At 70.1% G+C, this 55,204-nt stretch carries 64 protein-coding genes (1 of these 64 cut by a window edge); 47 read left to right on the top strand and 17 right to left on the bottom strand.

The annotated features are described in order from the left end of the window. The 6 genes from AU194_RS18500 to deoC all read left to right on the top strand — a co-directional run. Positions 1–1,264, top strand: the 3' portion of a protein-coding gene (locus AU194_RS18500; protein ID WP_157576194.1) for a DUF445 domain-containing protein. Its footprint begins 77 nt before the window's first position; 1,264 of the gene's 1,341 nt are visible here — the last part of the coding sequence; its start codon lies beyond the left edge, outside the window; it ends in the stop codon at positions 1,262–1,264. A 94-nt stretch (positions 1,265–1,358) separates the two neighbouring features. Beyond that, the gene (locus AU194_RS18495) at positions 1,359–1,838 is read left to right on the top strand and encodes a helix-turn-helix domain-containing protein (protein ID WP_059090711.1); all 480 of its coding nucleotides are present in this window, start codon (positions 1,359–1,361) and stop codon (positions 1,836–1,838) included. Beyond that, the gene (locus AU194_RS18490; RefSeq protein ID WP_059090710.1) at positions 1,831–2,442 is read left to right on the top strand and encodes a hypothetical protein; all 612 of its coding nucleotides are present in this window, start codon (positions 1,831–1,833) and stop codon (positions 2,440–2,442) included. The genes AU194_RS18495 and AU194_RS18490 overlap by 8 nt, the downstream gene beginning before the upstream one ends. A 45-nt stretch (positions 2,443–2,487) precedes the next feature. After that, positions 2,488–2,772 carry a DUF2516 family protein gene (locus tag AU194_RS18485; protein WP_059090709.1) on the top strand — a complete coding sequence of 95 codons (285 nt, stop codon included), beginning with the start codon at positions 2,488–2,490 and terminating at the stop codon, positions 2,770–2,772. Positions 2,773–2,776: 4 nt separating this feature from the next. Then, complete coding sequence (locus AU194_RS18480) at positions 2,777–3,190, top strand: DUF2599 domain-containing protein (RefSeq protein ID WP_059090708.1); 414 nt, start codon at positions 2,777–2,779, stop codon at positions 3,188–3,190. Further along, entirely contained in the window at positions 3,190–3,870 is a 681-nt protein-coding gene (deoC, locus tag AU194_RS18475) for a deoxyribose-phosphate aldolase (protein ID WP_059090707.1), read from the top strand. Before AU194_RS18480 ends, deoC begins: the two co-directional genes overlap by 1 nt. Positions 3,871–3,887: 17 nt before the next feature. Here deoC and AU194_RS18470 read toward each other — a convergent pair whose 3' ends face one another. Then, complete coding sequence (locus AU194_RS18470; protein WP_059090706.1) at positions 3,888–4,775, bottom strand: DUF2993 domain-containing protein; 888 nt, start codon at positions 4,773–4,775, stop codon at positions 3,888–3,890. Next, positions 4,772–5,587, bottom strand: a complete 816-nt coding sequence (locus tag AU194_RS18465) for a carbon-nitrogen hydrolase family protein (protein ID WP_197417664.1) — start codon at positions 5,585–5,587, stop codon at positions 4,772–4,774. Before AU194_RS18465 ends, AU194_RS18470 begins: the two co-directional genes overlap by 4 nt. A gap of 90 nt (positions 5,588–5,677) precedes the next feature. Here AU194_RS18465 and AU194_RS18460 point away from each other — a divergent pair, with 90 nt between their 5' ends. Next, positions 5,678–7,195, top strand: a complete 1,518-nt coding sequence (locus tag AU194_RS18460) for a sodium:solute symporter family protein (protein WP_059090704.1) — start codon at positions 5,678–5,680, stop codon at positions 7,193–7,195. Here the strand turns inward: AU194_RS18460 and AU194_RS18455 are convergent. Genes AU194_RS18455 through AU194_RS18445 form a run of 3 tightly spaced genes read right to left on the bottom strand, consistent with a single transcriptional unit; the run spans position 7,164 to position 8,997 of the window. Next, positions 7,164–7,955 (bottom strand): hypothetical protein, encoded by a 792-nt coding sequence (locus AU194_RS18455; protein WP_059090703.1) that lies wholly within the window; start codon positions 7,953–7,955, stop codon positions 7,164–7,166. The genes AU194_RS18460 and AU194_RS18455 overlap by 32 nt on opposite strands. Before the next feature lie 5 nt (positions 7,956–7,960). Next, on the bottom strand, positions 7,961–8,467 hold the full coding sequence (locus AU194_RS18450) for a DUF2505 domain-containing protein (RefSeq protein ID WP_059090702.1): 507 nt from the start codon (positions 8,465–8,467) through the stop codon (positions 7,961–7,963). 23 nt (positions 8,468–8,490) lie between these two features. Then, a complete protein-coding gene (locus tag AU194_RS18445; protein ID WP_059090701.1) occupies positions 8,491–8,997 on the bottom strand; it encodes a DUF2505 domain-containing protein in 507 nt (168 codons plus the stop codon). A gap of 26 nt (positions 8,998–9,023) precedes the next feature. Between AU194_RS18445 and AU194_RS18440 the strand changes: the two genes are divergently transcribed. Next, a complete protein-coding gene (locus AU194_RS18440; protein ID WP_059090700.1) occupies positions 9,024–10,073 on the top strand; it encodes a UDP-N-acetylmuramate dehydrogenase in 1,050 nt (349 codons plus the stop codon). A 15-nt stretch (positions 10,074–10,088) separates the two neighbouring features. Further along, a complete protein-coding gene (locus AU194_RS18435; RefSeq protein ID WP_059090699.1) occupies positions 10,089–11,384 on the top strand; it encodes an Ig-like domain-containing protein in 1,296 nt (431 codons plus the stop codon). 76 nt (positions 11,385–11,460) lie between these two features. Here the strand turns inward: AU194_RS18435 and AU194_RS18430 are convergent, their stop codons facing one another. The 6 genes from AU194_RS18430 to gabT are packed head-to-tail and all read right to left on the bottom strand — an operon-like array spanning position 11,461 to position 18,890. Next, positions 11,461–12,957 (bottom strand): PucR family transcriptional regulator, encoded by a 1,497-nt coding sequence (locus AU194_RS18430; protein ID WP_059090733.1) that lies wholly within the window; start codon positions 12,955–12,957, stop codon positions 11,461–11,463. 8 nt (positions 12,958–12,965) lie between these two features. Beyond that, positions 12,966–13,769 (bottom strand): gamma-glutamyl-gamma-aminobutyrate hydrolase family protein, encoded by an 804-nt coding sequence (locus AU194_RS18425; RefSeq protein WP_059090698.1) that lies wholly within the window; start codon positions 13,767–13,769, stop codon positions 12,966–12,968. Next, complete coding sequence (locus AU194_RS18420; protein WP_059090697.1) at positions 13,766–14,884, bottom strand: CaiB/BaiF CoA-transferase family protein; 1,119 nt, start codon at positions 14,882–14,884, stop codon at positions 13,766–13,768. The genes AU194_RS18425 and AU194_RS18420 overlap by 4 nt, the downstream gene beginning before the upstream one ends. After that, positions 14,881–16,341 carry an aldehyde dehydrogenase family protein gene (locus AU194_RS18415; protein WP_157576187.1) on the bottom strand — a complete coding sequence of 487 codons (1,461 nt, stop codon included), beginning with the start codon at positions 16,339–16,341 and terminating at the stop codon, positions 14,881–14,883. The genes AU194_RS18420 and AU194_RS18415 overlap by 4 nt, the downstream gene beginning before the upstream one ends. Continuing rightward, positions 16,341–17,501 carry an acyl-CoA dehydrogenase family protein gene (locus AU194_RS18410; RefSeq protein ID WP_059090696.1) on the bottom strand — a complete coding sequence of 387 codons (1,161 nt, stop codon included), beginning with the start codon at positions 17,499–17,501 and terminating at the stop codon, positions 16,341–16,343. Before AU194_RS18410 ends, AU194_RS18415 begins: the two co-directional genes overlap by 1 nt. A 27-nt stretch (positions 17,502–17,528) precedes the next feature. Continuing rightward, the gene (gabT, locus tag AU194_RS18405; protein WP_059090695.1) at positions 17,529–18,890 is read right to left on the bottom strand and encodes a 4-aminobutyrate--2-oxoglutarate transaminase; all 1,362 of its coding nucleotides are present in this window, start codon (positions 18,888–18,890) and stop codon (positions 17,529–17,531) included. Between the two features lie 175 nt (positions 18,891–19,065). On the opposite strand from gabT, the gene AU194_RS18400 reads away from it, so the two are divergent. After that, the gene (locus AU194_RS18400; protein WP_059090694.1) at positions 19,066–20,097 is read left to right on the top strand and encodes a hypothetical protein; all 1,032 of its coding nucleotides are present in this window, start codon (positions 19,066–19,068) and stop codon (positions 20,095–20,097) included. A gap of 63 nt (positions 20,098–20,160) precedes the next feature. Here AU194_RS18400 and AU194_RS18395 read toward each other — a convergent pair whose 3' ends face one another. Continuing rightward, positions 20,161–20,916 (bottom strand): SDR family oxidoreductase, encoded by a 756-nt coding sequence (locus AU194_RS18395; RefSeq protein WP_059090693.1) that lies wholly within the window; start codon positions 20,914–20,916, stop codon positions 20,161–20,163. A gap of 235 nt (positions 20,917–21,151) precedes the next feature. Here AU194_RS18395 and AU194_RS18390 point away from each other — a divergent pair, with 235 nt between their 5' ends. The 6 genes from AU194_RS18390 (at position 21,152) to regX (ending at position 27,059) form a co-directional block, all read left to right on the top strand. Beyond that, positions 21,152–22,408 (top strand): ROK family protein, encoded by a 1,257-nt coding sequence (locus tag AU194_RS18390; RefSeq protein WP_231743461.1) that lies wholly within the window; start codon positions 21,152–21,154, stop codon positions 22,406–22,408. A gap of 23 nt (positions 22,409–22,431) precedes the next feature. After that, entirely contained in the window at positions 22,432–23,748 is a 1,317-nt protein-coding gene (gene mshA / locus AU194_RS18385) for a D-inositol-3-phosphate glycosyltransferase (RefSeq protein WP_059090691.1), read from the top strand. Beyond that, on the top strand, positions 23,745–24,272 hold the full coding sequence (locus AU194_RS18380) for a YbjN domain-containing protein (protein ID WP_059090690.1): 528 nt from the start codon (positions 23,745–23,747) through the stop codon (positions 24,270–24,272). The genes mshA and AU194_RS18380 overlap by 4 nt, the downstream gene beginning before the upstream one ends. A 34-nt stretch (positions 24,273–24,306) precedes the next feature. Then, entirely contained in the window at positions 24,307–25,053 is a 747-nt protein-coding gene (locus tag AU194_RS18375; protein WP_059090689.1) for a phosphoglyceromutase, read from the top strand. A gap of 128 nt (positions 25,054–25,181) precedes the next feature. Beyond that, positions 25,182–26,357 carry a cell wall metabolism sensor histidine kinase WalK gene (locus AU194_RS18370; protein ID WP_059090688.1) on the top strand — a complete coding sequence of 392 codons (1,176 nt, stop codon included), beginning with the start codon at positions 25,182–25,184 and terminating at the stop codon, positions 26,355–26,357. 15 nt (positions 26,358–26,372) lie between these two features. Further along, complete coding sequence (regX, locus tag AU194_RS18365) at positions 26,373–27,059, top strand: two-component sensory transduction protein RegX (RefSeq protein WP_059090687.1); 687 nt, start codon at positions 26,373–26,375, stop codon at positions 27,057–27,059. On the opposite strand, the gene AU194_RS18360 is transcribed toward regX, so the two are convergent. Both AU194_RS18360 and AU194_RS18355 read right to left on the bottom strand, forming a co-directional pair. Beyond that, positions 27,056–27,343, bottom strand: a complete 288-nt coding sequence (locus tag AU194_RS18360; protein WP_059090731.1) for a YciI family protein — start codon at positions 27,341–27,343, stop codon at positions 27,056–27,058. The two genes, regX and AU194_RS18360, sit on opposite strands and share 4 nt — an antisense overlap. Before the next feature lie 5 nt (positions 27,344–27,348). Next, a complete protein-coding gene (locus tag AU194_RS18355; protein ID WP_157576184.1) occupies positions 27,349–28,125 on the bottom strand; it encodes a hypothetical protein in 777 nt (258 codons plus the stop codon). Positions 28,126–28,189: 64 nt separating this feature from the next. Between AU194_RS18355 and AU194_RS18350 the strand changes: the two genes are divergently transcribed. The 9 genes from AU194_RS18350 to AU194_RS18315 all read left to right on the top strand — a co-directional run bounded on the left by AU194_RS18350 (position 28,190) and on the right by AU194_RS18315 (position 35,703). Further along, positions 28,190–29,260: a Ppx/GppA phosphatase family protein gene (locus AU194_RS18350; protein WP_059090685.1), complete on the top strand. Its 1,071-nt coding sequence runs from the start codon at positions 28,190–28,192 to the stop codon at positions 29,258–29,260. Continuing rightward, positions 29,257–30,234: a hypothetical protein gene (locus tag AU194_RS18345; RefSeq protein ID WP_059090684.1), complete on the top strand. Its 978-nt coding sequence runs from the start codon at positions 29,257–29,259 to the stop codon at positions 30,232–30,234. The genes AU194_RS18350 and AU194_RS18345 overlap by 4 nt, the downstream gene beginning before the upstream one ends. A gap of 7 nt (positions 30,235–30,241) precedes the next feature. After that, on the top strand, positions 30,242–31,087 hold the full coding sequence (locus AU194_RS18340) for a sugar phosphate isomerase/epimerase (protein WP_059090683.1): 846 nt from the start codon (positions 30,242–30,244) through the stop codon (positions 31,085–31,087). Positions 31,088–31,105: 18 nt separating this feature from the next. Further along, the gene (locus tag AU194_RS18335; RefSeq protein WP_059090682.1) at positions 31,106–31,918 is read left to right on the top strand and encodes a thioesterase family protein; all 813 of its coding nucleotides are present in this window, start codon (positions 31,106–31,108) and stop codon (positions 31,916–31,918) included. A 46-nt stretch (positions 31,919–31,964) separates the two neighbouring features. Next, positions 31,965–32,837: a pyrroline-5-carboxylate reductase gene (gene proC / locus AU194_RS18330; RefSeq protein WP_157576181.1), complete on the top strand. Its 873-nt coding sequence runs from the start codon at positions 31,965–31,967 to the stop codon at positions 32,835–32,837. A gap of 138 nt (positions 32,838–32,975) precedes the next feature. Further along, complete coding sequence (locus tag AU194_RS18325) at positions 32,976–33,233, top strand: helix-turn-helix domain-containing protein (RefSeq protein WP_059090680.1); 258 nt, start codon at positions 32,976–32,978, stop codon at positions 33,231–33,233. Positions 33,234–33,383: 150 nt separating this feature from the next. Beyond that, positions 33,384–33,485 (top strand): 30S ribosomal protein bS22, encoded by a 102-nt coding sequence (locus tag AU194_RS31310; RefSeq protein WP_003402602.1) that lies wholly within the window; start codon positions 33,384–33,386, stop codon positions 33,483–33,485. 49 nt (positions 33,486–33,534) lie between these two features. Continuing rightward, positions 33,535–34,608 (top strand): SDR family oxidoreductase, encoded by a 1,074-nt coding sequence (locus tag AU194_RS18320; RefSeq protein WP_059090679.1) that lies wholly within the window; start codon positions 33,535–33,537, stop codon positions 34,606–34,608. Positions 34,609–34,641: 33 nt separating this feature from the next. Beyond that, the gene (locus AU194_RS18315) at positions 34,642–35,703 is read left to right on the top strand and encodes a lysophospholipid acyltransferase family protein (RefSeq protein ID WP_059090678.1); all 1,062 of its coding nucleotides are present in this window, start codon (positions 34,642–34,644) and stop codon (positions 35,701–35,703) included. A gap of 9 nt (positions 35,704–35,712) precedes the next feature. On the opposite strand, the gene AU194_RS18310 is transcribed toward AU194_RS18315, so the two are convergent. Then, complete coding sequence (locus tag AU194_RS18310; RefSeq protein ID WP_059090677.1) at positions 35,713–36,246, bottom strand: MaoC family dehydratase N-terminal domain-containing protein; 534 nt, start codon at positions 36,244–36,246, stop codon at positions 35,713–35,715. Positions 36,247–36,292: 46 nt separating this feature from the next. Then, positions 36,293–37,195 carry an HAD family phosphatase gene (locus tag AU194_RS18305; RefSeq protein WP_059090676.1) on the bottom strand — a complete coding sequence of 301 codons (903 nt, stop codon included), beginning with the start codon at positions 37,193–37,195 and terminating at the stop codon, positions 36,293–36,295. Positions 37,196–37,246: 51 nt separating this feature from the next. On the opposite strand from AU194_RS18305, the gene AU194_RS18300 reads away from it, so the two are divergent. From AU194_RS18300 to AU194_RS18205, 20 genes are all read left to right on the top strand, one after another. Then, positions 37,247–37,501 carry a glutaredoxin family protein gene (locus AU194_RS18300; RefSeq protein ID WP_059090675.1) on the top strand — a complete coding sequence of 85 codons (255 nt, stop codon included), beginning with the start codon at positions 37,247–37,249 and terminating at the stop codon, positions 37,499–37,501. A gap of 86 nt (positions 37,502–37,587) precedes the next feature. Further along, positions 37,588–38,931: a glutamyl-tRNA reductase gene (locus AU194_RS18295; RefSeq protein ID WP_059090674.1), complete on the top strand. Its 1,344-nt coding sequence runs from the start codon at positions 37,588–37,590 to the stop codon at positions 38,929–38,931. A gap of 24 nt (positions 38,932–38,955) precedes the next feature. Further along, positions 38,956–39,879, top strand: coding sequence for a hydroxymethylbilane synthase (hemC, locus tag AU194_RS18290; RefSeq protein ID WP_197417663.1), 924 nt, complete (start codon positions 38,956–38,958; stop codon positions 39,877–39,879). 24 nt (positions 39,880–39,903) lie between these two features. After that, positions 39,904–41,559, top strand: a complete 1,656-nt coding sequence (locus AU194_RS18285; protein WP_059090672.1) for a bifunctional uroporphyrinogen-III C-methyltransferase/uroporphyrinogen-III synthase — start codon at positions 39,904–39,906, stop codon at positions 41,557–41,559. 2 nt (positions 41,560–41,561) lie between these two features. Further along, a complete protein-coding gene (gene hemB, locus AU194_RS18280) occupies positions 41,562–42,533 on the top strand; it encodes a porphobilinogen synthase (protein WP_082698705.1) in 972 nt (323 codons plus the stop codon). Continuing rightward, positions 42,521–42,967 carry a hypothetical protein gene (locus tag AU194_RS18275; protein ID WP_369804158.1) on the top strand — a complete coding sequence of 149 codons (447 nt, stop codon included), beginning with the start codon at positions 42,521–42,523 and terminating at the stop codon, positions 42,965–42,967. The genes hemB and AU194_RS18275 overlap by 13 nt, the downstream gene beginning before the upstream one ends. Before the next feature lie 12 nt (positions 42,968–42,979). After that, on the top strand, positions 42,980–43,426 hold the full coding sequence (locus AU194_RS18270) for a hypothetical protein (protein ID WP_059090670.1): 447 nt from the start codon (positions 42,980–42,982) through the stop codon (positions 43,424–43,426). After that, entirely contained in the window at positions 43,423–43,893 is a 471-nt protein-coding gene (locus AU194_RS18265) for a hypothetical protein (protein ID WP_059090669.1), read from the top strand. Before AU194_RS18270 ends, AU194_RS18265 begins: the two co-directional genes overlap by 4 nt. After that, positions 43,890–44,120, top strand: coding sequence for a hypothetical protein (locus AU194_RS18260; protein WP_059090668.1), 231 nt, complete (start codon positions 43,890–43,892; stop codon positions 44,118–44,120). The genes AU194_RS18265 and AU194_RS18260 overlap by 4 nt, the downstream gene beginning before the upstream one ends. A 64-nt stretch (positions 44,121–44,184) precedes the next feature. Then, positions 44,185–45,045, top strand: coding sequence for an oxygenase MpaB family protein (locus tag AU194_RS18255; protein ID WP_059090667.1), 861 nt, complete (start codon positions 44,185–44,187; stop codon positions 45,043–45,045). Further along, the gene (locus tag AU194_RS18250) at positions 45,038–45,622 is read left to right on the top strand and encodes a TetR/AcrR family transcriptional regulator (RefSeq protein WP_059090666.1); all 585 of its coding nucleotides are present in this window, start codon (positions 45,038–45,040) and stop codon (positions 45,620–45,622) included. The genes AU194_RS18255 and AU194_RS18250 overlap by 8 nt, the downstream gene beginning before the upstream one ends. A gap of 46 nt (positions 45,623–45,668) precedes the next feature. After that, on the top strand, positions 45,669–45,992 hold the full coding sequence (locus AU194_RS18245) for a hypothetical protein (protein ID WP_059090665.1): 324 nt from the start codon (positions 45,669–45,671) through the stop codon (positions 45,990–45,992). A 108-nt stretch (positions 45,993–46,100) separates the two neighbouring features. After that, positions 46,101–46,592 (top strand): hypothetical protein, encoded by a 492-nt coding sequence (locus AU194_RS18240; protein ID WP_059090664.1) that lies wholly within the window; start codon positions 46,101–46,103, stop codon positions 46,590–46,592. Positions 46,593–46,649: 57 nt separating this feature from the next. Further along, positions 46,650–47,966 carry a glutamate-1-semialdehyde 2,1-aminomutase gene (gene hemL, locus AU194_RS18235; RefSeq protein ID WP_059090663.1) on the top strand — a complete coding sequence of 439 codons (1,317 nt, stop codon included), beginning with the start codon at positions 46,650–46,652 and terminating at the stop codon, positions 47,964–47,966. Next, positions 47,963–48,589, top strand: a complete 627-nt coding sequence (locus AU194_RS18230) for a histidine phosphatase family protein (protein WP_059090662.1) — start codon at positions 47,963–47,965, stop codon at positions 48,587–48,589. Before hemL ends, AU194_RS18230 begins: the two co-directional genes overlap by 4 nt. Positions 48,590–48,621: 32 nt before the next feature. Beyond that, positions 48,622–49,191, top strand: coding sequence for a TlpA disulfide reductase family protein (locus AU194_RS18225; protein ID WP_157576204.1), 570 nt, complete (start codon positions 48,622–48,624; stop codon positions 49,189–49,191). Next, positions 49,188–49,967 (top strand): cytochrome c biogenesis CcdA family protein, encoded by a 780-nt coding sequence (locus AU194_RS18220; protein ID WP_059090660.1) that lies wholly within the window; start codon positions 49,188–49,190, stop codon positions 49,965–49,967. Before AU194_RS18225 ends, AU194_RS18220 begins: the two co-directional genes overlap by 4 nt. After that, complete coding sequence (locus AU194_RS18215) at positions 49,967–51,562, top strand: cytochrome c biogenesis protein ResB (protein WP_059090659.1); 1,596 nt, start codon at positions 49,967–49,969, stop codon at positions 51,560–51,562. Before AU194_RS18220 ends, AU194_RS18215 begins: the two co-directional genes overlap by 1 nt. Next, positions 51,559–52,533, top strand: coding sequence for a c-type cytochrome biogenesis protein CcsB (gene ccsB / locus AU194_RS18210; RefSeq protein ID WP_059090658.1), 975 nt, complete (start codon positions 51,559–51,561; stop codon positions 52,531–52,533). Before AU194_RS18215 ends, ccsB begins: the two co-directional genes overlap by 4 nt. Next, positions 52,533–53,684: a MinD/ParA family protein gene (locus AU194_RS18205; RefSeq protein WP_059090657.1), complete on the top strand. Its 1,152-nt coding sequence runs from the start codon at positions 52,533–52,535 to the stop codon at positions 53,682–53,684. Before ccsB ends, AU194_RS18205 begins: the two co-directional genes overlap by 1 nt. Before the next feature lie 18 nt (positions 53,685–53,702). Here the strand turns inward: AU194_RS18205 and AU194_RS32250 are convergent, their stop codons facing one another. Further along, on the bottom strand, positions 53,703–53,867 hold the full coding sequence (locus tag AU194_RS32250; RefSeq protein ID WP_197417662.1) for a hypothetical protein: 165 nt from the start codon (positions 53,865–53,867) through the stop codon (positions 53,703–53,705). 48 nt (positions 53,868–53,915) lie between these two features. Here AU194_RS32250 and AU194_RS18200 point away from each other — a divergent pair, with 48 nt between their 5' ends. Both AU194_RS18200 and AU194_RS18195 read left to right on the top strand, forming a co-directional pair. Next, entirely contained in the window at positions 53,916–54,233 is a 318-nt protein-coding gene (locus tag AU194_RS18200) for a DUF4229 domain-containing protein (protein ID WP_059090656.1), read from the top strand. After that, a partial coding sequence (locus AU194_RS18195) for an aminotransferase class V-fold PLP-dependent enzyme (protein WP_059090655.1) occupies positions 54,230–55,204 on the top strand: 975 nt, incomplete at its 3' end. The genes AU194_RS18200 and AU194_RS18195, both read left to right, overlap by 4 nt.

Genomic DNA, 55,204 nt, shown 5'->3' with positions numbered 1-55,204 from the left:
CGTGGGCGCGGACTCCGCAGCCGACGCCGAACGCCGCCGCGCCCTGCGGCGGATGAAGAGCGTCGCGCTGGGTTTCCTGCTCGGCGCCACGGTGATCTTCCTGCTGTGCACCTGGGCGCAGGCAGGCGGCGACGCCCCCGGCTGGGTCGGCTACGTCCGTGCCGCGGCCGAGGCGGGCATGGTCGGCGCGCTCGCCGACTGGTTCGCCGTCACCGCGCTGTTCAAGCATCCGTTGGGCGTCCCGATCCCGCACACCGCGATCATCAAACGCAAGAAGGACCAGCTCGGCGAGGGTCTGGGCCAGTTCATTCGGGAGAACTTCCTGTCCCCGGAGAACGTCGAGACCAAACTGCGCGACGCCGAGGTGGCGGGCCGGCTGGGCAAGTGGCTCGCCGACCGCTCGCACGCCGAACGGGTGGCCTCGGAGACCTCCAACGTGCTTCGGGTGCTGGTGGAGATGCTGCGCGACGAGGACATCCAGGACCTGCTCGACCGGATGATCGTCAAACGCATCGCCGAACCGCAGTGGGGTCCGCCGGTGGGGCGGGTGCTGTCGGAAATGCTGCAGGCCGGCCGCCAGGAAGCGCTGATCCAGCTGCTCGCCGACCGGGCCTTCGAATGGTCGCTGAACGCGGGGGAGGTCATCGAGCGGGTCATCGAACGCGATTCGCCCCAGTGGTCGCCGCGCTGGGTCGACCATCTGGTGGGCGACCGCATCCACCGCGAGCTGATGGACTTCACCGACAAGGTGCGCCGCAACCCCGATCACGAACTGCGCCGCTCGGCCACCAAGTTCCTGTTCGAATTCGCCGACGACCTGCAGAACGACGAGGCCACGATCCGGCGCGCGGAGAAGGTCAAGGAACAGATCATGTCCCGCGACGAGGTCGCGCGGGCCGCGGAGACGGCGTGGGGTGCGGCCAAGCGCATCATCCTCGAATCGGTCGACGATCCGTCGTCGACGTTGCGGACCCGCATCGCCGATTCCGTGGTCCGGATCGGGGAGAGTTTGCGCGACGACGCCGAACTACGCGACAAGGTCGACAACTGGATCATCCGGGGCGCCCAGCACATCGTCGGCGAATACGGCGCCGAGATCACCACGATCGTCACCGACACCATCGAGCGCTGGGACGCCGACGAGGCCAGCAGGCGCATCGAACTGCACGTCGGCCGCGACCTGCAGTTCATTCGGATCAACGGCACCGTCGTGGGCTCGCTGGCGGGCCTCGTCATCTATTCGATAGCTCAGCTACTGTTCTGACCTGCGCTAGCTAGTGCTTGCAATAGTTAGCACCCGCGGTTACGGTTGATGGTGTCGTTGTTCGGATACCCGCGTTTCGAGGGGGTGGTCACCCATGTCGCAGGATGAGAATCTCGCCGCTGTGGTGACCAACGCCGCGCAGGACATCGGGAGTTTCATCCGGAGTCAGCGTGAGGCCGCGCAGGTGTCCGTGCGGCAGTTGGCCGAGAAGGCCGGCGTCAGCAATCCCTACCTCAGCCAGATCGAGCGGGGATTGCGGAAACCGTCGGCCGACGTGCTCAACCAGATCGCCAAGGCGTTGCGGGTCTCGGCCGAAGTGCTCTACGTCCGCGCCGGGATCCTCGAACCCAGCGAAGCCGGACAGGTCCGCGACGCCATCGTCAACGACACGGCGATCACCGAGCGGCAGAAGCAGGTGCTGCTCGACATCTACACCTCGTTCTGTCAGCAGAACGAGGCGGCCGGAAGCGAAGCAGACGAGGAGCCGACGACTGACGAATCGATCACCGGCGACGCGATCCAACGCGCACTAGAGACATCCCCAGAACTTGGAAAGGACATTGAACATGGCTGACAAGAACACCCAGCTCGAGATCGAGGACCTCAAGGCTCCGCTGCTCGCCGCCGTGGGCGCGGCCGACCTGGCGCTGGCCACGGTCAACGAGATCGTCGCGAGCCTGCGCGAACGCGCCGAAGAGGCCCGCACCGACGCCAACAGCCGCGTCGAGGAGAGCCGCGCCCGCATCAGCAAGCTGCAGGACGACCTGCCCACCCAGGTGACCGAGCTGCGTGATCGCCTCACCGCCGAAGAGCTGCGTCGCGCCGCCGAGGGCTACGCCGAGGCCGCCCAGAGCACCTACGCCAAGCTCGTCGAGCGCGGCGAGGCCGCCCTCGAGCGCCTGCGCAGCCAGCCCGGCTTCAGCGATGCGGCCAACCGCGTCGAGAGCTACACCGACCAGGCCGTCGAACTGACCGAGACCGCCCTGGGCAACGTGGCGTCGCAGACCCGCGCCGTCGGTGAGCGCGCCGCCAAGCTGGTCGGCGTGGACCTGCCGAAGAAGACCGAGGAGACCGCCGAACCGGTCAAGGCGGCCGCCAAGAAGGCCCCGGCCAAGAAGGCCCCCGCGAAGAAGGCTCCGGCCAAGAAGGCTCCGGCCAAGAAGGTCACCCAGAAGTAATCAGGCGAGTTCGACCCCGAGATGGCGCCCGCATAGGCTGGTGAGGTGATACTTGCCGACCTCGCGGGCGTCATCATTCTGGGTCTCGTCCTGATCGTTCTGATCGTCGGCGTGTACTCGTTCGTGCACGCCGCGATCCAGCGCACCGACGCCTACACCGCGGCCGGGAAACTCACCAAGCCGGTATGGCTGGCGATCCTCGGCGGCGGTGTGCTCATCCTGCTGCTGTTCCGCGACGCGTTCGGCGCCGCGGTGTGCGCCTGCGCGGCCGGTGTCTATCTGGTCGACGTGCGGCCCAAGCTCCTCGAGATCCAGGGAAAGTCGCGGTAGCCGGGTGCGTCACCGTCTCGCCGCCGTGACGGCGGCTCTCCTCGCGCTGCCCGTGTTGTCCGCCCCGGTCGTCTCCGCTCAGCCCGCCGACCCGGCGCCCTACATCGACCACGTCCACTGGGCGAAGTGGGGCGATCTGTCCAGCCTGCGGGTCTATCCGACCGCCGCCGGCCGGCGCGCCGCCGCCCAGCCCGGCACCGTCGCCGAGAACGACCGGGCGTGGACCGAGGTGCTGGCCGCCGCGCCCGACGCCGCGCTCCCCGGAATGCGGGAACAGTTCGACTGCCACTGGCAGTTCGCGGAGTTCGTCGAACCCGGGAAGACCAGCTGGAACCTGGAGCCGTGGCGCCCGGAGGTGCCCGTCGAACAGATGCTGGCCACCGGCTGCAACCCCGGCGGGACCGAGGAACCGTTCTGATGGCGCGGTGGACCCGCGAGAGCGTCGCCGCCCTCGTCGACCACACGCTGCTCAAACCCGAGGCCACCGAGGCCGACGTCGCCGCGCTGATCGAAGAGGCCGAGGCACTCGGCGTCTACGCGGCCTGCGTCTCGCCGTCGCTGGTGCCCGCGGCCGTCCGGGCCCGCACGTCCACGGTGAAGATCGCCGCCGTCGCCGGCTTCCCCTCCGGTAAGCACCTGCCCGGCGTCAAGGCGCACGAAGCCGCGCTCGCCGTCGCGGCCGGCGCCGACGAGATCGACATGGTCATCGACGTCGGCGCCGCACTCGACGGCCGGTTCGACGCCGTGCGCGAGGACATCGCCACGGTCCGGGCTGCCATCGGCGAGCGCACCCTGCTCAAGGTCATCCTCGAATCCGCCGCGCTGCTCCAGTACGGCGGCCGCACGGTGCTGGCCGACGCATGCCGGGCCGCCGAAACGGCGGGCGCGGAGTACGTCAAGACGTCGACGGGGTTCCACCCGTCCGGCGGCGCCGCGGTCGAGGCCGTCGAGATCATGGTCGCGACGGTCGGGCCGCAGCTGGAGGTCAAGGCCAGCGGCGGCATCCGCACCGCCGAGGCCGCGGTCGCGATGCTCGACGCGGGTGCCCGACGGCTGGGCCTGTCCGGTACCCGCGCCGTGCTCGACGGCCTGGGCTAGAGGCCCAGAGGCCGGCCTCAGAGACCGCTGAAGCAGGGGTCCTCGCCGCTCTTCGGCATCTGCGCGTTCTGCGTGCCGAACACCGCCGTCACCCCGGTGTCGGTGACCGCGACGCTCTGCGCCTTGATGTTCATCGGGTAGTTCTGCGTCAACCCCGCGGTGAACGCGTCGAGCGCGGGCTGCACGGCCTCGCGGGGGAGCGTGAATCCGAGGCCCGTGAGCTGCTGCACCTTCAGCGCGATGCCGCCGTTGGCGACCTCGGGTTTGGCGGTGATGCTGCCCAGCGCGCCCTCGAGTTCCAGCGTGCCGGCCGACGGGTTGGTCTTCACCCCGGTCAGGAAGCTACCGACCAGCGGTATCGCGTCCTGGACGGTCTGGGTGATGCCGTCGGACGACCAGGTGATGTTCGCGGTCAGCGAGCCGATGCTGCCGCTGGAGTCCGCGGTGTCCTCGAGTCGGACATCTTTGATGTCGATGCCGACCTTCATGCCCTTGGCGTCGCGGACCTGGTTGCCCGCGGTCTCGATGTTGATGTTCGTGTAGTGGCCGGTCATGTGCTGCAGCAGGAACGGCGGCATCGCACCGAACGATGCGGAGGCCTCGTCCTCGACGACACAGGACACCACGCGCGACACCACGTCGTCGGCGCGGTTGCGGGCGTACAGCTCGCCACCCAGCAGGCCCGCGGCGACCAGCGCCACGATGATGACCACCGCGAGCACGACCGACAGCGGATCGCTGAAGACGTCCTTGAGCTTGGTGAACACCGATCCGCCCGACTTCGGCGGTTCGCCCCCGGCGCCGGCGCCCTGGTCAGGCACAGAGGGCGGCGGACCCTGCTGCGGGAACTGGGGCTGAGGCGGGACTGGCGGCTGGTTGGCCGGACGGGCCCAGGGATCAGTCACGCTCGCGATTCTGCCTTACCCACCGAGTCGACCTCTGCGCGGTTGTCGAGCACCGCGATCGTCTCGCGCACCTTCTGCGCGGCGTCGAGGTCGAGATCGGCGACCACCAATTCGGGGTCGGCACCGGCCTGGACCAGCACGTCGCCGGTGGCCGAGGCGACCAGGCTGCCACCGACCCCGGTCGGCCCGGCCGCGGCCACCTCGTCACCCGGATAGGCCTGATCGACCGCGGCCACCCAGCCCGTGGTGTCCAGTGCGCGCGCCCGCGCCAGCAGCGTCCACTGGTCGAGCTTGCCGGGGCCGGCACCCCACGAGGCGTGCACGGTGATCAGCCGTGCCCCGCGGCGCGCCAGCTCGACGTACTGCTCGGGGAAGCGGATGTCGTAACAGGTCGTCAAGCCCACCTCGACGCCCGCGACGGTGATTGTCACCGGTTCGGAACCCGGTGCGACAGTGCGGGATTCGCGGAATCCGAACGCGTCGTAGAGGTGGATCTTGTGGTAGTGGGCGGCCACTCCGCCGCCCGTGGCGAGCAGCGTGTTCAGCACCCGGCCGTCCCCGCTGGGGGTGAACATCCCGGCGACGACGGTGATGCCCGCCCGTTCTGCGATGGCGCGCACCGCGGTGGCCCACGGGCCGTCGAGCGGTTCGGCGACCGGTCCCAGCGGCACCCCGAACCGGCACATCGTGGCCTCCGGGAACAGCACGAGGTGAGCACCGGCGTCGACCGCGCGGCGGGTGTAGTCCTCGACCACCTCGAGGTTGGCCGCCGGGTCGGTGCCCGAGACGATCTGTGCGCACGCGATCCGCAGGGCAGAAGACATGGGATCCAGCCTACGGTCGCAACACGGGCTTAACGCCGCTCGCGATCCGCCGTAACCGCACGGCGTTTGGCTGTGCCGATGGTGCTCTTCGGGGTCGCGGTCAGCATCGCGGTGGTGGTGCTCGTCGGTTTCCTGGTCTCGCGGCGGATCGCCGGTGACAGCGCGAACTTCCTGGTCGGCGGCCGCACGCTGCCGCTGATGCTGGTCGGCGGCGCGCTGATGGGCTCGGCTGTCGACACCAACGCCACCCTCGGCAACACCGACCTGGCGTCGGAGTTCGGGTTCTGGGCGGGCGCCTGCCTGCCGTTGGGGTTGGCGCTGTGCCTGTGCTTCACCGGGCTGTTCTTCGCCAAACCGATGAACCGGATGGGGCTGACGTCGTTCCCGGACTACTACCGGTTGCGGTTCGGCCGGGCCGTCGAGGTCGCCGCGTCGGTGATGCTGATCCTCGGCTTCTGCATCCTGGTCGCCGGGAACCTGGTCGCGGGCGGATTCCTGTTCAACTACTTCCTCGGTATCCCGTACTGGCTGGGCACCGTGGTGATCGCGGCGCTGGCGGTGGCTTACACCGGCACCGGCGGCCTGCTCGCCGACGCGTACACCGCGATCATCCAGATGACGATGATTTTGGTCGGGGCGGTCGGCCTGCTGATCTGGATGGCCACCACGCACGGGCTGACGATCGAGGCCGGGATGGGCCCGCTGGACCTCGGGCAGATGACCGATCCGGCGCAGGGCGCCACGATCAACTGGGCGACGCTGATCGCGCTCGGCATCGGCGACATCGTCGCGATCGACTTCATGCAGCGGGTGTTCGCGGCGAAGTCGCCGGAGACCGCGCGGCGGGCGTGCTTCGGCGCCGCGGCCGGGGTGGTCGCGATCTGCGTGCCGTTCGGGCTCGTCGTGCTCTCGGCCAAGGCGTTCCTGCCCGAGGACCTCGACGGGCCGATCCTGCTGGTGCTGCTCGACCGCTACGCGCCGCTGGCGCTGACGATCCTGGTGCTGTGCGGGCTGGTCGGGGCGTCGATGAGCACCGCCAACGGCGCGATCCTGGCCATCTCCAATGTCTGCGTGCGCAACCTCGGCGGGGTGCGCCGCATGCACGTGCCGGGCAGGCCCGATCCGCTGCTGAGGGCCACCCGCATCGCGATGGTGCCGGTGACGCTGCTCGCCATCGTGATCGCGATCTACGTCAAACAGACCGGGATCCTGCTCACGCTCGCGTTCGATCTGTTGCTGGCGTGCCTGGTCGTGCCGTTCGTGCTGGGGTTGGTCTGGCGCAGGGGGACGGCGACGGCCGCGCTGGTGTCGATCGTCGTCGGCCTGACGGTGCGGCTGGTGCTGTTCGCGATGACGCCGACGATGTACGGCCTGGACAACACGATCCTCTACGTCCCCAACGGGGTCTTCGACGCGACGTTCGACGGCTGGCCGACGTTCATCGCGTTCGCCGCGTCGCTGGCCACCTACCTCGTGGTGGCGCTGGCCACGCCCGCATCGCCGATCCGCGGCCTCGACATCCGGATGGCCGAGGACCTCGACGACGCGCTGGCCGCCGAACCGGTCACGGGGAAACCGTCGCCCACGGCAGTGTGAGCACCCCGTCGCGCATCCTGCGGCGCGGCGGCTCGACCGGCAGACCCTCTGCGGCGAGCAGGTCCAGCATCGCCCGCCAGCGGATGCGCGGCCCGAACACCCCGTGGCCCGCGACGCTGGCCCACGCCCGGTCCGCCGCGGTGAACAGGTCGTGGATGGCCTGACCCGGCACGTTGTGGTGGATCAGCACCTTGGGGAGGCGTTCGGCCAGATCCGACGGCCGCTCGATCGCGAACGGATCGCACGCCAGCGTGAGGCTGACCGGACCGTCGGCGTCGAGCAGCACCCACGCGCAGCGGCGGCCGAGCTCGTCGCAGGTGCCGTCGACGATCAACCCACCCGGCGCCAACCGCTCCCGCATGACCTCCCACGCCCCGGCGACCGCGTCCTCCGGGTATTGGCGCAGCACGTTGAACGCCCGCACCAGGATCGGCCGCAGCCCCGCGAGTTCGAAACCGCCGAGCGCGAACTCGACGTCGGTGGCCGCGGTCGCGCGGGCGGCCGCCACCCGCTCGGGGTGGATCTCCAACCCGACCACCCGCACATCCGGGCGCACCGAACGCAGCCGGGACGCCAGTTCGAGCGTGGTGACCGGCAGCGCGCCGTAGCCCAGGTCGACGATCAGCGGTGCGGACGCGGCCAGCAGCGCGGTCCGCACCCGGGGCGAGTGCACCAGCCAGCGGTCGCTGCGGCGCAGCCGGTTGTGTCCGGTGGTGCCGCGCGTCAGCACGCCGATCGGGGTGTTCGGACGCTGCGACATCGGCGTCAGCGGCGGCCGGCGAGCCAGCGGGCGGTGAAGTCACGCTCACCGTCGAACAGTTGGCGGATGCCGGTCAGGATGAGGTCTTCGATCGTCCCGCCCACCAGCGGTATCGACACCTTGCAGTGGCTGCGTACCAGCAGGCGGCTACCGGCCGCGGTGTCGGACAGTTCGTAGCGGCCGTCGAGCCGCCCAGGCGCCCTCGGCATCGACGCCGCGAACGTGCCCAGCGCGCCGTCGTCGAACGGGTCGAAATGCTGTTCGCGGGTGAGCAGCAGGTCGACGGGCACCGCTTTGCGCGCGACCGGCGGCAGGTCGTCGCGGGGGATCACCTGGCGCAGCGCGATGTCGGTGCCGCGCGCATCGGACCGGAACAGCGTGAGATCGGTACGTGTGTTGAGCTCCCGGTAGACCTCGGTCAGCGCCTGCCAGTACTCCTCGGAGGTGAACTGCGCGTGGATCTGTTCGGCGGGCACGTCGAACTCGACGACATGCTCCGACCGCCTCCCCATGGGGACTCACGGTACGCGCCGGGTCAGGCGTTCTCCGCGATCCACACCGTGGTGAAGCGCTGTTCGGCGATGATCAGGTCGACCAGGCCGTTGCCGATGAAGTTCTCGATCTTGCCGCCGACGAGCGGGACCCGCACCTCCACGGTGACCTTCAGGTCGAGGCGCGACCCCGCACCGTGGGGCACGAGGGTCGCGGTGCCGGTCAGCGAGACCGGGGCGCCGGGGATCGAGCCGGTCACCGATGCGGTGGCGCTGCCGTCCTGCACCCCGGTCCAGGTCTCCTCGCGCTGGATCGACAGGTCGCCGCGATGGAACTGCGCGACCACCCCGGGCAACCGGTCGGCGCGCAGGATCTGGGTGGTGGTCACGTCGATGCTGCCGTCGGCGCCGACGGTCATCGCGTCGAGCGTGGCGTGGTCGGCGCCCGAATCGGCGAGGCGCTCCTGCCAGTACCGTTCGTCGCGGAACGCGCGGTGTACCTGTTCGACGGTGCCGTCGTAGTCAGCGGCCAAGTCGAATGAGCGCGGCATAGCCCGCCACGCTACCGTTACCGCCCGTGACCGGTGAGGAACTCGCGGGCGCGCTGGTCGAAGCCGACGTCGCGCTGGCCCCGCTGACCACGCTGCGCGTCGGGCCCGTCGCGCGGACCATGATCACCGCGACCAGCACCGAACAACTCGTCGCCGCGCTGCGCGCCGTCGGCCGGGACGCGCTGATCCTCGCCGGCGGGTCGAACGTGGTGCTCGGCGACGACATGGCCGACCTGACCGTCGTGCGCGTCGCCAACAGCGAGATCACCGTGCACGACGGCGTTGTCCGCGCGGAGGCCGGCGCGAACTGGGACGACGTCGTCGTCACCGCGCTGGCGCACGGGTTGGGCGGCCTGGAGTGCCTCTCGGGGATCCCGGGTTCGGCGGGCGCCACCCCGGTGCAGAACGTCGGCGCCTACGGGGCCGAGGTCGCCGACACCATCCGGCGCGTGCGGCTGTTCGACCGGCGCACCGGCCGCGACGAATGGGTGTCGCCGCAGGACATGGCGTTCGGGTACCGCACCAGCGTGCTCAAACACTCCGACCACGCCGTCGTGCTGGAGGTGGAGTTCGCGCTCGACGTCGAGGGCCGCAGCGCACCGCTGCGCTACGGCGAACTGGCCCGCGTCCTCGAGGTGGAACCCGGTGGCCGTGCCGACCCGGTCCGGGTGCGCGAGGCGGTGCTGGCGCTGCGGCGCGGTAAGGGCATGGTGCTCGACGACCCCGACCACGACACCTGGAGCGTCGGCTCGTTCTTCACCAACCCGGTGGTGAGCCCGGCCGAGTACGAGCGGCTGACCGCCGCCGTCGACGGACCCGTGCCCAGCTATCCCGCCCCGGACGGGGTCAAGCTCGCCGCGGGCTGGCTGGTCGAACACGCCGGGTTCGGCAAGGGCTACCCCGGTGCGGACGCCCCGGCCCGTCTTTCGACCAAACATGCGCTCGCTGTGACCAATCGGGGTCAAGCGACCACGGGCGACGTGATTGCGCTGGCCAGGACGGTGCGCGACGGTGTGCGCAGCGCCTTCGGGATCGACCTCACAGCCGAGCCGACCCTGGTGGGCTGCCGACTCTAGGTATCTTGGGTACACGTGAGTGCCGCCGACAAGCTGCCGCCCGTCAATCGGCGGCGCGCCCTGACCGCTCTTGCGCTCGGGCTCGTCGCGCCCGGCGCGCTCGCGGCCTGCAACAAGGTCACCAGCAACCTGGGCAGTGAACCCGCGAAGGCGCCCGCCTCGGCGTCACTGGCGTTCGAACCGGCCACTTCCGCCACCGACGTGTCGCCGACCGAACCGGTGCGGGTGGAGGTCGACGGCGGCTGGTTCCAGCGGATCGCGCTGACCAACGGGCAGGGCAAGGCCATCGCCGGTGCGCTCAACCAGGACCGCAACGTCTTCACTGTCAGTGAACCGCTGGGCTACGGGGTGACCTACACCTGGTCTGGTTCGGCGGTCGGGGAGGACGGCAAGGCCGTCCCCGTCAAGGGCCAGTTCACCACCCTTGACCCGAGCACCCAGGTCAACGGCCAGTTCCAACTCTCCGACGGCCAGACCGTCGGCGTGGCCGCACCGATCATCCTGCAGTTCGACGCCTCCATCGACGAGGAGGACCGGGCGACGGTCGAGAAGGCGGTGTCGGTCACCACGAACCCGCCCACCGAGGGCAGTTGGGCGTGGCTGCCCGACGAGGCCGCCGGTTCGCGGATGCACTGGCGGTCCCGCGAGTACTTCGAACCGGGCACCACGGTGCGTGTCGACGCCAAGCTCTACGGGGTCAAGTTCGGTGAGGACGCCTACGGCGCCGCCGACTCGACGCTGGACTTCACGATCGGCCGCCGCCAGGTCGTCAAGGCCGAGGCGTCGTCGCACCGCATCCAGGTCATCGACCAGGCCGGCGCGGTCATCATGGACTTCCCGTGCAGCTACGGCGAGGGCGACCTCGACCGCAACGTCACCCGCAGCGGCATCCACGTGGTCACCGAGAAGTACGAGGACTTCTACATGACCAACCCCGCCGCCGGGTACGCCAACGTGCGTGAGCGGTTCGCGGTGCGGATCTCCAACAACGGCGAGTTCATCCACGCCAACCCCGCCAGCTCGGGGGCCCAGGGCAACAGCAACGTCACCAACGGCTGCATCAACCTGTCACTGACCGACGCCGAGCAGTACTTCAACACCGCGATGTACGGCGACCCGGTCGAGGTGACCGGCACCCGCCTGCAGCTGTCCTACGCCGACGGCGACATCTGGGACTGGGCCGTGGACTGGGACGAGTGGAAGTCGATGTCGGCGCTGACCGACGAGGCGTCGCCCGCCGGGCTGCCCAGCACGATGCCGGCGACGCCCTCGAACGCCCCGCAGCCGGCCGGTCAGCGCCCCGGCGGCTAGCTCCGTTCCGCCGAGTGTCGGGTTGTGTCACGCCCCGGCGCCTGGCGCGTGATACAACCCGACTTTCGAGCCGGCGTCACCGCTGCACGTCGCGCAGTTCGCGCGCCTTGAGCGCCAGCCACAGCTCCGCCCTGGTGTCGGCGGTGCCGAGGTCGGCCTGCGTCAACTCGGCGATTCTGGCCAGCCGGTTCCGCAGCGTGTGCCGGTGGATACCCAAAGCGGTTGCCGCGCTTTCGGTTTGACCGTTGTGGCGGAGGTAGGCCGCCAGCGTGTCGAGGAGTCCGTGGTCGGCGAGCGGCTGCAGCCGGTGCGCGAGCAGGTCGAGTTCCTCGGCGCTGCGGTCACCCAGGATGACGCCGAAGACGCCGAGGTCGGCGAACTCCCGGATACGGCCGCCTGCGGCCCGGGCGGCGACGCGCGCCTGATTCGCGCACCGGTTGGCATTGTCGAACGAATCCTGTTGGCTCACACCGCCTCCCAGTCGGCGCTCCAGCTGCGCGCCCAACGAATGCCCGATCTCGGCGGGGGACACCGACGCGTCCGCGGGCAGCACCAGCAGGAGTTCGTCGCTGGCCGCCGCCATCAGATAGGGGATCGACTCCGCGTCGAGGAGGTGCTGTGCCTGCCGCTCGGCGGCCAGCGCCGGGCCGGTGTTGGTCAGCACCAGCACGACGATCGGATCCTCGGGGGAGAAGCCGAAATAGCGAAGGACGCCTGAGTCGACCGCCGCGGGCTGGGAGATCGCGAGCCGGGTGACCGCCGCACGCAACCGCTGTTCGGCGTCGAGAACGCCTGTCGGCTTGCCGAATTCGATGGAGATCAGCGCGACGGCATGCGAGACCAGCAGACGGTCCGGTGGGCTGAGCGGCGCCTCGGTCCGCACCGCCAGGTGCCCGCGCAGGGTCTGGGTGGCCCGCAGCGTCTGCAGCACGCAGTACCCGTCGCCGTCGGCGATGACCTTGCTCGACGAACCGCGGCGGGTGCGGGTACCGCTGGCGTGCTCGGCGCACAGCGCGGCCACCCGTTCGGTGTCGGGACCCGCGGCGGCCAGCACGCTGCCGTCGGTGGCCACCACGACCGCGGTGGCCGGCAGCGCCTTGCTCAGCGCGGTCACGACGGCGGGGATGCCGTCGCGCAGCGTCTCGCGTGCCATCAGCTCCTGCTGGTCGGCGATGCGCTGGACCGACCGCAGTTGGTCGGCGGTGATCTCGTCGATGACCGCGCGGGTGATCGCGATGAACGGCGTCTGCGGGGGGACCGCCAGGACGGGCATGCCGAGGGCATCGCCCGCGGCGACGATGCCGTCGGGCACCTGCGGGTAGGTGGTCCCGGTGTCGAACGCCAGCGCGGCGATCCCGGTGGCCGAGAGGCGGGCGAGGTAGTCGAACTGCTCGGCCTCGGTGGCGCCGACGTTCATCCCGGTGGTCATGACCAGTTCACCGCCCGCGAGATACGGTGTGGGGTCGGCCAATTCGATGGCATGTGCCCAGGTGATGGTGCGGTCACCGCTCTCGCGGCCCGCGATCAGCGTCAGCCCGAGGTCGGCGATCTGCGCCAGCCGGCGCGCCGTCATCGCCACGACTAGGTGGGCGGGCTCGCGGACAGCCGTCGACTCTCGGCCACGCGGGCCAGGAACGCGGCGAACAGCGCCTTGCGGTCGTCCGCGGGTCCGTCGGTGTCCTCGGGGTGCCACTGCACGCCGAGCACCCACGTGTCGGGTTCGCGGTGCTCGACGGCTTCGACCACACCGTCGATGCCGCGGGCGGCGACCCGCAGTTGCGGGGCCACCTCACCCACGGCCTGGTGGTGGCCGTTGCGCACGGTGACCTCGGTCCGCCCGAGGATGTGGGCAAGCCGGGTGTCGGGGTCGACGTGCACCGGATCGTCGACGAACAACGGGTCGTCACCGTGGCCGTGGTGCGGGGTGTCGGGGCCGAGGTCGGGGATCAGGGTGCCGCCGTAGACGAGGTTGAGCATCTGCGCGCCCCGGCAGATCCCGAACACCGGCAGCCGGTCGGCCAGTGCCGCACGGATCGCCGCGAGGGTGCGGTCGTCGCAGCGCCGGTCCACCCCGTAGAGGTTGGGCACCTCGTCGTGATGCCCGTACAGCGTGGGGTCGGCGTCGCCGCCGCCCAGCAGGACCAGCCCGTCGAGCCTGTCCCGGGGCTGCACCGGTGCGTCGGCGGACGGGTCGATGAGCGCGAACCGCGCACCCAGTTCGGTCAGCGTCGTCAGCGCCGAGCGGGTGAACCGGACGACGAGTTCCCGGGTCTCGTCGGTGAGGCCGGGATAGTTCAGCGGCACCACCGCCCCGATCAGCGGGGCGTCGGCGGCGGTGACCGGCCGCTCGGGGATGACGTCGGACACCGTGATCGGCGCGGTCATCGGGGGTTGTCCTTCCCGAGTCGGGGCGGGGCGCTGCGGTAGGTGGGCGGCGTCGCCGACATCGAGATCGGGTTGGCGACCTGCGGGGTGGGGCTGCCGGGCACGCGCACGGTCGGGGCGAGGCCGAGTCCGTCGGCGAATGCGAACGCCTCGGCCATGTCGTTGATCGGTCCGGCGGGGACCCCGACCTTGGACAGCAGCGCGTACCAGTGGTCGGCGCCCGCGGTGGCGAAGATCTCGGTGAGGATGTCGCACAACGCCTCTCGGTTGTGCACGCGCAGGGCGTTCGAGGTGAACCGCTCGTCGGTGGCCAGCCAGTCGGCGCCCAGCGCGTCGGCAAGCAGCCGGAACTGCTTGTCGTTGCCGACGGCGACCGCGATCGGCCGGTCGGCGGTGGGGTAGGTCTGGTACGGCGTGATGCTCGGGTGGCGGTTGCCCATGATGCCGGGCACCGTGCCCGCCCCGAGGTAGCCGGAGGCCTGGTTGACCATCGAGGACAGCAGCACCGACAGCAGATCGGTGTCGACGCGCTGCCCCTCGCCGGTGCGGTCGCGGTGGTGCAGTGCCAACAGGATGCCGGTGACCGCGTGCAGACCGGCGAGGACGTCGACGACCGCGACGCCGACCTTGGTGGGCTCACCCGGTGCGGGACCGGTGATGCTCATCAACCCGCCCACGGCCTGTACCAGCAGGTCGTAACCCGGCAGATCCGCTCCACCGTCGCGACCGAATCCGGTGATGGCGCAGTAGATCAGGTCGGGTTTGAGCTCGCGGAGCGCGTCGTAGCTCAGCCCCAGCTTCTCCATGGTGCCCGGCCGGAAGTTCTCGACCACGACGTCGGCGCCCGCCACGAGGTCACGGGCCCGCGCCACGTCCGCCGGGTCGGTCAGGTCGAGCACCACCGAGCGTTTGTTGCGGTTGACGGAGTTGAAGTAGGTGGCCACCCCGTCGGCGTCGTAGGGCGGTCCCCACTCGCGGGTGTCGTCGCCGACCCGCGGTCGTTCGATCTTGATGACGTCGGCGCCGAAGTCGCCGAGCATCATGGTGCCGTAGGGGCCCGCGAGCACCCGGCTGAAGTCGACGACGACGATGCCTTCGAGCGCGGACGGGTTCATGCCCGTGCCGTTCCGCCGCGCAGGTACACCGTGGTGGTGTGGGTGAAGAACTCCCGCGCGGACGTGCCCTGCTCCTTGGGTCCCAGCCCGCTCTTCTTCGCCCCGCCGAAGGGGACGTGCGGATCGGCGCCCGCGGATTCGGAGTTGACGTGCAGCACTCCGACGTCGAGGTGCTCGACGGCCTGCAGCGCGCGGGTCAGGTCCTGGGTGAAAACCGCTGCCGACAACCCGTATTCGTTGTCGTCGGCCAAGCCGAACGCCTCCGCGGCGGTGGCGGCGCGGCGCACCGCCAGCACCGGTCCGAACAGTTCGTCGGTCCAGACGTCGGCGCGCCCGTCGGTGAGTTCCACGATGGTGGGGGCGATGAAGTAGCCGTCGCCGACGGCGTCCGGCAGCTCGAGCCCCGTCCCGGTGAGCAGCGACGCACCCTGTTGGAGCGCGGTGTCGATACCCCCACGGATCGACGTGTGCGCGCCGTCGTTGACGACGGGTCCCATCTGGGTGGCGTCGTCGGTGGGATCGCCGACGACGATCGCCTCGGCGCGCGCGGTCAGCGCGGCCAAGAAGCGGTCGGCGATCCCGTCGGTGACCACCAAACGCGATGTGGCCGTGCACTTCTGGCCGGTGGACCGGAACGCCCCGAGCGCGACCTGCTCGACGGCGAGGTCCAGGTCGGCGTCGTCGAGCACCACCGCGGCGTTCTTGCCGCCCATCTCGCACTGGGCGGGCACACCGCGGGCTGCGGCCGCCGCGGCGATCCGGCGACCGACACCGGTGGACCCGGTGAAGGTGACCGCGTCGATGTCCGCGTGGTTGACGATGCCGTCGCCCAACCGGGAGTCGCCGATGAGCAGGTTGAGCACCCCGGCAGGCAGCCCCGCGGTGGCCAGTGCGTGCGCGAGGTGCATGGCGAGCAGCGGCACCGTACCCGCCGGCTTCCACACCACGGTGTTGCCGTAGACCAGTGCCGGGGCGATCTTCCAGGCCGGGATGGCGATCGGGAAGTTGAACGGCGTGATGACGCCGACGACACCGACAGGGCGGCGGGTCACCAGGATCTGTTCCCCGGCACGGGGTGAGGAGTAGATCTCGCCGGCCTGCCGGTCGCCCTCGTTGCCGTAGTAGCGCAGGATCTGCGCGGCACGCAGCACCTCACCGACACCCTCGGCCTTGGTCTTGCCCTCCTCGGCGGCCAGGTCCACACCCCACTGGTCGGCGTTGCGCTCGACGACCGCGGCCGCCGCGAGCAGGATCGCGCCCCGCTGGTGCAACGGGGTGGCGGCCCAGCCGGCGCGGGCGTCGACGGCCGCGGCCACCGCATCGTCGAGGTCGGCGGTGGTGGCCTTGCGGCCCTGCGCCACCACGACCTGTGGGCGGGCGGGGTTGATGCTGGTCAGCTCATCCCCACCACCGGGGACCCACTGGCCGGCGACGAGGTGCGCCAATGTGGCGGGCATCAGCGGAACGCCGCCTGTCCGGTGAGCGCCTTGCCGATGGACAGCAGGTGCATCTCGGAGGTGCCCTCGTAGGTCAGCACCGACTCCAGGTTGTTGGCGTGGCGCAGCGGCGAGTACTCCAGGGTGATGCCGCTGCCGCCCAGCAGCGTGCGGCACTCCCGGGCGATCGCCAGCGCTTCGCGCACGTTGTTCAGCTTGCCCAGCGAAACCTGTTCTGGCCGAACACCCTCGGCGTCCTTGATTCGACCCAGGTGCAGCGCCAGCAGCATGCCCTTGCCGAGCTCGACGGTCATGTTGGCGAGCTTCTCCTGCGTGAGCTGGAAACTCGACAGCGGCCGGTCGAACACGTCGCGGGTCTGGGTGTAGGCGATCGTGGTCTCGAGGCTGTCCCGGGCGGCGCCCAGCGCACCGAACACGATCCCGTACCGCGCCTCGTTGAGGCAGGACAGCGGGGCGCTGAGCCCCCGTGCATGGGGCAGTTCGGCGGAGGCGGGCAGGCGCACGTTGTCCAGCACCAGTTCGGAGGTCACCGAGGCCCGCAGCGAGAGCTTCTTGTGGATCGGGTTCGCGGTGAAGCCGGTGGTGTCGGTGGGCACCAGGAAACCGCGCACGCCGTCGTCGGTCTGCGCCCACACGGTGGCCACGTCGGCGAGGTTGCCGTTGGTGATCCACATCTTCGTGCCGTTGAGCACCCAGTCGCTCCCGTCTCGCTTTGCGCGGGTGCGCATTCCGGCCGGATTGGAACCGAAGTCGGGTTCGGTCAGTCCGAAGCAGCCGATCGCGTCGCCCGCGGCGAGCCGGGGGAGCCATTCGTTCTTCTGCTCCTCGGAGCCGTAGCGGTGGATCGAGAACATCGACAGCGAGCCCTGCACCGAGACGAAGCTGCGGAAGCCGCTGTCGCCCGCCTCGAGTTCCAGACAGGCCAGGCCGTAGCTGACGGCGTTGACGCCGGCGCAGCCGTATCCGTCCAGGTGCATGCCCAGCACGCCGAGGTTGCCGAACTCTTTCGCCAATTCCCTTGGTAGCGTTGCGGATTCGAACCAGTCGTCGACGTTGGGCCGCAGCCGGGTCTCGACGAACTTGCGGACGGTGGCGGCGATGTCGCGTTCGTCGGCGTCGAGGAGGCGGTCGATGTCGAACAGTTCCAGTGGTGCGGTCATACGGGTGCTCCTGGGGCGAGAGGGGGGTCAGAGGGCGGCGAAGGCGTCGCGGATGACACCGAAGGCGTCGACGAGTAGTTCGTCGGAGATCGACAGCGGCGGCAGGAAGCGCAGCACGTTGCCGTAGGTGCCCGCGGTCAAGGTCAGGACGCCGTTGTTCAGGCAGTGCCGGCTCACCGCGGCCACGGCGTCCCGGTTGGGGGTGTGGCCGCCGGGGGAGACGAGTTCCACGGCGATCATGGCGCCGCGGCCACGGATCTCGCCGATGATGTCGGTGGTGGCGGCGATCGCGCGCAGTTCGCGCACCATGATCTCGCCGATCTGCTGGGCGCGGTCGAGCAGGTTGTTGGCGGCGATCTCCTCGAAGACCCCGAGGGCGGCCGCGCACGCGACGGGGTTGCCGCCGTAGGTGCCGCCGATCCCGCCGGAGTGGGCGGCGTCCATGATGTCGGCGCGTCCGGTCACCGCGGCCAGCGGCATACCGCCCGCCAAACCCTTTGCGGTGGTGATCAAATCGGGCACGATGCCCTCGTGTTCGCAGGCGAACCAGGTACCGGTGCGGGCGATCCCGGTCTGCACCTCGTCGGCGACCAGCACGATCCCGCGGTCGCGGCAGAAGTCGGCGACCGAGCGCAGGAACCCGTCGGCGGGCACGATGAACCCGCCCTCGCCCTGGATCGGTTCGACCACGACGCAGGCGACGGAGTCCGCGCCGATCTGGGTGTCGATGAGCTGGGCGAACTGGGCGAAGGCCTCGGCCGCGCAGTTGTCGGGTCCCGACGGCCAGCGGTAGGGGTAGGCCATCGGGGCCCGGTACACCTCGGGGGCGAACGGGCCGAAGCCGTGCTTGTAGGGCTGGTTCTTGGCGGTCATCGTCATGGTGAGCAGCGACCGGCCGTGGAAGGCGTGGTCGAAGACCACGACGGCGGGCCGCTTGGTGAAGGCCCGGGCGTACTTCACCGCATTCTCCAGCGCCTCGGCGCCGGTGGAGAACAGCGCGGTGCGCTTCTCGTGGTCGCCGGGGGTGAGCCGGTTGAGCGTCTCGGCCACCTCGAGGTACGGCTCGTACGGCGTGGCCAGGAAGCACGTGTGGGTGAACTGGGCCAATTGCTCGGCCGCCCGGGCGACCACCTGCGGTGCGGAGTTGCCGACCGTGGTGACCGCGATACCGCTGCCCAGGTCGATGAACGAGTTGCCGTCGACGTCGACCAGCACACCGCCGCCCGCCGACGCCGCGTAGACCGGGGCACCGCTGGTCAGCCCGGCGGGCAGGGCGGCCTGGCGCCGCTCGGCCAGTTCGCGGGAGCGGGGCCCGGGGACCTCGGTCACCAGCCGCCGGTGCTGGCTCAGCTGCGGGCCGCCCACCGCGGTCTCGTCGAGCACGGTCATCTCGTTCGTCCTTCCGTCGTGTGAGCGCCAGCGTAGGAACGACGGGCGTGGCCATCCTATGGCCCAACCGGACAATCTCTCGCCTTCGACTGTCCATTCCGGCGATATCAAGATCGGTCGTGGTGGCTCAGACTGTGGGGGCATTGGCGGCGTTGCACCTACCAGAAGGGGACCCATGGGCCCGATCAAGGCGGTCGTTTACGGAGTCGGCGCGATGAACTCGATCGCGACGCGCATGCTGCTCGACAAGGGGGTGGAGGTGGTCGGGGCCATCGCGCGCAGCGAAGCCAAGGTCGGCCGCGATCTCGGCGAGGTCGCCGGCCTCGGCCGCGAACTCGGCGTCGCCGTCAGTGGGGATGCGGCCGAGGTGTTTCGCCGGACGTCGCCGGACGTGGCCGTCATCGCGGTCAACAGCTACCTGGCGGATGCCGTGGAGCAACTACGCATCTGCGCCGAACACGGCGTCAACGCGGTCACGTTGTCCGAGGAGATGCTCTATCCCTGGAACACCTCGCCCGGTCTCGCCGAGGAACTCGACGCGGCGGCCAAGCGGACCGGGGTGACGCTGACGGGCACCGGCTTCCAGGACACCTTCTGGGTGAACCAGATCGCCCTGCTGATGGGCACCGTGCATCGCATCGATTCGGTGTCGGGGCGGGCGAGTTGGAACGTCGACGACTTCGGACCCGAGCTGGCGCGCGACCAACAGGTCGGCTGTTCGGTGGCCGAGTTCCACGACTGGCTGCGCGACGCCGAACGTCCACCCACCTTCGGCCGCAACGTTCTCGACGCGTTGATCGCAGACACCGGGTTGACGCCGACGTCGGTGACGTCGACGACGCGTCCGGATGTCGCTGCGGCCCCGATGTTCTCGCAGGCACTGCAGATCGAGGTCCCCGCGGGCAGTGTCATAGGGATCACCGATGTCGACGAGATCAAGACCGAGCAGGGACCCAGCTTCCTGTTCGAGATGTCGGGGCGCGTCTACGGCGTCGACGAGGGGGACATCAACGAGTGGGAGATCTCCGGTGAGCCGGATGTGGTGCTCTCCAACGGCACGGTCCCGACCCAGCTGACCACCTGCACCCAGCTCGTCAACCGCATCCCGGATGTGATCGCTGCGCGCCCGGGGATCATCACCGTCGACGAGCTGGCCCGTCTCCGATACCGCGCCTTCCCGCTGCACACCTACCTGCGGGGTGCCTGACGGCTGAGGCGAGCGTCGGGTTGTGTCACGCCCTCGGGAGTTGCGCGTGACACAACCCGTCACTCAGCGGCGGTTGAAGCGGGACCCCGACGCGCCGCTGACCTGATCGCGCGGCCGCACCACGATGAGGTCCAGGTCGACGTGCGACGGGCGGCTCGCCACGAACCCGATCACGTCCGCGATGTCCTCGGCGACCAGCGGGGTGACGCCCTCGTACACCTTCGCGGCGCGCTCGGCGTCGCCCTCGAACCGGTTGAGGGAGAACTCGGTCTGCACCATCCCGGGCGCGACCTCGGTGAGCCGCACCGGTTTTCCGAGCAGCTCGCTGCGCAGCGTGCGGTGCAGCACCCCCTGGGCGTGTTTGGCCGAGGTGTACCCGCCGCCGTTGTCGTAGATCTCCACCGCGGCGATCGAGGTGACGGTGACGATGAGCCCGTCGCCGGACGCGATCAGCTTGGGCAGCAGTGCGCGGGTGACCAGCAACGTGCCCAGCACGTTGGACTCCCACATCCACTTCCAGTGCTCGACGTCGGCCTCGGCGATCGGTTCCAGTCCGCGGGCCCCGCCTGCGTTGTTGACCAGCACGTCGACGCGCTCCAGCGAGTCGGATAGCGCCGACACCGCATCGGCGGAAGTGACGTCCGCCACAATCGCGGTGCCGCCGATCTCCTCGGCGAGGGCTTGGATGGGCGCCTCCCGGCGGGCCACGCAGACCACGTGAAAGCCCTGCGCAGCAAGGGTTCTCGCGGTCGCCTCGCCGATGCCGGCGCTGGCGCCGGTGACCACTGCGACGCGTCGGTCGTCTCCAGAACTCGTCATCTGCCCAACTCTAGACAGCGTGCTAGATTCGCTCTCGTGTTCTCCGGTGGTCAGGCCTTCGACGCGCGGCACTGTTGTTGTCGCCGCGTGATTCGCCGCGCCTGACCGAACCACGGGACCCCTTCCCGATCGAGTCGCAGGTGTGGCCAGGACCCACCCGCCGACTCTCCCGAAGGACATTCCTGTGCGTGCCACCCTCACTCCCGACCCTGCCGTTTCCGCCTCGGTGCGTCGTCTGCCGTCCAAGCGACCGCTGGCCGCCGCCCCGTGCCGCGTCAACCACCAGCGCCGCGTCGTCGCGCCGTCGCTGAAAGTCGCCGACGCCGCGGCCGCCTCGGTCTTCGCCGCCGCCCGGGCGCGCGGACCGATCGCCCGCGATGCCATCGCCCGCTCCACCGGCCTGAGCATCGCCACCGTGAACCGCCAGGTCAGCGCGCTGCTCGACGCCGAGATCCTGCGTGAGCGGGCCGATCTCGCCGTGTCCGGCGCGATCGGCCGCCCCCGCGTCCCGGTCGAGGTCAACCACGAGCCGTTCCTCACCCTCGGCATCCACATCGGCGCCAAGACCACCAGCATCGTGGCCACCGACCTGTTCGGCCGGACCCTCGACGTCGTCGAGACCCCTACGCCGCGCGGTCCGCAGGATGCCGCGCTCGCGGTGCTCTCGGCGAGCGCCCGCAAATACCTGAGCCGGTGGCACCGGCGCCGTCCGCTGTGGGTCGGCGTGGCCGCGGGCGGTGTCGTCGACGGCTCCACCGGGCATCTGGACCACCCGCGGCTGGGCTGGTTGCAGGCCCCCGTCGGACCGGTGCTCGCCGAGTCGCTGGGGTTGCCGGTGTCGGTGGCCTCCCACGTCGACGCGATGGCCGGGGCCGAACTCCTCCTCGGCAATCGTCGCCCGGCGACCGCCCCGTCGTCGACCAGCCTCTACGTCTACGCTCGTGAGACCGTCGGGTTCGCACTGTCGATCGACGGCCGGGTGCACTCGCCCGCGGGCGGCCCCGGCACCATCGCGGCGCTGCCCGTGCAGTCCGAATTGCTCGGGCGCAGTGGCCAACTGGAATCGACGGTCAGCGACGAGGCGGTACTGACCGCGGCCCGCAGGGACCGCATCATCGTCGCCGACGGACCCACCTCGACGATGGCGTCGGTGCTGCGCGCGGCGCGGCAGGGCAACGCCGCCGCGCAGGCGCTGCTGGCCGAACGCGCCCGCGTGCTCGGCGAGGCGGTGGCGTTGCTGCGCGACATGCTCAACCCCGACGATCTGGTCGTCGGCGGTCAGGCGTTCACCGAGTACCCGGAGGCCATGCCGCTGGTCGAGGCGGCGTTCGCCGCGCGCTCGGTGCTGCCCGCCCGCGACATCCGCATGACGACGTTCGGCAACCGCGTGCAGGAGGCGGGGGCCGGGGTGGTGTCCCTGGGCGGGCTCTACGCCGATCCGATCGCCGCGATGCGCCGCTCGGCGCCCCGCAGGCCCGAAGCGGCGTCGTAGCGCCGGGGTGTAGACATGAGTGTGTGCGCCTAGCAACGGACCAGCTCGACAGGCCGCCCCAGCGTGTGGCCGTGCTGTCGGTCCACACGTCGCCGCTGGCGCAGCCCGGCACCGGTGACGCCGGCGGGATGAACGTCTACGTCCTGCAGAGTGCGCTGCACCTCGCGCGCCGCGGCGTCGAGGTGGAGATCTTCACGCGCGCCACGTCTTCGGCCGATCCGCCCGTCGTGCGGGTGGCTCCCGGGGTGCTGGTGCGCAACGTCGTGGCCGGCCCGTTCGAGGGGCTCGACAAATACGATCTGCCGACGCAGCTGTGCGCGTTCACCGCGGGCGTGCTGCGGGCCGAGGCCACCCACGAACCCGGCTACTACGACATCGTGCACTCGCACTACTGGCTGTCCGGTCAGGTCGGCTGGCTGGCCCGCGACCGCTGGGCCGTGCCGCTGGTGCACACCGCCCACACCCTGGCCGCGGTCAAGAACGCCGCACTGGCCGAAGGGGACTCACCCGAACCGCCGCTGCGCGCGGTGGGGGAGCAGCAGGTGGTCGACGAGGCCGACCGGCTGATCGTGAACACCGAACTCGAAGCCGAACAGCTGGTTTCGCTGCACCATGCCGACCGGTCGCGCATCGACGTCGCGCATCCCGGTGTCGACCTGGACATCTTCACCCCCGGGGACCGCGGCGCCGCCCGCGCCGCGCTCGGACTGGACGCCCGCGAGACCGTTGTCGCGTTCGTCGGCCGCATCCAGCCACTCAAGGCGCCCGACATCCTGCTGCGCGCCGCGGCGAAGCTGCCCGACGTGCGGGTGCTGGTGGCCGGTGGACCGTCGGGCTCGGGTCTGGCCGCGCCGGACAACCTGGTTGCGCTGGCCGACGAGTTGGGTATGTCCGAGCGGGTGACGTTCCTGCCCCCGCAGTCGCGCGAAGATCTTGCACAGGTGTACCGCGCCGCGGATCTCGTTGCGGTGCCGAGCTACTCGGAGTCTTTCGGGTTGGTCGCGATCGAGGCGCAGGCCTGCGGCACCCCGGTGGTGGCCGCGGCGGTCGGCGGTCTGCCGGTCGCGGTGCGTGACGGGGTGACCGGCGCGCTGGTCGACGGACACGACGTCGGGGACTGGGCGCACACCATCGACTCGCTGCTGGCCCGCGGTCCTGAGGGCATGCGGCGCGCGGCGGTCGAGCACGCGGCGACCTTCTCGTGGGACAGCACCGTCGACGCGCTGCTGGCCAGCTACGGCCGCGCCATCGGCGACTACCGCGAGCGGCACCCCCGCGACGGGGAAGCGCCGCGGCGCACCGCGCGCCGGTTCGCGCGGCGGCGGGGGGTCCGGGCATGAGCGATGAGCCGCTTGCGCGAAGAGCAGACAGCAGCATTCAGCAGACGATCGTCGACACCCTCGACGAACACGACCTCACGTACTCGTTCCACGACGGCGCACACGGCGGACCGGCGGGCATCGTCGTCGAACTACCCGGCGAACGCCGCCTCAAGACCAACACGATCCTGACGATCGGTGAGCACTCGGTGCGGGTGGAGGCCTTCGTCTGCCGCCAACCCGACGAGAACCACGAGGGCGTCTACCGGTTCCTGCTCAAACGCAACCGGCGGCTCTACGGGGTGGCCTACACCCTCGACAACGTCGGCGACATCTACCTCGTCGGGCGGATGGCGCTGCACTCCGTCACCCCCGAGGAGGTCGACCGCATCCTCGGCCAGGTGCTCGAGGCCGTCGACTCCGACTTCAACACCCTGCTCGAACTCGGCTTCAAATCCTCGATCCAGCGGGAATGGGAGTGGCGGGTGTCCCGGGGCGAGTCGCTGAAGAACCTGCGGGCGTTCGAACACCTCATCGACGACTGAGCCTCCCCGCGGGCGCCGTGAGAAGATTCACCCCATGGGAGATTCCACGCTGATCCTGCTCCGTCACGGCGAAAGTGAATGGAACGCGCTCAACCTGTTCACCGGGTGGGTCGACGTCGACCTCACCGACAAGGGCAGGGCCGAGGCCGCGCGGGCCGGGGAGCTGATGGCCGATCTGGACCGGCTGCCCGACGTGCTCTACACCTCGCTGCTACGCCGGGCCATCAACACCGCCAACATCGCGCTGGACAAGGCCGACCGGCACTGGATCCCCGTGCACCGCGACTGGCGTCTCAACGAACGCCACTACGGCGCGCTGCAAGGCCTGAACAAGGCCGAGACCAAGGAGAAGTACGGCGAGGAACAGTTCATGGCGTGGCGGCGCTCCTACGACACCCCGCCGCCGCCCATCGAGGCAGGCAGCCAGTACAGCCAGGACCGCGACCCCCGCTACGCCGACATCGACGGCGGACCGCTGACCGAATGCCTCGCCGACGTGGTGGCGCGGTTCGTGCCCTACTTCGAGGAAACGATCGTCCCGGATCTGCGCGCAGGCAAGACCGTGCTGATCGCCGCGCACGGCAATTCGCTGCGCGCGCTGGTGAAGTACCTCGACGGGATGTCCGACGACGACGTCGTCGGCCTGAACATCCCGACCGGCATCCCGCTGCGCTACGACCTCGACTCGGACCTCAAGCCGCAGGTGATCGGCGGAACCTACCTCGATCCGGAGGCGGCGGCCGCGGGCGCCGCGGCGGTGGCCTCGCAGGGCGCGAAGTAGGACCCGAGCGCGGCGCTGGGCGAACAGCCGGTGAACGGCGGCCGAACTCCTGCGATTCGAGGTGTGACTTGTCTCGATTCGGCCGCACGCTGCTGGGATGACGTTCACCCGATGCCTACGATTACGGCGTGAGTGTGGCATCCGCACTGCTGACCGCAGTCGTGGCGCTACTCACGCTGTTATTGGGCGTGGGCATCGGCGTCGCGCTCACCCCACGGGTGGTCGAGCGCAGGCGCCGACGCGCCGCGGAGTCCGCCGGGATCACGGTGTCGCAGATGCTGGCCAGCATCGTCTCGGCGTCGCCGGTCGGGATCGCCGTCGTCGACAAATTCCGTGACGTGGTCTACAGCAACACGCGCGCGGAGGAACTCGGCCTGATCCGGGACCGGCTGCTCGACGACCGGGTCTGGGAGGCCGCGCAGCGCACGCTGCGCACCGGTGAAGACGTCCAGGTCGACCTGACCCCGCGCAAGGTCGCCCACCCCGGCCGCGAGGGCCTGTCGGTGCGCGGCGCGGTGCGGCTGCTGAGCCGCGAGGACCGCCGCTTCGCGGTCGTCTACGTCGACGACCACTCCGAGTACGCGCGCATGGAGGCCACCCGCAGGGATTTCGTGGCCAACGTCAGCCACGAGCTCAAGACCCCGGTCGGCGCACTGGGTCTGCTCGCCGAAGCGCTGCTGGCCTCGGCCGACGACCCCGAGACCGTGCGCCACTTCGCCGAGAAGATGGTCGCCGAGGCGCACCGGCTGGCCGACATGATCGGCGAGCTGATCGAATTGTCCCGGCTGCAGGGCGGCGAACGGCTGCCCGACCTCGGCATGGTCGACGTCGACACCGTGGTCTCCGAGGCGCTGTCGCGGCACAAGGTGGCCGCCGAGAACGCCGACATCGAGATCACCACCGACGCGCCCACCGGCTACCAGGTGCTCGGGGACCAGCCGCTGCTGGTGGCCGCGCTGGCGAATCTGGTGTCCAACGCGATCGCCTACTCCCCGCGCGGCACCCCGGTGTCGGTGAGCCGGCGCCGCCGCGGCGACCACATCGAGATCTCGGTGACCGACCGCGGGATCGGCATCGACAAGGAAGACCAGGAACGGGTCTTCGAACGCTTCTTCCGGGTCGACAAGGCCCGCTCCCGCGCGACCGGCGGCACCGGGCTGGGCCTGGCGATCGTCAAACACGTCGCCGCCAACCACAACGGCGCCATCCGGCTGTGGAGTCAACCAGGCACCGGGTCGACGTTCACGCTGTCGGTCCCCGCCTACCCCACATCCGAGGACCCCGAGGATGAACCGAATGACTAGGAGGACGCGAGACCGATGACCAGTGTGTTGATCGTGGAGGACGAGGAGTCCTTGGCCGATCCGCTGGCGTTCCTGCTGCGGAAAGAGGGGTTCGAGACCACCGTGGTGGCCGACGGACCCTCGGCGCTGGCCGAATTCGACCGCGCGGGAGCCGATATCGTGCTGCTGGACCTGATGCTGCCCGGGATGAGCGGCACCGATGTGTGCAAACAGCTGCGCGCCCGCTCGGCGGTTCCGGTGATAATGGTGACCGCCCGCGACAGTGAGATCGACAAGGTGGTCGGGCTCGAACTCGGCGCCGACGACTATGTGACCAAACCGTATTCGGCGCGCGAGCTGATCGCGCGGATCCGCGCGGTGCTACGCCGCGGCGCCGACGTCGACGACTCCGGGGTCCCCGACGGGGTGCTCGAGGCCGGGCCGGTGCGGATGGACGTCGAGCGACATGTGGTGAGTGTCAACGGTGAGTCGATCACGTTGCCGCTCAAGGAGTTCGATCTCCTCGAATACCTGATGCGCAACAGCGGGCGGGTGCTGACGCGCGGCCAGCTCATCGACCGCGTGTGGGGCGCCGACTACGTCGGTGACACCAAAACCCTTGACGTGCACGTGAAACGGTTGCGGTCGAAGATCGAGGCGGATCCGGCGAACCCGGTGCACCTGGTGACGGTGCGTGGGCTCGGATACAAGCTCGAGGCCTAACCTGTTGTGCCGCCGAGGATCTCGAACACCTCGAAGGTGTTGACGCCGGCGAGTACCGACGGGTCGCGCCGCCCGATCTCGAGCACCTCGGCGCGGTCGGCGGCGCGCAGCACCCCGAGCCCCCACACACCCTCGGGGTCGGCGACCGGACCGTAGACCACGACCCTGCCCGCCTCGAGCAGGTCGCGCCAGTAGTCCTGGTGTCCGCTCATCGCCTGCTGTTCGTCGGCGGTCATCGTCTGCGCGAAGTCCGCCCGCGGCGGGACGAGTTTGAACAGGAACAGCCCGCTCACTGCGCGGCCCTGGTCGCCGGGTGCACCGCGATCAGCCCGAGTCCGCTGCGCCGCCGGCACATCGCGGCCAGTTCCGCGTACGCCTTCTCGCCGAGCAGTTCGGTCAGCTCGGGTCCGTAGGACTCGTAAACCTGCCGCGCGCCGACGTGCGCGTTCGGATCGCCGGTGCAGTACCAGTGCAGATCCGCGCCGCCCTCGCCCCAGCCGCGGCGGTCGTACTCGGTGATCGTGGTCTTGAGGATCTCGGTTCCGTCCGGCCGCTCCACCCACTCCTGGGTGCGGCGGATCGGCAGCTGCCAGCAGACGTCCGGCTTCATCGTCAGCGGTTCGACGCCGAGTTTGAGGGCCTTGCTGTGCAGGGCGCAGCCGATCCCACCGGAGAATCCGGGGCGGTTCAGGAAGATGCACGCACCCTTGTACTTTCGCGTGCGCAGATTGGGCTTGTCGTCGTACTCGTCCATCTCGAGGTAGCCCTTCTTGCCGAGCCCCTTCTCGCGGAACTGCCAGTCCTCGTCGGTCAGGGTCTTGACCGCGTCGTCGAGGCGGGCGATGTCGTCGTCGTCGGACATGAACGCCCCGTGCGAACAGCACCCGTCGTCGGGTCTGCCCTCGACCGTGCCCTGACACGCCGGGGTGCCGAAGACACAGGTCCACCTCGACAGCAGCCACGTCAGATCCGCGGCGACCAGGTGTTCGGGGTTGTCCGGGTCGTAGAACTCGACCCACTCGCGGGCGAAGTCGAGTTCGACCTCACCGGGATGGACTGGCATCACAACTGCAAACGCTACCCGGGTGTCGGCGCGAAGGCCCTCGGAGCCGACGGTCTAGGTTGGAACCGTGCGACTGGGCGTGCTCGACGTGGGCAGCAATACCGTCCATCTGCTTGTGGTGGATGCGCGACGGGGCGGCCATCCGACCCCGATGAGCTCCACCAAGGCCTCGCTGCGGCTGGCCGAGGCGATCGACGACTCCGGCAAGCTCACCCGCAAGGGCGCCGACCGGCTCGTCGAGACCGTCGACGAATTCGCCAAGATCGCGACCAGTTCGGGTTGTGCGGAGTTGATGGCGTTTGCCACCTCCGCGGTGCGCGACGCCACCAACTCCGAGGACGTGCTGGCGCGGGTGCTCGCCGAGACCGGCGTGCGGCTGCGGGTGCTCGCCGGGGTCGACGAGTCGCGGCTGACCTTTTTGGCCGTGCGGCGTTGGTACGGCTGGAGCGCGGGCCGCATCATCAACATCGACATCGGCGGCGGTTCGCTGGAGCTGTCCAATGGCGTCGACGAGGAACCCGAGGTGGCGCTGTCGCTGCCTTTGGGCGCGGGCCGGTTGACCCGTGAATGGCTGCCTGACGATCCACCCGGCCGGCGCCGGGTCGCGATGCTGCGCGACTGGCTGGCCACCGAGCTCTCAGATGCCAGCGCCGCCCTGCTCGAGGCGGGTGACCCGGACCTGGCCGTCGCCACGTCGAAGACGTTCCGCAGCCTCGCGCGGCTCACCGGAGCGGCGCCGTCGGGGGCCGGGCCGCGAGTCAAACGGACGCTGACGGCGACCGGGTTGCGGCAGCTCATAGCTTTCATCTCTAGGATGACCGCGGCTGACCGAGCGGAATTGGAAGGGGTGAGTGCCGAGCGCGCGCCACAGATCGTGGCCGGAGCGTTGGTGGCTGAGGCGAGTATGCGGGCGCTGGGCATCGAGTCCGTGGACATCTGCCCGTGGGCGTTGCGGGAGGGTCTCATCCTGCGGAAACTCGACAGTGAGGCCGACGGGAGTCCGTTCGTCGGGGACGGCGGGGCCGACTCGCTCACCCGGGTGAGCAGTGTGGACGATCTCGCCGCGGGTCAGAGTCCGGTGCGGGATGCTGGACGCAAGGCCCTGAGCCCAACTGCCACTAAAGGCAACACACGATGACAGAACCAGATAACAGCTCCACCCGGCCGATCTCGGTCGCCGAGTTGCTCGCGCGCAACGGCACCATCGGTGCGCCCCCGGTGGGCGGCAGGCGCAGGCGCCGTCGCGGCAACGCCGACGCGGTGACCGTCGCCGAGCTGACCGGGGAGATCCCGGTCATCACCGACAAGCCACGTGACGAGACCGCAGAGACCCCGGTCAACGGGTCCGTGCCGGAGGCCGTGCCCGAAGAGGTCGCCGAGGCCACCCTCGAAGAACCGGTCGTCGAAGAGGTCGAGGACGAGCCGGTCGAGGACGTCGTCGTCGAAGAAGAACCCGTCGAGGAGACGGCCGAACTCGGCGAGGAATCCGTCGACGAGGATCCGGCAGACGAGGAGCCGGCAGACGAGGGGCCCGAAGATTTCGCGGGCGCCGACCAGATGAGCCCGGACCCCCTGCACGACGACTACGCGGACGACCGCGAAGCGACGGACCTGCTCGAAGCCGACGCCGACGACGCCCGCGACGAGGACGACGAACTGCCGTCCTACCTGCGCTCGTCGGCCGGTCCGCTGTTCGGCGGCGGCACCGTCGCCGACGATCTCGCCCGCCGCGGCGGTGCGGACCCCGTCGAACTCGAGCACGAACTCGACGAGGCCGACGACGAGGATCTCCTCGAGGACCGCGACCTCGAGGACGAGCCGGACGTCGACGCCGAGCCCGCCGGCCGCATGTCGGCGTTCCTGCGCGGCGCGTGGATCGTCGGGCAGTGCGTCATCGCGGTCGCGTTCGGCGCGGGTCTGTTCATCGCGTTCGACCAGCTGTGGAAGTGGAACAACATCGTCGCGCTCGTGCTGTCGGTGCTGGTGATCCTCGGGCTGGTCGTCGGGGTCCGGGTGGTCCGCAAAACCGAGGACATCGGCAGCACGCTGATCGCCGTGGCCGTCGGCGCGCTGGTCACGCTGGGGCCGCTGGCGTTGCTGCAGTCCGGCTAGTCACCTGGTGCGCCCCGCGATCAAGGTCGGTCTGTCCACGGCCTCGGTCTATCCGCTGAGGACCGAGGCCGCGTTCGAGTACGCCGCCAAGCTCGGCTACGACGGCGTCGAGCTCATGGTGTGGGCCGAGTCCGTCAGCCAGGACATCGCGGCAGTCGCCGACCTGTCCCGGCGCTACGGGGTGCCCGTGCTGTCGGTGCATGCGCCGTGCCTGCTGATCTCGCAGCGGGTGTGGGGCGCCGACCCGATCGCCAAACTCGACCGCAGCGTGCGCGCCGCCGAGGAGCTGGGCGCGCAGACCGTCGTCGTGCACCCGCCGTTCCGCTGGCAGCGCCGCTACGCCGAGGGGTTCAGCGAGCAGGTCGCCGCACTCGAGGCGGGCAGCGACGTGATGGTCGCGGTGGAGAACATGTTCCCGTTCCGCGCCGACCGGTTCTTCGGCGCAGGCCAGACGTCCATCGAGCGCATGCGTAAACGCGGCGGCCGACCCGGCCCCGGGATCTCGGCGTTCGCGCCGTCCTACGACCCGCTCGACGGCAACCACGCGCACTACACCCTCGACCTGTCCCACACCGCGACCGCGGGCACCGACGCCGTCGACATGGCGCAGCGGATGGGTGACGGTCTGGTGCACCTGCATCTGGCCGACGGCAGCGGCGCGTCCACCGACGAACACCTCGTGCCGGGTCGTGGCACCCAGCCCACCGCCGAGGTGTGCCAGATGCTGGCGGGCGGTGATTTCAGCGGGCATGTGATCCTCGAGGTCACCACGTCCGGGGCGCGTACCGCGGGCGAGCGCGAAGCGCTGCTACGCGAATCGCTGCAGTACGCCCGGCAACACCTGTTGCGCTGACCGAAAGAGGATCTCCACATGTCCGGTTCGACCCGGTTCACCGATGCGATGGCGCTGACCGCGCTGGGCGACGGCGTCTACGGCGGTGAGCTCAACGAGCACTGGACGATCGGGCCCAAGGTGCACGGCGGCGCGATGCTCGCGCTGTGTGCCAACGCCGCCCGCACCGAACACGGCGAGGGCGTCGAACCGATCGCGGTGTCGGCGAATTTCCTGTGGGCGCCGGATCCGGGGGAGATGCGCGTGGTCACGACCGTGCGCAAGCGTGGCCGCCGGGTCAGCCTGATCGATGTGGAGCTCAACCAGGGCGACCGCACGGCCGTGCGCGCGGCGATCACCCTCGGCGAGCCCGAACACGACGTCCCGCCGCTGCTGTCGGCCAACCCCGTTGTCCCGCTGATGACCCCCGAGCCCCCGCCGGGGCTGAGCCCGATCGGGCCGGGGCACCACATGGCCGACATCGTGCACCTCGCGCACGGCTGCGACATCCGGCCGTCGCTGACGACGATGGCGCCGCGCTCCGACGGCGGCCCGCCGGTGATCGAGTACTGGGTGCGTCCCCGCGAGGACGCCCCCGACGTCCTGTTCGCGCTCCTGTGCGGCGATGTGTCGGCTCCGGTGACGTTCGGGGTCGACCGGTTCGGCTGGGCGCCCACGGTGCAGCTGACGGCCTATCTGAGGGCCCGTCCGGCCGACGGCTGGCTGCGGGTGATCTGCACGACGACCCAGATCGGGCAGGAGTGGTTCGACGAGGATCACGTCGTCGTCGACTGCGAGGGCCGCATCATCGTCCAGAGCCGACAGTTGGCGTTGGTGCCCGCCGCGCAGTGACGCGTCGGATGCCGGTCACAACGCGGGGCATGCCATGCTCTTGCGCATGGCCAGAATCGCGATCATCGGCGGCGGAAGTATGGGCGAGGCACTCCTGTCCGGACTGCTCCGCGCGGGCAGGCAGGTCAAGGATCTCGTGGTGGCCGAGAAGTATCCCGAGCGCGCCAGATTCCTCGCCGACAAGCATTCGGTGCTGGTGACGTCGGTCGTCGAGGCCACCGACAACGCCGACTACGTGATCGTCGCGGTGAAACCCGCCGACGTGGAGAACGTCATCGACGACATCGCCGAGGCCGCCGCCAACGCCGAGACCGACACCGCCGAGCAGGTCTTCGTGACGGTCGCGGCAGGCGTGCCCACCGCCTACTACGAGAACAAGCTGCCCGCGGGCGCCCCGGTGATCCGGGCCATGCCGAACGCGCCGGTCGTGGTCGGTGGCGGCGTCAGCGCGCTGGCGGCGGGCCGGTTCGCGACGGCCGAGCACCTCAAGGAGGTCTCGTCGATCTTCGACGCGGTCGGCGGGGTGCTGACCGTGCCGGAGTCGCAGCTGGACGCGGTCACCGCGGTGTCGGGGTCGGGGCCCGCCTATTTCTTCCTGATGGTCGAGGCGTTGGTCGACGCGGCCGTGGCGAGCGGGCTGTCGCGTCCGGTCGCCACCGATCTCGTGGTGCAGACGATGGCGGGTTCGGCGGCGATGTTGCTCGAGCGCCTCGACGAGGCCCAGCCGGCGGGCGATGCGGCAATGGGAACGTCAATGGACACCACCGCGGCCCAACTTCGCGCTACGGTTACCTCACCGGCCGGTACCACCGCTGCTGGACTGCGGGAACTCGAACGCGGTGGTTTGCGGGCGGCGGTGGCGAATGCGGTGGAGGCGGCTAAAACCCGCTCTGAGCAGCTAGGAATTACATCCGAGTAGTTCATCGAATTCCGATGGATTAACCCACACCCGTCGCAGTAACCCCACCCGCCACGCTATTCTCCTCGTGTATGCACGGGTCGGTGCCAGCGGTGGGGAAGCCGCTGGGACTGCCCGCGCCTGATGGATTGGGTTGCGATGACGTCTATGAACGGGCCATCGGCGCGTGATTCGGCTGGCGGTAAGCGGGACGGTGCCAATGCCGACGGCCAACAGCCACGAGCTCAATTCCTCACGGTCGCCGAAGTGGCGAGCCTGATGAGGGTCAGCAAGATGACGGTGTACCGCCTGGTGCACAACGGTGAACTGCCCGCGGTGCGGGTGGGCCGGTCGTTCCGGGTGCATGCCAAGGCCGTCCACGACATGCTGGAGAGTTCGTACTTCGACGCGGGCTGAGACGCCGCGCAGCGGGACGGTGGCACCCCGACGTTTTCGTTCACCTCGGCCCCTTGGGTAAGGTGTCCGGGTTGGACGTCACTCTGACGTCGGGCCGATCTCCGGGTCGGGACCCGGGTCGGACCGAGGAAAACGTAGGTAGCGGAGTACATGGGTTCAGTCATCAAGAAGCGTCGTAAGCGCATGTCGAAGAAGAAGCACCGCAAGCTGCTTCGTCGTACACGGGTGCAGCGCAGAAAACTCGGCAAGTAGTTCGTCCGCCGTCGCCCAGGTGGCTCTCAGCCGCAGCCGTTAGGCTGACGTGGTGGATTCGAGCACCTCGGGCGACGTCGGTTCGTACCCGAAGGTGGTCCTGGTCACCGGGGCGTGCCGGTTTCTCGGCGGGTATCTGACTGCGCGGTTGGCGCAGAACCCCTTGATCAACCATGTGATCGCGGTCGACGCGGTCGCACCGAGCAAGGATCTGCTGCGCCGCATGGGCCGCGCCGAGTTCGTCCGCGCGGACATCCGGAACCCGTTCATCGCCAAGGTGATTCGCAATGGGGACGTCGACACCGTGGTGCACGCTGCCGCGGCGTCGTACGCACCGCGCGCGGGTGGCCGCGCCACGTTGAAAGAGCTCAACGTGATGGGTGCGATCCAGTTGTTCGCGGCGTGCCAGAAGGCGCCGTCGGTGCGCCGGGTGGTCCTCAAGTCCACCTCGGAGGTCTACGGGTCGAGTCCGCGTGATCCGGTGATGTTCACCGAGGACACGGATGCGCGCAGGCCGCCTCGGGAGGGTTTCGCCCGCGACAGCATCGACATCGAGGGTTACGCGCGCGGCCTCGGCAGGCGCAGACCTGACATCTCGGTGACAATCCTGCGGCTGGCCAACATGATCGGGCCCGGCATGGACACCGCGCTGTCGCGGTATCTGGCCGGTCCGGTGGTGCCCACCGTGCTGGGTCAGGACGCCCGGCTGCAGCTGCTGCACGAGCAGGACGCCCTCGGTGCGCTCGAGCGGGCGACGATCGCGGGCAAAGCGGGCACCTTCAACATCGGCGCCGCCGGAATCATCATGATGAGTCAGGCGATTCGGCGTTCGGGCCGGGTGGCGCTGCCGGTGCCGAGGTCCGGTCTGGCGCTCGTCGACTCATTACTGCGCGCGACCCGATACACTGAGCTCGATCGCGAGCAGTTGAACTACTTGAGTTATGGCCGGGTCATGGACACCACGCGTATGCGTGACGTCCTCGGTTACAACCCGAAGTGGACCACGGCGGAAGCCTTTGACGACTACGTGCGTGGACGTGGATTGACGCCGATAGTCGATCCACGGATGGTGCGGAGCATCGAGGATCGTGCCGTGGCCGTTGCGCAGCGGTGGGGACGTTAGAGCAAACTGACGGATCGGTGGGGTGAAGAGTACGTGTCGGGTGAGTCGAAGGCCAAAGTCATCCCGCTGTACGGGAATTCGGGGCGAAACGCGGCGAGGCGGGCGGCCCAGCGCGCCGACAGCGCGCGACGGCACCCGTCCCTGCTGTCGGACCCCGGTAGCCGTGCGTCGGCCGAGCAGATCGCCGCGGTGGTCCGCGAGATCGACCAGCACCGGCCCGGTTTCGGTGGCGCCCCGGTAGAGGAGCCGCCCACCGAACTCGCCAAGCGGATCAGCGCCGTCGCCGACTTCGTCCGCAAACGGATGACCGGTGACTACACCGTCGACGAATTCGGCTTCGACTCCCACCTGAACAGCGCGGTGTTCCTGCCGCTGCTGCGGGTGCTGTTCAACTCCTGGTTCCGCGTCGAGGTCAGCGGTGTCGAGCACCTGCCGGCCGAGGGCGCCGCGCTCATCGTGGCCAATCACGCAGGCGTACTCCCGTTCGACGGGCTGATGGCCTCGGTGGCGGTCAAGGACCACCACGCCGCCCACCGCGATCTGCGCCTGCTCGCCGCCGACCTGGTCTTCGACCTGCCGATGGTCGGACAGGCCGCGCGCAAGGCCGGCCACACCATGGCCTGCACCTCTGATGCCCATCGGCTGCTCGCGGCCGGGGAGCTGACCGCGGTGTTCCCCGAGGGCTACAAGGGTCTGGGCAAACAGTTCAAGGACCGATACAAGCTGCAGCGCTTCGGCCGCGGCGGGTTCGTCTCGGCGGCGCTGCGCACCGGGGCGCCGATCGTGCCGTGCTCGATCGTCGGCTCCGAGGAGATCTACCCGATGGTCGCCGACGTGAAGTTGATGGCGCGGCTGCTCGGCCTGCCGTACTTCCCGATCACCCCGCTGTTCCCGGCGGCCGGACCGCTGGGGCTGGTGCCGCTGCCGTCGAAGTGGCACATCCAGTTCGGGGAGCCGATCTCCACCGAGGGGTACGACGAGTCCGCCGCCGACGATCCGATGGTCACGTTCGAACTGACCGATCAGGTGCGCGAGACCATCCAGCACACGCTCTACCAGCTGCTGGCCGGCCGCCGGAACACCTTCTTCGGCTGACCGCCTGCGCTACTTGGTGTTCTGGCCGGACACCATCCGCGCGATCGCCTCGTCGCGGCGGGCCTTGATCGTCGCGCTGATCTCGTCGGCCTCGCTGTCGTGGGCGGCCTCGCCGATGATGGTGACGACGCTGGTCAGCACCGGATCGCCCGCTTCGTCGCTGACCTCGCCGCGCACCTCGGTGACCACCGTGCCGTGCGATTCGATGACCGAGTCCAGGTAGGAGTCGAAGAACAGCTTGTCGCCGGCCAGGATCGGCCGATGGTAGGTGATCTTCTGGTCGCGGTGCAGCATCCGCTCCATGTTGACCGGCACGTCGAACTGTTTGAAGATCTCGGCCTGCACACGGCGGCCCGCGACGGCCAGGAACGTCAGCGACGCGATCAGCGCGTGGTAGCCGGACTCCTCGGCCGCCTCCTCCGAGTGGTGCGCCGGATGGTCGTCCTTGACCGCACGCGCGAACTCGCGGATCTTCTCCCGGTCCACCTCGAAGTAGTCCGGATACCGGTAGTGGGTGCCGATGATCTCTTCAGCGATGGCCATGGCTTCGCTTACTCCCCGCGTCGACGTGCTTGGCGGCGCGAGCCTATCAGCGCCACCCGGTCCGGCCCTCCTGGCGGCGCGACACCACGGCCGCCAGCGCCCCGCCCAGCGCGCCCAGCGCGACCGCCGACGGCACCCCGACCCGCGCGGCCTTGCGGGCGGTGCGGAAGTCGCGGATCTCCCAGCCGCGTTCGCGCGCGACGCTGCGCAGGGCGGCGTCGGGGTTGATCGCGACCGCCGTGCCGACCAGCGACAGCATCGGCACGTCGTTGAAGCTGTCGCTGTAGGCGGTGCAGCGGCGCAGGTTGAGGCCCTCCCGGATGGCCAGCGAGCGCACCGCGTGCGCCTTGCCGGTGCCGTGCAGGATGTCGCCGACCAGCCGGCCGGTGAACACCCCGTCAATGGATTCGGCGACCGTGCCCAGCGCCCCGGTCAACCCGAGGCGGCGCGCGATCGTCGCGGCGAGCTCGTAGGGCGTCGCGGTCACCAGCCACACCTGCTGACCGGCGTCGAGGTGCATCTGCGCCAGCGCGCGGGTGCCCGGCCAGATCTTGTCGGCAATGATCTCGTCGTAGATGTCCTCGCCGAGCGCGACGAGCTCCTCGGTCGACCGGCCCTCGATGAACGCCAGCGCCTTGGTCCGGCCCGCCGCCACGTCGTCGCTGTTCTCCCGGCCCGTGAGCTGGAACTTCGCCTGGGCGTAGAGGAAGCCCATGACGTCGCTGTAGGTGAAGTACTTGCGGGCGGCCAGGCCGCGGGCGAAGTGCACCAGCGACGACCCGTGCACCAACGTGTTGTCGACGTCGAAGAACGCCGCTGCGGTCAGATCGGGAGGGGGTGCGGGCGGCGCGGGGACGGGGTCGGTCGCCAGATCGGTGACGGCGGCCGCCGCGCTGGCGTCCCCGGCGATCTGTTGCCGCGCGGCGTGCGTACCCCCGGTTTCGGACACGGCTCAACCCTAGGACACCGCGGGCGAACACCGGCAGCGGATACTTGCGGCGTGGATCACGCCATCGAGTTGCTGACCCGGGCCGGGTGCGCGGTGTGCGAACAGGCCGCCGAGCGGCTCGCACAGCTGCGGGCCGAGCTGGGCTTCGAGCTGACCGTCACCGACGTCGACGCTGCCGCGGCCGCGGGCGACACCGCGCTGCGGGCCGAATACGGCGACCGGCTGCCGGTCGTGCTGCTCGACGGCGCCGAGCACAGCTACTGGGAGGTCGACGAACCGCGGCTGTTGGCCGATCTCCGGACGTGATCCGGCACTGGGTGACTAATCTGACTAAGTGAAATTTGGTCGGCGCAACTGTGAACGATTACCGTGGATGACGTGGTGATGAAGCCATGAGCGTGCTGCTGTTCGGGGTTTCGCACCGCAGTGCCCCGGTATCGGTCCTCGAGCAGTTGAGCACCGACGAATCCGACCAGGCCAAGATCGTCGATCAGGTCCTGCAGTCGTCGCTGGTCACAGAGGCGATGGTGCTGTCGACCTGCAACCGCGTCGAGGTCTACGCCGTTGTCGACGCCTTTCACGGCGGGCTGTCCGTGATCGGGCAGGTACTCGCCGAACACTGCGGCATGTCGCTCAACGATCTCACCAAATACGCCTACGTGCGGTACGCCGAGGCCGCCGTCGAGCACCTGTTCGCCGTCGCGAGCGGGTTGGACTCCGCGGTCGTCGGCGAGCAGCAGGTGCTCGGGCAGGTGCGCCGCGCCTACGCCTCCGCCGAGGCCAACCACACCGTCGGCCGGACACTGCACGAGCTGTCGCAGCGCGCGCTGTCGGTCGGCAAACGCGTGCACTCCGAGACCGGGATCGACGCCGCGGGCGCCTCGGTCGTCTCCGTCGCCCTCGCCATCGCCGAGGCCAAACTCGGCTCGCTGGCCGGGCGCACCGCCGTCGTGATCGGCGCCGGATCCATGGGTGCGCTCTCGGCCAAACACCTCGTCCGCGCCGGGATCGAACGCGTCCACGTGGTGAACCGGTCGCTGCCGCGCGCCCGCAGGCTCGCCCACAGCCTCCTCGAGCAGGGGGTGGCCGCCCACGCGCACAGCCTCGACGACATCGCCCACGCGCTGGCCGACGCCGACGTGGTCATCTCCTCGACCGGGGCGGTGCGGCCGGTGGTGTCGCTGGCCGACGCGCACCGCGGCCTGACCGGGCGCCCCGAACACCGCCAGCTGATCATCTGCGACCTCGGGATGCCCCGCGACGTGGAACCGGCCATCGCCGGGCTGCCGGGCGTCTACGTCATCGACATGGAGCGCATCCTGCGCGAACCGTCGGCGCGTGCCGCGGCCTGCGACGCCGACGCGGCCCGGGCGATCGTGGCCGCCGAAGTCGCGAACTACCTCGCCGGCCAGCGGATGGCCGAGGTCACCCCGACCGTCACCGCGCTGCGCCAGCGGGCCGCCGACGTGGTCGAGGCGGAGTTGCTGCGCCTGGACAACCGGTTGCCCGAACTCGACGCCGCCCACCGGGCCGAGGTCGCCAAGACGGTGCGCCGGGTGGTCGACAAACTGCTGCACGCACCCACCGTGCGCGTCAAACAACTGGCCAGCGCACCCGGCGGCGACAGCTACGCCGAGGCGCTGCGCGAGCTCTTCGAGCTCGACCAGCAGGCCGTCGACGCGGTGGCCGCCGGCGAACTGCCCTTGCTCCCCATCGAACTCGACAAGTCCGAGTAACGCTTGAACAACGCCGACACGCCCATCCGGATCGGCACCCGGGCCAGCCTGCTCGCGAGGACGCAGGCAGGCACCATCCGCGACGCCCTCGTCGCCAAGGGGCACCCCGCCGAACTCGTCTTCATCTCCACCGAGGGGGACCGCAACCAGGGCCCCATCGCCGACATTGGCGTGGGGGTGTTCACCGCCGCCCTGCGCGAGGCGATCGCCGACGGCCGCGTCGACGCCGCGGTGCACTCGTACAAGGATTTGCCGACCGCCTCCGACGAACGGTTCGCGATCGCCGCGATCCCCCGTCGTGAGGACCCCAGGGACGCGCTGGTCGCGCGGGACGGATTGGTGCTGGGAGAGTTGCCCGCCGGCTCCACGATCGGCACCTCGAGCCCGCGACGGGCGGCACAGCTTAGAGCACTGGGTCTCGGTTTGGAAATCCGCCCCCTAAGAGGCAACCTAGATACCAGGTTGAACAGGGTCGGCAGTGGTGAGCTCGACGCCATCGTGGTCGCCCGTGCGGGGTTGGCCCGCATCGGACGGCTCAGCGATGTCACCGAGACCCTCGAACCGGTGCAGATGTTGCCAGCGCCGGCTCAGGGCGCCCTCGCGGTCGAGTGCCGCGCAGGCGACACCGCACTGCTCGCGCTGCTGGCGGAGTTGGACGACTCCGACACGCGCGCGGCGGTCACCGCTGAACGGGTCCTGCTCGCCGAACTGGAGGCGGGTTGCTCCGCACCGGTGGGCGCGATCGCCGAGGTGGTCGAGTCTATCGATGAGGACGGCAACGTCTTCGAAGAGGTGTCGCTTCGCGGGTGCGTGGCGGCGCTGGACGGATCCGATGTGATCCGTGCGTCTGGGATCGGAACTCCCGGCCAGGCCGCAGACCTCGGGGTCTCGGTGGCCGCGGAACTGTTCGAACTGGGTGCGCGTGAGCTCATAGCGGATCACCACTGAGCTGTAGAGCGGAGTGAGCGACAGATGACTCGGCAGGAGAGCGGGCGCGGGCGCAAGATGAAGCCCGGCCGCATCACCTTCGTGGGTTCGGGGCCGGGCGACCCCGGCCTGCTGACCACACGGGCACACAGTGTGCTCGTCAACGCCGCGCTGGTGTTCACCGACCCGGACGTTCCCGAGGCGGTGCTGTCCCTGGTCGGGGCGCACCTACCCCCGCCGTCGGGACCGGAGCCGGCCGAGGCCGACGGCACCGACGATGCGGGTTCGACGATCCCCGGCGGTCCGGACATCCGGCCCGCGCTGGGCGATCCGGCCGAGGTGGCCAAGACGCTGGCCGCCGAGGCCAAGCACGGGGTGGACGTGGTCCGGCTCGTGGCCGGCGACCCGCTGTCCGTCGACGCCGTCATCGCCGAGGTCAACGCGCTGGCCAAGAGCCACGCCAACTTCGAACTCGTCCCCGGCCTGCCGGACACCACCGCGGTCCCGACCTACGCCGGGCTGCCGCTGGGCTCCACCCACACCGTCGCCGACGTGCGCGGTGACGTGGACTGGGCCGCGATCGCCGCGGCGCCGGGTCCGCTGATCCTGCACGCCACCGCATCGCATCTGCCCGATGCCGCGCGCACGCTGATCGAGTACGGGCTGGCCGAGACCACCCCCGCCGTCGTGACCGCCAGCGGCACCACCTGCCAGCAGCGTTCGGTCGAGACGACGCTGTCGGGCCTGATCGACAAGGCCGTGCTGACCGCACCGGACCCCACCGGCGCGCCCGCCGCACCGCTGGCCGGACCGCTCGTGGTGACGCTCGGCCGCACGGTGTCCAACCGGGCCCGCCTGAACTGGTGGGAGAGCCGGGCGCTGTACGGCTGGACCGTGCTGGTGCCGCGGACCAAGGACCAGGCCGGGGAGATGAGCGAGAAGCTCGTCGGCCACGGTGCGCTGCCGATCGAGGTGCCGACCATCGCCGTCGAACCGCCGCGCAGCCCCGCGCAGATGGAACGCGCGGTCAAGGGTCTGGTCGACGGCCGCTTCCAGTGGGTCGTCTTCACCTCCACCAACGCGGTGCGTGCGGTGTGGGAGAAGTTCAACGAGTTCGGGCTCGACGCCCGCGCGTTCTCCGGCGTGAAGATCGCCTGTGTCGGTCAGGCGACCGCCGAGAAGGTGCGCGCATTCGGCATCAACCCCGAACTGGTGCCGACGGGGGAGCAATCGTCTCTCGGCTTGCTTGATGAGTTCCCGCCGTACGACGACATCTTCGATCCGGTGAACCGGGTGCTGCTGCCGCGCGCCGACATCGCCACTGAGACGCTGGCCGAGGGGCTGCGCGAACGCGGTTGGGAGATCGAGGATGTCACCGCCTACCGGACCGTGCGGGCCGCCCCGCCGCCGGCCGCGACGCGCGAGATGATCAAGACCGGCGGGTTCGACGCCGTCTGCTTCACCTCGAGCTCGACGGTGCGCAACCTGGTCGGCATCGCCGGTAAGCCGCACGCCCGCACGATCGTCGCCTGCATCGGGCCGAAAACCGCCGAGACCGCGGCAGAATTCGGGCTGCGCGTCGACGTGCAGCCCGAGGTCGCCGCCGTCGGTCCGCTGGTGGAGGCGCTCGCCGAGCACGCCGCCCGGCTGCGCGCCGAGGGTGCGCTGCCCCCGCCGCGCAAGAAGAGCCGCCGCCGCTGATCATGCGTCAGCGTCCCCGCAGGTTGCGTTCGACACCGGCCATGCGCCGGTTGGTCGCGGAAACGTCCCTGGAGCCAAGGCATCTGGTGTTGCCGATGTTCGTCGCCGACGGCATCGACGAACCGCGGCCGATCTCCTCGATGCCGGGCGTCGTGCAGCACACCCGTGATTCGCTGCGCCGCGCGGCCGCCGATGCGGTGGCCGCGGGCGTGGGCGGGCTGATGCTGTTCGGCGTGCCCCGCGACGAGGACAAGGATCCGCGCGGATCGATCGGTATCGACGCGGACGGCATTCTCAACGTCGCGTTGCGGGATCTGGCCAAGGATCTCGGCGACGACACCGTGATCATGGCCGACACCTGCCTCGACGAGTTCACCGATCACGGGCACTGCGGTGTGCTCGACGACCGGGGCCGGGTGGACAACGACGCGACCAATCAGCAGTACGTGAAACTCGCTGTCGCGCAAGCGCAGTCGGGCGCCCACGTGGTGGCGCCGAGCGGGATGATGGACGGTCAGGTGGCCGCGATCCGCGACGGCCTCGACGGCGCCGGCCACACCGACGTCGCGATCCTGGCGTACGCGGCGAAATTCGCCTCCGCGTTCTACGGCCCGTTCCGCGAAGCCGTCGGCTCCAGCCTGCAGGGCGACCGGCGGACCTACCAGCAGGACAGCGGCAACGCCCGCGAGGCGGTCCGCGAGATCGAACTCGACATCGCCGAGGGCGCCGACATGGTGATGGTGAAACCCGCGATGTCCTACCTCGACGTGGTGCGCGCGTGTGCGGACATCTCGCCGGTTCCAGTCGCCGCGTACCAGATCTCCGGTGAGTACGCGATGATCAGCGCCGCCGCCGCCAACGGCTGGATCGACCTGCAGGCCTCGGCACTCGAAGCGCTGGTCGGCATCCGCCGGGCCGGTGCGGACATCGTGTTGACCTACTGGGCGGCCGAGGCCGCCGGTTGGCTGGCGTGACCGCACCCGGCCCGTTGCGGCCCGCCGGGCCGCCGCCCACCCGCCCCGCCGACGTCGACACCGGATTCTGGCTGTGGGTCGCCGCGCTGCCACTGATGGTGATCGGCTACCTGATCGACAACCTGATGGTCCCGGTCGCCGGTTCGTCGCTGTTCCTCAAGGGCATGGCGGTGATGATCGTCGTCGCGGTCGCCGCGATCGTGCTGACCTTCCTCATCCTGTTGCGGCAGGGCTACCGCTGGACGCGCACGCTGTTGACCGCGGGCGGGTTCGGTTCGGTGGCCTACACCGTCACCAACCTGTTCACGGTCGAACGGGAGTCGGCGGTGGCGGCTTTCGGCTACGCGGTCACCGCGATCATCGGTTCGGTGCTCATCGCCGGCGGCATCTTCCTGCTGCACCGCAAGGACTCCAACGCCTTCTTCACCCGCTAGGCTGACCCGACCATGACCGCTTCGCCAACACCGTCGCGGCCGCGCGTCGTCGACATCGCGTTCTGGACTTTGATCGGCGGGGCCGTCCTGCTCATCTTCGGCGGTCTGCTCGCCGTCACCGTCGCCTTTGAAACCGCCCGCTCGGCGCTGTCCGAGGAGATGACCAACGACCAGGTGAGCCAGTATCTGACCGTGTACCGCGGGGTGGGCGCCGGTTCGATCGTCGCTGGTGCGGGGCTGGCGTTCGTCGCCAGCCGGGCGCGCCGCGGTGACGAGAGGTTCCGCCGGGTGACGGTGGGTCTGGCGCTGGCGATCGCGGTGGTGCTCGTACTGCTGGCCGCCGGCGCCCGAGTTGGTCAGCCCATCACGCTGCTGGCGCTGGTGCCGATCGCGGTGGGGGCGGTGCTGCTCACCCGCAGGAGTGCGGCGCCCTGGTTCGACCGGAATGAGGTGCGATGACCGACCCGTCGCAGGAGCGGTTGTTCTACGAACCCGGCGCCAGCTGGTGGTGGCTGCTCGCCGGACCCGCGGCGGGCGGGGCGATGCTGGCGATCCAGATGTCCGCGGGTTACGGGCTCAAGCCGCTGGTGCCGGTGCTGTTCCTGGTGCTGGTGTCGGGGTTCCTCTCCATCCAGGTGAAGGCCGCGCGGATCCACACGTCGGTCGAGCTGACCCCTGAGACCCTGCGGCAGGGCGCCGAGGTCACCAAGATCTCCGAGATCGTCGCGGTGTATCCGCCTGCGACCGGCAGCGAGGTGCCGAAATGGCAGTCCGCACGCGCGCTGGGCGAGCTGACCGGCGTTCCGCGCGGACGCACCGGGATCGGGCTCAAGCTGGACGGCAGCCGCACCGCGCAGGCGTGGGCGCGACGGCATGCGGTGCTACGCGAGGAGCTCACCCGGCTCGTGGAGGAACGGGTGCCGTGAGGGCACGCGCCCTGGTCGAACTGGTGCTGGCGGTGGCCGCGGCCGTCGGATGCGTCGCGAGCTGGGCGGCCGCGAGCCGGCCCGCGACCGCGGCGCCGCTGCTGGAGGGCGAACCCGAGACCGCGGTGACGGTCTATTCGGCGCCGCTGCTCGCATTGGCCCTGCTGCTCGCGGCGGTGGCGGGGGTGCTCGTCGTCGTGGGCGTGGCGCGGCTGCGGCGGCGCTGAGCAGGGGGTGACGTTCGTCACTGACCTGGTGGTACAAAGTACAGAATCTGTAACACTGTTCGGTATGACGGAGCTGGCGCAGAACAACACCGAGGTCCTCGACGACGCCCTGCCGCTGGGACCGCAGTCCCTGGTCTGGAAGTACTTCGGCGACAACCGCATGTACCTGATCGGTCCGCGGCCCGCCGTGCTGCAGAACATGCTCGCCCAGCTCGGACAGGGTGTGCTGGACCATTCGGTGTTCTTCAGCGACACCGCCGCCCGCGTGAAGCGGTCGCTACCGCCGATCTTCATGACCGTCTACGGCTCCGACGACGACAACGAAGGCTTCAACGTCCGCGACTTCCACCACGACATCAAGGGTGAAATGCCTGACGGGTCGCGCTACCACGCACTCGATCCGGAGACATACTTCTGGGCGCACGCCACGTTCGTCGAACAGGTCCTCTACTTCGCCGACACGTTCGTCAAGAAGCTTTCGGACGCCGAGAAGGAGCAGATCTACCTCGAGTCGAAGACCTGGTACCGCCGCTACGGCGTCAGCGACCGGCCGATGCCGGCGACCTACGCCGACTTCGAGCGGTACTGGGAGCGCATGCTCGACGAGGTCGTCATCGCCCACCAGACCGCCAAGTACGGGGTCGGGTACGTGACCAAGGGCTTCCCGTGCCCGAAGGGTGTGCATCCGCTGGTGTGGCGGGTCGTGTCGGTGGGATTCGACCCGCTCGCGGCGTTCCTCACCACCGGCGGCCTGCCCCCGCAGGCCCGGCGCCTGCTGGGGCTGCCGTGGAGCGAGCGTCAGGAGCGGCGCTACCAGCGTTTCGCGGCGCTGTGGCGGACGCGGCCGGTGAACTGGCTGTGGGACCGGCTGCCGATGAGCGTGCGGTACAACAAGTACGCGCAGAAGGGCTACGCCCGTGCCTGACCGGCTGGAGGCGATCCTCGACGCCGCGGTCGTCGAGTTCGAACGGCACGGTTTCCGCCGCGTCGCGCTCGACGACGTGGCGCGCCGGGCCGGCGTCAGCCGCACCACGATCTACCGCCGGTTCGCCAACCGCGACGAGCTGGTGGCCGCGGTGGTGGAGCGGGAGAACGGCGCGCTGTTCGCCGACATCGCTCAGGAGCTCAAACAGTCCGGGCCGCAAGCGAATTACTACGTCGAGGCGTTCACGCTCTCGATCCTCAAGTTCCGCGGGCACCGCATCCTCAACGGCATGCTCGCCGAGGACTCCGGCTTCGTGCTCGAGTTGGCGCACCGGCACTGGTCGGCCGCGGTCGAGCGGATGGCCGAGGCGCTGCGGGTGATCTTCCCGGCGGGCTTCGCCGAACGGATCGGCCCAGCGGCGGTCAACGAACTGGCCGACGTCATCCTGCGCTACGCCGCGATGGCGCTGCTGCTGCCGAGCGTGCAACCGCTCGACACCGCCGACGAGCTGCGCGCATTCGCCCGCCAGCACTTCCTGCCCAGCCTGCCCGCCGCACTGAGAGCTGTCCCGGCGTAACCCGGCTTCTGTTTTGCGGATCACACATTCGGTTAGTCGTTACCGCATGAGCAGCGACGACAACGCAGAACAGACCGGGGCCGAGGCCAACGCCTCGCAGAAGGTGGCTGACGACCCTGACGCCAAGATCACCGAGAAGCCCGAGATCACCGACGAGCACCGCGCGGCGGCCAAGGAGATGCGCAAGGAGTACGAGGAGGAGCGGCCGACGATCGTGATGCCGGGAACCGGCGGCACAGTTGCGGGCACCGCGGTCAATGACTGGGTCGACGAGAACGGCGATCCGAAGTTCGGCAAGGACGGGCCGGAGGAGGGCCAGGAAGCCCAGGGCGGCCAGAATGCCGAGGAGAAGGCCGGCTCCGAATCCTGACCGCCGCGAGACGGAAACCACGCAGGGAAAGTACGAGTCGGACGCTGCGTGGTTTCAGTTTGGCGTCAGAGCGCCGTCACGGCCTGCTGCCGTGCCTAGGGTGGCTGGGTGAACACTCTGGACATCGTCGCACCGGCGTTCGTCGAGATGGCGCACTCGATCGTGTGGGCCTCGGCGGCCACCGTCGACACCAACTGCCGCCCGAGAAGCCGGGTGCTGCACCCGATCTGGGAGTGGGACGGAACGGACCTGTTCGGCTGGATCGCCACCGTGCCGTCGCCGATCAAACGCGTGCACCTGGCCGCGCACCCCGAGATGTCGCTGAACTACTGGGCACCCAGCCATGACACCTGCAGCGCGGACTGCCTCGTCGAGTGGTACACCGACGACGACACCCGCGCCGCGGTCTGGGACAAGTTCGCCAACGGGCCCGCCCCGGTCGGCTACGACCCGCACATCATCCCGCAGTGGAGCAGCGGACCCACCTCCGAGGACTTCGCGGTCCTGCGCCTGAGCCCGTACCGGCTGCGCGTAATGCCCGCGGCCGTGCTGACCCAGGGCGTCGGCGACGCGCTGCGCTGGCAGGGCCGACTGCCGTGAGCGCTACCACTACACCCTGTAGTTGACGCGTTCGACGCGGCTGGGACACTGGTGGGCATGGGTGCTGACCACACCGCGACCGAGACCTCGGCGCGGCTGTTCGCCGATGCGTGCGCTGTCATCCCCGGCGGGGTCAATTCCCCGGTCCGGGCGTTCAACGCCGTCGGCGGTACGCCTCGCTTCATCACCGCGGCCAACGGCTACTGGCTGACCGACGCCGACGGCAACCGCTACGTCGACCTCGTCTGCTCGTGGGGTCCGATGATCCTCGGCCACGCCCACCCGGCGGTGGTGGAGGCGGTGCAGCGTGTCGCGGCCGACGGGCTGTCCTTCGGCGCGCCGACGCCCTCGGAGACCGAACTCGCCGCCGAGATCATCTCCCGCATCGCGCCGGTCGAGCGGTTGCGAATGGTCAACTCCGGCACCGAGGCCACGATGAGCGCGATCCGCCTGGCCCGCGGTTTCACCGGCCGCCCCAAGATCGTCAAGTTCTCCGGCTGCTACCACGGGCACAGCGATGCGCTGCTCGCCGACGCCGGCTCCGGGGTCGCCACGCTGGGACTGCCGTCGTCGCCGGGCGTGACGGGTGCGGCCACCGCCGACACCATCGTGCTGCCCTACAACGACGTGGACGCGGTGGAAGAGGTGTTCGCCGAGGTCGGCGACCAGATCGCCGCCGTCATCACCGAGGCCAGCCCCGGCAACATGGGTGCGGTCCCGCCCGCGGAGGGGTTCAACGCGGCACTGCGCCGCATCACCGCCAACCATGGCGCGCTGCTGATCCTCGACGAGGTGATGACCGGCTTCCGGGTCAGCCGCTCCGGCTGGTACGGCCTCGATCCCGTCGACGGCGACCTGTTCACGTTCGGCAAGGTGATGAGCGGCGGGCTGCCCGCCGCCGCGTTCGGCGGCCGGGCCGAGGTGATGGAACGCCTCGCGCCGCTGGGGCCCGTCTACCAGGCCGGCACACTGTCCGGGAACCCCGTCGCGATGGCCGCCGGGCTGGCCACGCTGCGCACCGCCGACGACGCGGTGTACGCCGCGCTCGACAAGAACGCCGACCGGTTGTCCGGGCTGCTCAGCGACGCCCTCACCGACGCCGGGGTCACCCACCGGGTGCAGCGCGGCGGCAACATGCTGTCGGTGTTCTTCTCCGCCGAACCGGTCACCGATTTCGCGACCGCACGGGCCAGCGAGACATGGCGGTTCGCCCCGTTCTTCCACGCGCTGCTGGAGGCGGGCATCTACCCGCCGCCGAGCGCGTTCGAGGCGTGGTTCGTCTCGGCCGCCCTCGACGACGAGGCGTTCGACCGCATCGCCGCCGCCCCCCCCGGCGCCGCGCGCGCCGCCGCGGAAGCGACGAAACCCGCATGAGCTCTGAGAAACCCGAGCCGGTGAAGACCATCGTCCATGTCATGCGGCACGGCGAGGTGCACAACCCCGAGGGCATCCTCTACGGCCGCCTGCCCGACTACCACCTCTCCGACCGCGGCCGCGCCCAGGCCGAGGCCGTCGCCGCCTGGCTCGCCGACCGCGACATCCTCTACGTCGTCGCCTCCCCGCTGGAACGCGCGCAGGAGACCGCGGGGCCGATCGCCGCGGCGCACGGGCTGTCGATCGACACCGACGACGAACTGATCGAATCCCTCAACGTCTTCCAGGGCAAGAAGGTCTCCCCGGGCGACGGTGCACTCCGCAACCCGATCAACTGGCGCCACCTGCGCAATCCGCGCACCCCGTCGTGGGGGGAGCCCTACGCCGACATCGCCGCGCGGATGACGCGGGCGCTGCACCGGGCGCGGGAGAAGGCCGCGGGCCACGAGGCCGTCTGCGTCAGCCATCAGCTGCCGGTGGAGACGCTGCGCCGCGCGACGATCGGACACCCGTTGCACCACTTCCCGACCCGACGGCTGTGCAACCTCGCCTCGGTCACCTCGTTCTACTTCCACGGCGACACCTATGTCGGCTGGGGTTACGCGGAGCTGGCCGGACAGTGAGGCGCTGGTGGATCGTGCTGGCAAGCGTGGCGATGGTCACGCTCGCCGGCTGCTCCACCGGTGACGACGCCGTTGCGCAGGGCGGCACCTTCGAATTCGTCGCCCCCGGCGGCAAGACCGACATCTTCTACGACCCGCCCGCCGATCGCGGTAAACCCGGCGCGCTGTCGGGCCCCGACCTGCTCGACCCGGCCAAGACGCTGTCGCTCGACGATTTCGCGGGTCAGGTCGTGGTGGTCAACGTGTGGGGTCAGTGGTGTGCGCCGTGCCGCACCGAGATCGGCCAACTGCAGCAGGTGTACGAGGCGACCCGCGCCGACGGGGTCGCGTTCCTCGGCATCGACGTGCGTGACAACAACCGCGACGCGGCCGTCGACTTCATCCGGGACCGCGGCATCACGTTCCCGTCGATCTACGACCCGCCGATGCGCACGATGATCGCCTTCGGCGGCCGGTACCCCACGACGGTCATCCCGTCGACGGTCGTCCTGGACCGCGAGCACCGGGTGGCGGCGGTGTTCCTGCGCGAGCTGCTCGCCGAGGATCTGCAGCCGGTCGTCGAACGCCTCGCCGCAGAGCCCGCACAAGGACAGCAGTCGTGACCGGGTTCGCCGAGGTCGCCGCGGCCGGGCCGGTCGTGCTGGCGCTGGGGGTGTGCCTGCTGGCCGGGCTGGTGTCGTTCGCGTCGCCGTGCGTGGTGCCGCTGGTGCCGGGCTACCTGTCGTATCTGGCCGCGGTCGTCGGCGTCGACCCCGAGGCCGACGCGTCCGGCGCTGTGGCGGTCCGCACCCGGCGGCTGAAGGTGGCCGGGGCGGCCGCGCTGTTCGTCGCGGGCTTCACCGCCGTGTTCCTGCTCGGCACGGTCGCCGTCCTCGGGATGACGACGACGCTGATCACCAACCAGCTGCTGCTGCAACGCATCGGCGGCGTGGTCACGATCATCATGGGCCTGGTGTTCGTCGGGCTGATCCCCGCCCTGCAGCGGCAGGCCCGGTTCACGCCGCGCCAGCTGTCCACGGTCGCGGGCGCCCCGCTGCTCGGCGCGGTGTTCGCGCTGGGCTGGACCCCGTGCCTGGGCCCGACGCTGACCGGCGTCATCACCGTCGCCTCGGCCACCGACGGGGCCAGCGTGGCCCGCGGCGTCGCGCTCGTCATCGCCTACTGCCTGGGGCTCGGCATCCCGTTCGTGCTGCTGGCCTTCGGGTCGGCGCGCGCGGTGCAGGGGCTGGGCTGGCTGCGCCGCCACACCCGCACCATCCAGATCATCGGGGGCGTGCTGCTGCTCATCGTGGGCGTCGCCCTGGTGACCGGGTTGTGGAACGACTTCGTGTCGTGGGTGCGCGACGCGTTCGTCAGCGACGTCAGGCTGCCGATCTGATGCGCGGACCGCTCGCCCGCCCCATCTCCTGGGCGCGCAACACCTGGCGGACCCTGACCTCGATGGGCACCGCGCTGGTGCTGCTGTTCCTGCTGGCGCTCGCGGCGATCCCCGGCGCCCTGCTGCCGCAGCGCAGCCTCAACGAGACCAAGGTCGCCGAATACCTCGCCGAACACCCGACGCTGGGCCCGTGGCTGGACCGGCTGCAGGCCTTCGACGTGTTCTCCAGCTTCTGGTTCACCGCGATCTACGTCCTGCTGTTCATCTCGCTGGTCGGCTGTCTGACGCCGCGGCTCGTCGAACACGTCAAGAGCCTGCGCGCGGTCCCGGTACCCGCCCCACGCAACCTCGGCCGGCTGCCCAAACACCACACCGCCCGCGTCGCGGGGGAGCCGCAGCAGGTGGCGGACTCGATCAGCGCCCACCTCAAGGGGTGGCGGAAGGTCACGCGACATGAGGGCGACTCAACCGAGATCTCGGCCGAGAAGGGCTATCTGCGCGAGTTCGGCAATATCGTCTTCCACTTCTCGCTGCTCGGCCTGCTCGTGGCGATCGCCGCGGGCAAGCTGTTCGGCTACGAGGGCAACGTCATCGTCATCGCCGACGGCGGCCCCGGCTTCTGCTCGGCCTCACCCGCGGCGTTCGACTCGTTCCGGGCGGGCAACACCGTCGACGGCACGTCGCTGTACCCGATCTGCCTCAAGGTCGACCGGTTCAACGCCGACTACCTCGACAACGGTCAGGCCACGTCGTTCTCGGCGGACATCAACTACCAGGCCGGCGACGATCTGAGCACCGGGACGTGGCGGCCCTACCAGCTCAAGGTCAACGAACCGCTGCGGGTCGGCGGGGATCGGGTTTACCTGCAGGGCCACGGCTACGCACCCACGTTCACCGTCACGTTCCCCGACGGGCAGACGCGCACCCAGACGCTGCAGTGGCGGCCCGATGATCAACTGACGTTCCTGTCGTCGGGTGTGATGCGGTTCGACCCGCCCGCGGGCACCTACCCCGACGCCGACGAACGCCGCAAGAACCAGATCGCCATCCAGGGGTTGTTCGCGCCGACGAAGTTGCTGCACGGCAGCCTGTTGTCGTCGCGCTTCCCGGAGATGCGCGATCCCGCCGTCGCCGTCGACATCTACCGCGGCGACACCGGCCTGGACTCCGGCCGCCCGCAGAACATCTTCTCCCTCGACGAGCGGCTCATCGGGCAGGGCAGGCTCACCCGCGAAGCCCGCGTGAACCTCGACGCCGGGGCGGAGACCCGCCTCGACGACGGCACGGTGATCCGGTTCGACGGTGCGGTCCCGTTCGTCAACGTGCAGGTGTCGCACGATCCCGCCCAGATCTGGGTGCTGGTGTTCGCGATGACGATGATGGCGGGCCTGCTGATCTCGCTGATCGTGCGGCGCCGCCGGGTCTGGGTTCGGATCACCCCCGCCGGGCCGGGTACCGTTGGCGTCGAATTCGGCGGGCTGGCCCGCACCGACAACTCCGGGTGGGGCGAGGAGTTCGAGCGGTTGACGGTGCGGCTGCTGGCCGACCACCCCGACGCGGCGACCGACGCCGTGTCGAAAGAGAGAGTCACATGAACAGTCCCGACATCGACCTCGGCCTGGCGCGGTACTCCGACTGGGCGTTCACCTCGTCGGTGCTGGTGCTCGTCGTCGCACTGCTGCTGTTGGCCGTCGAGCTGGCGTACACCCGCAGCCGCAAGGTCGCCGAGCGGGAACTCGTCGGCGCGTCCGTCGGCGCCGACAGCGCGGGCCCGGGCATCGTCTCCGACGTCCCGCGCCGTCCCTTCGACGAGCGCATCGGCTCGGCAGGCATCGCGATGGTCTACCTCGGCATCGCGTTGCTGCTCGGATGCATCGTGCTGCGCGGACTGTCCACCTCGCGGGTGCCGTGGGGCAACATGTACGAGTTCATCAACCTGACGTCGTTCTGCGGTCTGGTCGCGGCGGCCGTGGTGCTGCGCAAACCGCAGTACCGGTCGCTGTGGGTGTTCGTCCTCCTCCCGGTGCTCATCCTGCTGACCGTCTCCGGCCGCTGGCTGTACTCGCACGCCGCCCCCGTGATGCCGGCACTGCAGTCCTACTGGCTGCCCATTCACGTCTCCGTCGTCAGCCTCGGCTCCGGGGTGTTCCTCGTCGGCGGCGTCGCGAGCATCCTGTTCCTGCTCAAGATGTCGCGGTTCGGCCAGACCACCAGCGACGGACTGTTCGCGCGGGTCGTGCAGCGGCTGCCGGACGCGCAGACCCTCGACCGCATCGCGTACCGCACGACGATCTTCGCGTTCCCGGTATTCGGGTTCGGCGTCATCTTCGGCGCCATCTGGGCCGAGGAGGCGTGGGGCCGCTACTGGGGCTGGGACCCCAAGGAGACGGTGTCGTTCATCGCGTGGGTGGTCTACGCCGCCTACCTGCACGCCCGGTCCACCGCGGGCTGGCGCGACCGCAAGGCCGCCTGGATCAACGTCGCCGGGTTCGTCGCGATGGTGTTCAACCTGTTCTTCATCAACCTGGTCACCGTCGGCCTGCACTCCTACGCCGGAGTCGGCTGATGGGGGACCACTCGGCGGGTGGCTTCCGGGCGCAACGACGGTTCCGCGACCCCGCGGCCGACGAGCCCCAGGCGCCGCCGGAGTGGTCCGACCCGACCCCGCCGACCGGTATCCCGGTCGTCGACCCCACCGCAGCGGGGCCTTCCGCACCGCCGCCGCCGCCGGTCCCGGATCCGCAGCCGGTGTCCCAACCGCTACCGGTGCCCCCGACGCCGTACGAGGACCTCTCGACGGTCGCGCTGCTCGGTAAGCCCGCGCCGTCGCACGGTTGGCGCCGCTGGCTGTACCTCGCGACGTTCAAACTCGTCAACATCGGCGACAGCCCGAACGCCGCCCAGCACGACAGCCTGGTCACCCGCGTCAAACAACCGCTGGGCGGCTGCTACCGCATCGCGGTGCTGTCGTTGAAGGGCGGCGTCGGCAAAACCACGATCACCGCGACGCTGGGCGCGACGTTCGCGTCGATCCGCGGTGACCGGGTGGTGGCCGTCGACGCCAACCCCGATCGGGGCACGTTGAGCCAGAAGGTGCCGCTGGAGACGACGGCGACGGTGCGTCATCTGCTGCGCGACGCCGAGGGCATCGAGCGCTACAGCGATGTGCGCGCCTACACCTCACAGGGGCCGAGCCGGCTGGAGGTGCTGGCCTCGGAGACCGATCCCGCGGTGTCGGAGGCGTTCAGCTCCGACGACTACACCCGCACGCTGGCGGTGCTCGAACGCTTCTACAGCCTGGTGCTCACCGACTGCGGCACCGGGCTGATGCATTCGGCGATGACGGCGGTGCTCGCCCACGCGGACGTGCTCGTGGTGATCAGTTCCGGGTCGGTCGACGGGGCGCGCAGTGCGTCGGCGACGCTGGACTGGCTCGACGCGCACGGACACCAGGCCCTGGTCGCCAATGCGATCGCCGTCATCAACGCGGTGCGTCCGCGCTCGGGCAAGGTGGATCTGCAGAAGGTCTCCGACCACTTCTCCCGGCGGTGCCGTGCGGTGGCCGTGGTGCCGTTCGATCCGCATCTGGAAGAGGGCGCCGAAATCGACCTGGACCGCCTCAAACCGGCGACGCGGCAGGCGCTGCTGGAACTGGCCGGGGTGGTGGCCGACGGATTCGCCGGCGCGGTCGTGGGGCACCACGACAGCCGCGGCTGACCGGTCGATACCGCCGGGTTACTGCCGCGGGTTGTTGTCGTCCTGGCCGAGCCGCCGGAGGAAATCCGGATCGTCGTCGGGGCCGATCACCCGGCGCTGCGGCCGGGTCGCGTTGACCCGCGTGAGCCGCCAGCCGATGTAGACCAGTCCGGCCAGAACGAGTATCAGGAGCAAATACGCCACACAAACCTCCTGGCATCGATGATACGCGCCGTCGGTAGTCTCGGATGCGTGTCAGAAGGTCGACAGGGAGCCCGTCTGGTCGTCGATGTGCTCGTCTACGTGGCGGCCCGGCTGCTGCTGGTGGCGGCGCTCGCGGCGGTGATCATCGGCGTCGGACATCTGCTCGGGTTGCGGGATTTCCCGCTGGTCATCGCGATCTTGTTCGCGATCGTGATCGCACTGCCGCTGGGCATCTGGCTGTTCGCGCCGCTGCGGCAGCGGGCGACGGCGAGTATCGCCGCGTTCGACGAGCGCCGCCGCCGCGACCGTGAGCAACTGCAGGCCCGGCTGCGCGGGGAAGAGCCGCCCGAGACCCCCGAGGCATGACCCCGCGGCAGGCGTTCGGTGCCGAATTCTCCGGCGCCGCAGGGTTTCTCAACTCACCGACCTACGGGCTGCCCCCGCAGTTCCTGGTGCGTGCGCTGCACGACGCCCTCGCGGCGTGGCAGGCCGGCACGTTGGACGCCAAGGACTTCGACCAACCGGTGCGCGACGCCCGCGCCGGATACGCGGCATTGGTCGGGGTGCCGGTGTCCTCGGTCGCCCTGGCCGGGAGCGCGTCGGCGGCGCTGGGTCTGGTGGCCGCCGCGCTGCCCGACGGCAGCCGCGGTGCGACGGTGGCCGGTGAGTTCACCAGCACCACCTTCCCGTTCGCCGCGCAGGCCGGCCGCGGCGTCACGCTCACCGAGCTGAGCGCCGACGAACTCGTCGCCACCGCCGCGGATTACGACTTCGTGACCGCGAGCGTGGCGCAGTCGGCGACCGGTGCGGTGCTCGATCTGGCGGCGCTGCGGGCCGCGGTGGCGGGCACCGGCACGTGGACGATCCTCGACGTGACGCAGGCCGCCGGGTGGAAGCGGCTGGAGCTGGGGTGGGCCGACGTGACGGTGGCCTCGGTCTACAAGTGGCTGCTGGCGCCGCGCGGTGCGGCGTTCCTGTCGGTCGGCGCGCGGCCCGCCGCGGCTATGACCCCGCACGGCGCGAACTGGTACGCCGGCGAGCAGCCGTGGGAGTCGATCTACGGGTTGCCGTTGCGGCTGGCCGCCGACGCCCGCCGCTTCGACACCTCACCGGCCTGGTTCAGCGTGCTCGGCGCGGGCCTGACCCTGCCGTGGCTGGCCTCGCTGGACGCGGCGGCGGTCGAGGCGCACACCGTCGGGCTCGCCGAGAGGCTGCGCGCCGAACTCGGTCAGGCACCGCACCCGTCGGCGATCGTGTCGCTGCCTGCCTCCGGCGCCGCGGAGCGTCTGCAACAAGCGGGGATCCGCGCGGCGGTGCGTGCGGGGGCGGTGCGGGTG

The organism is Mycobacterium sp. GA-2829, from assembly GCF_001499965.1.
In the GTDB taxonomy this organism is placed as follows: domain Bacteria; phylum Actinomycetota; class Actinomycetes; order Mycobacteriales; family Mycobacteriaceae; genus Mycobacterium.
Note: the sequence above shows the minus strand (reverse complement) of the source record. Positions and strands in the feature narration are given on the sequence as shown.

Coding starts and splice junctions, on each gene's coding strand:
- AU194_RS18495 (WP_059090711.1), top strand. CDS start 1,359: ATGTCGCAGGATGAGAATCTCGCCGCTGTGGTGACCAACGCCGCGCAG.
- AU194_RS18490 (WP_059090710.1), top strand. CDS start 1,831: ATGGCTGACAAGAACACCCAGCTCGAGATCGAGGACCTCAAGGCTCCG.
- deoC (WP_059090707.1), top strand. CDS start 3,190: ATGGCGCGGTGGACCCGCGAGAGCGTCGCCGCCCTCGTCGACCACACG.
- AU194_RS18460 (WP_059090704.1), top strand. CDS start 5,678: ATGGTGCTCTTCGGGGTCGCGGTCAGCATCGCGGTGGTGGTGCTCGTC.
- AU194_RS18455 (WP_059090703.1), bottom strand. CDS start 7,955: ATGTCGCAGCGTCCGAACACCCCGATCGGCGTGCTGACGCGCGGCACC.
- AU194_RS18450 (WP_059090702.1), bottom strand. CDS start 8,467: ATGGGGAGGCGGTCGGAGCATGTCGTCGAGTTCGACGTGCCCGCCGAA.
- AU194_RS18445 (WP_059090701.1), bottom strand. CDS start 8,997: ATGCCGCGCTCATTCGACTTGGCCGCTGACTACGACGGCACCGTCGAA.
- AU194_RS18430 (WP_059090733.1), bottom strand. CDS start 12,957: ATGACGGCGCGCCGGCTGGCGCAGATCGCCGACCTCGGGCTGACGCTG.
- AU194_RS18425 (WP_059090698.1), bottom strand. CDS start 13,769: ATGACCGCGCCGATCACGGTGTCCGACGTCATCCCCGAGCGGCCGGTC.
- AU194_RS18420 (WP_059090697.1), bottom strand. CDS start 14,884: ATGAACCCGTCCGCGCTCGAAGGCATCGTCGTCGTCGACTTCAGCCGG.
- AU194_RS18415 (WP_157576187.1), bottom strand. CDS start 16,341: ATGCCCGCCACATTGGCGCACCTCGTCGCCGGCCAGTGGGTCCCCGGT.
- AU194_RS18410 (WP_059090696.1), bottom strand. CDS start 17,501: ATGACCGCACCACTGGAACTGTTCGACATCGACCGCCTCCTCGACGCC.
- gabT (WP_059090695.1), bottom strand. CDS start 18,890: ATGACCGTGCTCGACGAGACCGCGGTGGGCGGCCCGCAGCTGAGCCAG.
- AU194_RS18400 (WP_059090694.1), top strand. CDS start 19,066: ATGGGCCCGATCAAGGCGGTCGTTTACGGAGTCGGCGCGATGAACTCG.
- AU194_RS18395 (WP_059090693.1), bottom strand. CDS start 20,916: ATGACGAGTTCTGGAGACGACCGACGCGTCGCAGTGGTCACCGGCGCC.
- AU194_RS18380 (WP_059090690.1), top strand. CDS start 23,745: ATGAGCGATGAGCCGCTTGCGCGAAGAGCAGACAGCAGCATTCAGCAG.
- AU194_RS18375 (WP_059090689.1), top strand. CDS start 24,307: ATGGGAGATTCCACGCTGATCCTGCTCCGTCACGGCGAAAGTGAATGG.
- regX (WP_059090687.1), top strand. CDS start 26,373: ATGACCAGTGTGTTGATCGTGGAGGACGAGGAGTCCTTGGCCGATCCG.
- AU194_RS18345 (WP_059090684.1), top strand. CDS start 29,257: ATGACAGAACCAGATAACAGCTCCACCCGGCCGATCTCGGTCGCCGAG.
- AU194_RS18335 (WP_059090682.1), top strand. CDS start 31,106: ATGTCCGGTTCGACCCGGTTCACCGATGCGATGGCGCTGACCGCGCTG.
- proC (WP_157576181.1), top strand. CDS start 31,965: ATGGCCAGAATCGCGATCATCGGCGGCGGAAGTATGGGCGAGGCACTC.
- AU194_RS18325 (WP_059090680.1), top strand. CDS start 32,976: ATGACGTCTATGAACGGGCCATCGGCGCGTGATTCGGCTGGCGGTAAG.
- AU194_RS31310 (WP_003402602.1), top strand. CDS start 33,384: ATGGGTTCAGTCATCAAGAAGCGTCGTAAGCGCATGTCGAAGAAGAAG.
- AU194_RS18310 (WP_059090677.1), bottom strand. CDS start 36,246: ATGGCCATCGCTGAAGAGATCATCGGCACCCACTACCGGTATCCGGAC.
- AU194_RS18295 (WP_059090674.1), top strand. CDS start 37,588: ATGAGCGTGCTGCTGTTCGGGGTTTCGCACCGCAGTGCCCCGGTATCG.
- AU194_RS18285 (WP_059090672.1), top strand. CDS start 39,904: ATGACTCGGCAGGAGAGCGGGCGCGGGCGCAAGATGAAGCCCGGCCGC.
- hemB (WP_082698705.1), top strand. CDS start 41,562: ATGCGTCAGCGTCCCCGCAGGTTGCGTTCGACACCGGCCATGCGCCGG.
- AU194_RS18270 (WP_059090670.1), top strand. CDS start 42,980: ATGACCGCTTCGCCAACACCGTCGCGGCCGCGCGTCGTCGACATCGCG.
- AU194_RS18265 (WP_059090669.1), top strand. CDS start 43,423: ATGACCGACCCGTCGCAGGAGCGGTTGTTCTACGAACCCGGCGCCAGC.
- AU194_RS18255 (WP_059090667.1), top strand. CDS start 44,185: ATGACGGAGCTGGCGCAGAACAACACCGAGGTCCTCGACGACGCCCTG.
- AU194_RS18245 (WP_059090665.1), top strand. CDS start 45,669: ATGAGCAGCGACGACAACGCAGAACAGACCGGGGCCGAGGCCAACGCC.
- hemL (WP_059090663.1), top strand. CDS start 46,650: ATGGGTGCTGACCACACCGCGACCGAGACCTCGGCGCGGCTGTTCGCC.
- AU194_RS18230 (WP_059090662.1), top strand. CDS start 47,963: ATGAGCTCTGAGAAACCCGAGCCGGTGAAGACCATCGTCCATGTCATG.
- AU194_RS18225 (WP_157576204.1), top strand. CDS start 48,622: ATGGTCACGCTCGCCGGCTGCTCCACCGGTGACGACGCCGTTGCGCAG.
- AU194_RS18215 (WP_059090659.1), top strand. CDS start 49,967: ATGCGCGGACCGCTCGCCCGCCCCATCTCCTGGGCGCGCAACACCTGG.
- ccsB (WP_059090658.1), top strand. CDS start 51,559: ATGAACAGTCCCGACATCGACCTCGGCCTGGCGCGGTACTCCGACTGG.
- AU194_RS18205 (WP_059090657.1), top strand. CDS start 52,533: ATGGGGGACCACTCGGCGGGTGGCTTCCGGGCGCAACGACGGTTCCGC.